The organism is Bacteroides sp. AM16-24, from assembly GCF_003471885.1.
GTDB lineage: Bacteria > Bacteroidota > Bacteroidia > Bacteroidales > Bacteroidaceae > Bacteroides.
Window position 1 is genome coordinate 173,015 of the sequence record NZ_QRKI01000005.1, and the last position, 42,441, is coordinate 215,455.

At 43.9% G+C, this 42,441-nt stretch carries 43 protein-coding genes (1 of these 43 running past the window's edge); 23 read left to right on the forward strand and 20 right to left on the reverse strand.

Annotated features, from left to right (window positions below):
• Both DW182_RS08195 and DW182_RS08200 read right to left on the reverse strand, forming a co-directional pair.
• Nucleotides 1-606 carry the 5' portion of an HlyD family secretion protein gene (locus DW182_RS08195; protein WP_118295256.1) on the reverse strand. Its footprint begins 486 nt before the window's first position, so 606 of the gene's 1,092 nt are visible here — the first part of the coding sequence; its start codon is at nucleotides 604-606; its stop codon lies off the left edge, out of view.
• 24 nt (nucleotides 607-630) lie between these two features.
• Nucleotides 631-1,956 (reverse strand): TolC family protein, encoded by a 1,326-nt coding sequence (locus DW182_RS08200; RefSeq protein WP_117707002.1) that lies wholly within the window; start codon nucleotides 1,954-1,956, stop codon nucleotides 631-633.
• Nucleotides 1,957-2,221: 265 nt separating this feature from the next.
• Here DW182_RS08200 and DW182_RS08205 point away from each other — a divergent pair, with 265 nt between their 5' ends.
• The gene (locus tag DW182_RS08205) at nucleotides 2,222-2,521 is read left to right on the forward strand and encodes a hypothetical protein (RefSeq protein WP_233564110.1); all 300 of its coding nucleotides are present in this window, start codon (nucleotides 2,222-2,224) and stop codon (nucleotides 2,519-2,521) included.
• Between the two features lie 85 nt (nucleotides 2,522-2,606).
• Here the strand turns inward: DW182_RS08205 and DW182_RS08210 are convergent, their stop codons facing one another.
• On the reverse strand, nucleotides 2,607-3,029 hold the full coding sequence (locus tag DW182_RS08210; protein WP_118295257.1) for a type II toxin-antitoxin system VapC family toxin: 423 nt from the start codon (nucleotides 3,027-3,029) through the stop codon (nucleotides 2,607-2,609).
• A 2-nt stretch (nucleotides 3,030-3,031) separates the two neighbouring features.
• Complete coding sequence (locus tag DW182_RS22270) at nucleotides 3,032-3,175, reverse strand: hypothetical protein (protein WP_182426034.1); 144 nt, start codon at nucleotides 3,173-3,175, stop codon at nucleotides 3,032-3,034.
• A gap of 88 nt (nucleotides 3,176-3,263) precedes the next feature.
• On the opposite strand from DW182_RS22270, the gene DW182_RS08215 reads away from it, so the two are divergent.
• The 4 genes from DW182_RS08215 (at nucleotide 3,264) to DW182_RS08225 (ending at nucleotide 6,269) form a co-directional block, all read left to right on the forward strand.
• Nucleotides 3,264-4,901 carry a B12-binding domain-containing radical SAM protein gene (locus DW182_RS08215; protein ID WP_118295287.1) on the forward strand — a complete coding sequence of 546 codons (1,638 nt, stop codon included), beginning with the start codon at nucleotides 3,264-3,266 and terminating at the stop codon, nucleotides 4,899-4,901.
• A gap of 105 nt (nucleotides 4,902-5,006) precedes the next feature.
• Entirely contained in the window at nucleotides 5,007-5,171 is a 165-nt protein-coding gene (locus DW182_RS22275) for a hypothetical protein (RefSeq protein WP_199678565.1), read from the forward strand.
• 79 nt (nucleotides 5,172-5,250) lie between these two features.
• Complete coding sequence (locus DW182_RS08220) at nucleotides 5,251-5,667, forward strand: HU family DNA-binding protein (RefSeq protein ID WP_025835930.1); 417 nt, start codon at nucleotides 5,251-5,253, stop codon at nucleotides 5,665-5,667.
• 44 nt (nucleotides 5,668-5,711) lie between these two features.
• Nucleotides 5,712-6,269, forward strand: a complete 558-nt coding sequence (locus DW182_RS08225) for a pentapeptide repeat-containing protein (protein WP_115502894.1) — start codon at nucleotides 5,712-5,714, stop codon at nucleotides 6,267-6,269.
• On the opposite strand, the gene DW182_RS08230 is transcribed toward DW182_RS08225, so the two are convergent.
• The 6 genes from DW182_RS08230 to DW182_RS08255 all read right to left on the reverse strand — a co-directional run bounded on the left by DW182_RS08230 (nucleotide 6,246) and on the right by DW182_RS08255 (nucleotide 13,628).
• A complete protein-coding gene (locus DW182_RS08230; RefSeq protein WP_118295258.1) occupies nucleotides 6,246-7,853 on the reverse strand; it encodes a PAS domain-containing sensor histidine kinase in 1,608 nt (535 codons plus the stop codon). The genes DW182_RS08225 and DW182_RS08230 overlap by 24 nt on opposite strands.
• Before the next feature lie 140 nt (nucleotides 7,854-7,993).
• A complete protein-coding gene (locus tag DW182_RS08235) occupies nucleotides 7,994-9,730 on the reverse strand; it encodes a helix-turn-helix domain-containing protein (RefSeq protein WP_118295259.1) in 1,737 nt (578 codons plus the stop codon).
• A 4-nt stretch (nucleotides 9,731-9,734) separates the two neighbouring features.
• Nucleotides 9,735-10,172 (reverse strand): Fur family transcriptional regulator, encoded by a 438-nt coding sequence (locus tag DW182_RS08240; RefSeq protein ID WP_007665262.1) that lies wholly within the window; start codon nucleotides 10,170-10,172, stop codon nucleotides 9,735-9,737.
• Between the two features lie 5 nt (nucleotides 10,173-10,177).
• The gene (locus DW182_RS08245; protein WP_118295260.1) at nucleotides 10,178-12,127 is read right to left on the reverse strand and encodes a heavy metal translocating P-type ATPase; all 1,950 of its coding nucleotides are present in this window, start codon (nucleotides 12,125-12,127) and stop codon (nucleotides 10,178-10,180) included.
• A 92-nt stretch (nucleotides 12,128-12,219) separates the two neighbouring features.
• Nucleotides 12,220-13,068, reverse strand: a complete 849-nt coding sequence (locus DW182_RS08250; RefSeq protein WP_118295261.1) for a methylated-DNA--[protein]-cysteine S-methyltransferase — start codon at nucleotides 13,066-13,068, stop codon at nucleotides 12,220-12,222.
• Between the two features lie 41 nt (nucleotides 13,069-13,109).
• Nucleotides 13,110-13,628, reverse strand: coding sequence for a methylated-DNA--[protein]-cysteine S-methyltransferase (locus DW182_RS08255; RefSeq protein ID WP_118295288.1), 519 nt, complete (start codon nucleotides 13,626-13,628; stop codon nucleotides 13,110-13,112).
• Between the two features lie 230 nt (nucleotides 13,629-13,858).
• Here DW182_RS08255 and DW182_RS08260 point away from each other — a divergent pair, with 230 nt between their 5' ends.
• On the forward strand, nucleotides 13,859-14,509 hold the full coding sequence (locus tag DW182_RS08260) for an NAD(P)-dependent oxidoreductase (protein WP_118295262.1): 651 nt from the start codon (nucleotides 13,859-13,861) through the stop codon (nucleotides 14,507-14,509).
• A gap of 124 nt (nucleotides 14,510-14,633) precedes the next feature.
• Here DW182_RS08260 and DW182_RS08265 read toward each other — a convergent pair whose 3' ends face one another.
• Together DW182_RS08265 and DW182_RS08270 are read right to left on the reverse strand one after the other, a co-directional pair.
• On the reverse strand, nucleotides 14,634-15,284 hold the full coding sequence (locus DW182_RS08265) for a DUF1349 domain-containing protein (protein ID WP_118295263.1): 651 nt from the start codon (nucleotides 15,282-15,284) through the stop codon (nucleotides 14,634-14,636).
• Between the two features lie 52 nt (nucleotides 15,285-15,336).
• Complete coding sequence (locus DW182_RS08270; protein ID WP_118295264.1) at nucleotides 15,337-15,927, reverse strand: sugar O-acetyltransferase; 591 nt, start codon at nucleotides 15,925-15,927, stop codon at nucleotides 15,337-15,339.
• A gap of 114 nt (nucleotides 15,928-16,041) precedes the next feature.
• Between DW182_RS08270 and DW182_RS08275 the strand changes: the two genes are divergently transcribed.
• The 3 genes from DW182_RS08275 to DW182_RS08285 all read left to right on the forward strand — a co-directional run bounded on the left by DW182_RS08275 (nucleotide 16,042) and on the right by DW182_RS08285 (nucleotide 18,430).
• Nucleotides 16,042-16,800 (forward strand): response regulator transcription factor, encoded by a 759-nt coding sequence (locus tag DW182_RS08275; protein WP_118295265.1) that lies wholly within the window; start codon nucleotides 16,042-16,044, stop codon nucleotides 16,798-16,800.
• 125 nt (nucleotides 16,801-16,925) lie between these two features.
• The gene (gene bla, locus DW182_RS08280; protein ID WP_199678568.1) at nucleotides 16,926-17,807 is read left to right on the forward strand and encodes a class A beta-lactamase, subclass A2; all 882 of its coding nucleotides are present in this window, start codon (nucleotides 16,926-16,928) and stop codon (nucleotides 17,805-17,807) included.
• Complete coding sequence (locus DW182_RS08285) at nucleotides 17,804-18,430, forward strand: NUDIX hydrolase (RefSeq protein ID WP_118295267.1); 627 nt, start codon at nucleotides 17,804-17,806, stop codon at nucleotides 18,428-18,430. Before bla ends, DW182_RS08285 begins: the two co-directional genes overlap by 4 nt.
• A gap of 65 nt (nucleotides 18,431-18,495) precedes the next feature.
• On the opposite strand, the gene DW182_RS08290 is transcribed toward DW182_RS08285, so the two are convergent.
• On the reverse strand, nucleotides 18,496-18,813 hold the full coding sequence (locus DW182_RS08290; protein WP_199678566.1) for a helix-turn-helix domain-containing protein: 318 nt from the start codon (nucleotides 18,811-18,813) through the stop codon (nucleotides 18,496-18,498).
• A gap of 381 nt (nucleotides 18,814-19,194) precedes the next feature.
• Between DW182_RS08290 and DW182_RS08300 the strand changes: the two genes are divergently transcribed.
• Nucleotides 19,195-19,485 (forward strand): type II toxin-antitoxin system VapC family toxin, encoded by a 291-nt coding sequence (locus DW182_RS08300; RefSeq protein WP_229036191.1) that lies wholly within the window; start codon nucleotides 19,195-19,197, stop codon nucleotides 19,483-19,485.
• Nucleotides 19,486-19,736: 251 nt separating this feature from the next.
• Nucleotides 19,737-20,639, forward strand: a complete 903-nt coding sequence (locus DW182_RS08305) for an arginase family protein (RefSeq protein WP_370449799.1) — start codon at nucleotides 19,737-19,739, stop codon at nucleotides 20,637-20,639.
• A gap of 75 nt (nucleotides 20,640-20,714) precedes the next feature.
• Here the strand turns inward: DW182_RS08305 and DW182_RS08310 are convergent, their stop codons facing one another.
• On the reverse strand, nucleotides 20,715-20,948 hold the full coding sequence (locus DW182_RS08310) for a hypothetical protein (protein ID WP_118308124.1): 234 nt from the start codon (nucleotides 20,946-20,948) through the stop codon (nucleotides 20,715-20,717).
• A 351-nt stretch (nucleotides 20,949-21,299) separates the two neighbouring features.
• Nucleotides 21,300-22,313, reverse strand: a complete 1,014-nt coding sequence (locus DW182_RS08315; RefSeq protein WP_118295268.1) for a site-specific integrase — start codon at nucleotides 22,311-22,313, stop codon at nucleotides 21,300-21,302.
• A gap of 408 nt (nucleotides 22,314-22,721) precedes the next feature.
• On the opposite strand from DW182_RS08315, the gene DW182_RS08320 reads away from it, so the two are divergent.
• Complete coding sequence (locus DW182_RS08320) at nucleotides 22,722-22,919, forward strand: hypothetical protein (protein WP_370449798.1); 198 nt, start codon at nucleotides 22,722-22,724, stop codon at nucleotides 22,917-22,919.
• A gap of 68 nt (nucleotides 22,920-22,987) precedes the next feature.
• On the opposite strand, the gene DW182_RS08325 is transcribed toward DW182_RS08320, so the two are convergent.
• Nucleotides 22,988-24,490: a hypothetical protein gene (locus tag DW182_RS08325; RefSeq protein ID WP_118295291.1), complete on the reverse strand. Its 1,503-nt coding sequence runs from the start codon at nucleotides 24,488-24,490 to the stop codon at nucleotides 22,988-22,990.
• A 323-nt stretch (nucleotides 24,491-24,813) separates the two neighbouring features.
• On the opposite strand from DW182_RS08325, the gene DW182_RS08330 reads away from it, so the two are divergent.
• Nucleotides 24,814-26,427 (forward strand): serine hydrolase, encoded by a 1,614-nt coding sequence (locus DW182_RS08330; RefSeq protein WP_118295269.1) that lies wholly within the window; start codon nucleotides 24,814-24,816, stop codon nucleotides 26,425-26,427.
• A 131-nt stretch (nucleotides 26,428-26,558) separates the two neighbouring features.
• On the opposite strand, the gene DW182_RS08335 is transcribed toward DW182_RS08330, so the two are convergent.
• Together DW182_RS08335 and DW182_RS08340 are read right to left on the reverse strand one after the other, a co-directional pair.
• Nucleotides 26,559-28,061, reverse strand: coding sequence for a glutamine synthetase family protein (locus tag DW182_RS08335; RefSeq protein ID WP_118295270.1), 1,503 nt, complete (start codon nucleotides 28,059-28,061; stop codon nucleotides 26,559-26,561).
• A 210-nt stretch (nucleotides 28,062-28,271) separates the two neighbouring features.
• Complete coding sequence (locus tag DW182_RS08340; protein WP_007213298.1) at nucleotides 28,272-29,276, reverse strand: beta-ketoacyl-ACP synthase III; 1,005 nt, start codon at nucleotides 29,274-29,276, stop codon at nucleotides 28,272-28,274.
• A gap of 437 nt (nucleotides 29,277-29,713) precedes the next feature.
• Here DW182_RS08340 and DW182_RS22460 point away from each other — a divergent pair, with 437 nt between their 5' ends.
• Nucleotides 29,714-29,797, forward strand: a complete 84-nt coding sequence (locus DW182_RS22460) for a hypothetical protein (RefSeq protein WP_233564114.1) — start codon at nucleotides 29,714-29,716, stop codon at nucleotides 29,795-29,797.
• A gap of 89 nt (nucleotides 29,798-29,886) precedes the next feature.
• On the opposite strand, the gene DW182_RS08350 is transcribed toward DW182_RS22460, so the two are convergent.
• A complete protein-coding gene (locus DW182_RS08350; RefSeq protein WP_117706981.1) occupies nucleotides 29,887-30,939 on the reverse strand; it encodes a class I fructose-bisphosphate aldolase in 1,053 nt (350 codons plus the stop codon).
• A 277-nt stretch (nucleotides 30,940-31,216) separates the two neighbouring features.
• Nucleotides 31,217-31,945, reverse strand: a complete 729-nt coding sequence (locus DW182_RS08355) for a hypothetical protein (RefSeq protein ID WP_233564112.1) — start codon at nucleotides 31,943-31,945, stop codon at nucleotides 31,217-31,219.
• Between the two features lie 265 nt (nucleotides 31,946-32,210).
• Between DW182_RS08355 and DW182_RS08360 the strand changes: the two genes are divergently transcribed.
• The 9 genes from DW182_RS08360 to arsB all read left to right on the forward strand — a co-directional run bounded on the left by DW182_RS08360 (nucleotide 32,211) and on the right by arsB (nucleotide 42,200).
• Entirely contained in the window at nucleotides 32,211-36,200 is a 3,990-nt protein-coding gene (locus DW182_RS08360) for a two-component regulator propeller domain-containing protein (protein ID WP_118295271.1), read from the forward strand.
• Nucleotides 36,201-36,810: 610 nt separating this feature from the next.
• A complete protein-coding gene (locus DW182_RS08375; protein ID WP_007216081.1) occupies nucleotides 36,811-37,137 on the forward strand; it encodes a helix-turn-helix transcriptional regulator in 327 nt (108 codons plus the stop codon).
• A 76-nt stretch (nucleotides 37,138-37,213) separates the two neighbouring features.
• The gene (locus DW182_RS08380) at nucleotides 37,214-37,447 is read left to right on the forward strand and encodes a thioredoxin family protein (protein ID WP_005800948.1); all 234 of its coding nucleotides are present in this window, start codon (nucleotides 37,214-37,216) and stop codon (nucleotides 37,445-37,447) included.
• Between the two features lie 9 nt (nucleotides 37,448-37,456).
• The gene (locus DW182_RS08385) at nucleotides 37,457-37,900 is read left to right on the forward strand and encodes a nitrophenyl compound nitroreductase subunit ArsF family protein (protein ID WP_007665414.1); all 444 of its coding nucleotides are present in this window, start codon (nucleotides 37,457-37,459) and stop codon (nucleotides 37,898-37,900) included.
• 1 nt (nucleotide 37,901) lies between these two features.
• Nucleotides 37,902-38,609, forward strand: coding sequence for an aromatic aminobenezylarsenical efflux permease ArsG family transporter (locus DW182_RS08390; RefSeq protein ID WP_074556332.1), 708 nt, complete (start codon nucleotides 37,902-37,904; stop codon nucleotides 38,607-38,609).
• A gap of 34 nt (nucleotides 38,610-38,643) precedes the next feature.
• Complete coding sequence (gene arsD, locus DW182_RS08395; RefSeq protein WP_005655270.1) at nucleotides 38,644-38,970, forward strand: arsenite efflux transporter metallochaperone ArsD; 327 nt, start codon at nucleotides 38,644-38,646, stop codon at nucleotides 38,968-38,970.
• Between the two features lie 25 nt (nucleotides 38,971-38,995).
• Complete coding sequence (gene arsA / locus DW182_RS08400) at nucleotides 38,996-40,708, forward strand: arsenical pump-driving ATPase (RefSeq protein ID WP_118295273.1); 1,713 nt, start codon at nucleotides 38,996-38,998, stop codon at nucleotides 40,706-40,708.
• A gap of 4 nt (nucleotides 40,709-40,712) precedes the next feature.
• Nucleotides 40,713-41,141 (forward strand): arsenate reductase ArsC, encoded by a 429-nt coding sequence (locus DW182_RS08405; RefSeq protein WP_115502907.1) that lies wholly within the window; start codon nucleotides 40,713-40,715, stop codon nucleotides 41,139-41,141.
• A gap of 12 nt (nucleotides 41,142-41,153) precedes the next feature.
• Nucleotides 41,154-42,200, forward strand: coding sequence for an ACR3 family arsenite efflux transporter (gene arsB, locus DW182_RS08410; protein WP_115502908.1), 1,047 nt, complete (start codon nucleotides 41,154-41,156; stop codon nucleotides 42,198-42,200).
• Nucleotides 42,201-42,441: the final 241 nt, after the last annotated feature.

The following is a 42,441-nucleotide window of genomic DNA, read 5'->3' on the forward strand; positions in this document are numbered from 1 at the left end:
GTTCACTCCCGAGAGAGCCGCCTTCCGTTGACGCCTCACGGCTTCCAGTTTCTTGTGTGTGGCTTCATATTCCGTTTCTATCTGCTCTAACTGAATGGGAGTTGCAGCATTCCGTTTCACCAGATTTTCATAACGCTGGCGGTCTTTCTCCAGTTTGGCCAAACGGATTTCTATTTCAGAGATGGAAGCATCATAGACGGATGCGGTGGTTTGCGTAGTCTGCAAGGTGGCTCCAATGACGGTGGCGCCTGCCTGTGCATCCTTCAGGGCGGCTTCGGCTTCCATAACGCGGATTTTATATTCACGGTCGTCCAATACAAGCAAGGTGTCTCCCTTGCGAACTTCCTGGTGTTCGGTGAAATAAATCTTCCTGATATAACCCGAGGCACGCAGATTGACAGGAGATATATACTGTTCTATTTGGGCATCGTTGCTGGTTTCGGTCTGCTTGTAATCCAAGAAGAGACAGACCACCTGTATGACTCCCCAAATCATGACACCTATTCCCAACAGGCTGATTACGACTTGCCAACGGCGTAATTTTCTCAACTTCTTTGCTTTCTCCTGATGCGTACTGGATGCGCTATTGTTTTCTACTGTTTCCATATTCGGATGTTATTGATTAACTTGTTATTTGACTAATGATTCTATTTGCCCGGTCAGTTTCAGCAACATAAGGTTGGTCACCCGATAGTTGTAGTGGGCGCTGATGTAGTTGTTCTGGGCTTCGCTCATCCGCATTTCGTCTTGCAGCACTTCGGTCATCGAGGTGATGCCTTCGCGGTATCGGTCCATAGTGACGGTATACACATCTTCGGCGAGCAAATAATTATCTTTCTGCTTTTTGAAATTCCGTTGGTTGTTCATCAGGTCGTTGGTGGCATTCAGGTATTGGGTCTGCAAATTCTTGCGGGTGTTCTCCTGTGCCAGTTTGATGTTTTCGATATCAATGACGGCCTTGCGGGTTTTATAGCGTTTGTCCAGACCATCGAAAATGGGAACACGCAGCGAGAGGCCCAGGCCATAGGAACGGTACCAATGACCGGAAGAACCGGAATGAAACCAGTGGTAAGCCTTATCGGTGTAAGCGGAAAACATCCAGTTGCCCGTCAGATTCAGGGAAGGGATGTATCCGTAACCAATCATCTTCTTTTGCTGCTCGGCCAGTTGCCGTTGCGATTGCAGCAGTTGGAGTTCGTATAGGCTCTCCGAGAGTCCGGTCAATGCTACGGGAGTGATAGTTTCGGTATTCACCGGCACTAAGGCTATTTGCTTTTCTGCGGGATAATCGATAATGTATTTCAGCAGGTTCAGTTGCTGTTCCAGCATGGCCTGTGCATTGTCATACTGTACTTTCAGGTTTTCGAGATTGATGTTCACCCGTTTCACATCGACTTCCATTGCCATTCCGTTGTCATAGAAGGCCTGCGTGATGTTCTGCAATTCTTCAAGACGGGTGATATTGGCTTTTATCAGTGCGATTTGCTCGGCGGTGACCTGCCCCAGATAATACATTTTGCAGACTTGCAGGATGAGGTCTTCCCTCGCCTTTTCGTAGGTGAGGCGGTTCATCTCGTCCATCGTCCGCGCAATGGAGATGCTGGTGTAGAGGGTTTGGTTATAGAGTGGCATTTGGAGCTGCAATCCTGCGTTGGCACTGTATTGCAGGGTATGAGTCACATTGTAGGGATTGCCGTAAGCTGAGCCGTCGGTAACGGAGACAGGCGGGTCGATGTTATCATTATAATTGGCAAAACCATTGATTTGGGGCAACAATCGTGCCCGGTTCTCGGAGATGCCATACCTTCCCTTTTGTATCTCTTTCCGTTTACTTTGCAGGGACAGGTTGTTCTCGATGCCTATCTTCAGACAGTCTTCCAATGCCAGGGTATCTTGTGCGCCTGCACTCGCAACGGGCAGGCAGAAAAAGGAAAAAATGAACAGTAACCTTCTCATAACAATTATTTGATATTTGGAAGCAAAGTTAGCGGGTTAGTGCAAAAGGATGCTGTCTATATATCGACTGTTTATGTTCACATTTTCCCTTTTTATAGGGAGATATTAGTTCACATAATAACAGAGGGCTAAATTATTATGCATAATGCAAGCTAATCAAGAACATCTACTTATGTAAAAAAAGGTAAATGCAGGAAACCATAAAAACGTTTCAATTGTTACTTTAAAGATAGCATGACAGCATGTATAACTAAAATAAATGATTATGGAAACAAACAAAAAACTAATCGCAGTCGTAGAAATTGGTGGTGACAAAGCAGTTCAATTCTGGGCAAGAGCCGACGACCTGGCACAGCAATACAATGAAAAGTCAACGGATATAGTTTATACAGTGGTGAAACTTCCCGACTCTGATAACCTGTTCCGCTTCTTTGCCGCTTCAAAAGAAGAAATGACGCAGGAAACTTTGCTGGAATGCAGCCGTGAGTTCCTGGATGAATTGCTGACACTGGTTCCCAGCGAATGTGTCAGGATAAAAGTGATTGACAACTCTACAGAACTATAAGCATGAGCAAATAATCTCTATAACAACACACCCCGCTACATTCTTACATCATGTAACGGGGTGTGCTTAGATATAAAAGATATCTCTACTTTTTATTGAATATCAGGTCAAGCCCTTGTTTACGATAAAAATCAAAGCGGGTATCACTTGATATGAGTGGCAGATGCTCGGTTATGGCATGAGCAATAATGACATGGTCGGAAGGATCTTTGTGTCCTTGCATTTCATTGATCTCCAGTCGCGCATAAGTCAGCATATGTTCTTTCTTCAAAGGCAATATCTTAACATAATATTCCGCTTCTATGGCAACAACCATTGCTTCTATTGACTTCCAACGTTTAGAGCATAAGCCCTTATTACGATAAGCCACTATAAGTTCACGAACAGATTCTGCACTAATATATAATACAGTATCTAAATCTTGTATGATGGACGCCACATCTTCACTTAAATAATCCGTATCGGTAGCTAAATACACAAAGATATTTGTATCAATAAGATACCTCATTATTACAGCAAAAATTTAGGGTCGTTTACAATAAGGCTTCCTTTGAGCCTTTGTGCGGCTTCCCAAGTTTTGCTCACCTTTTTCTTCTTCGGCTTCTGCACTTTAGCTTTGGCCTTTTCTTCCGGTTGCTTTTTTTCTTCTTCCATACTTTCTTGATATTACTAAAACTCTATGCAAACTTACATATAAATCCTCGGATTTTGCGTAATTTTGCACGAAATTAAACAAACCAGCATGAAAATCCTCTGGCTCGACCTGAACAGTTCATACGCCCACTCCTCACTGGCACTCCCCGCACTGCATGCACAGATAGCCGACGACGACGCCATCGAATGGGACATCGTATCCGCCACCATCAACGAGAATGTGGGCATGGTAGCGGGCGAAGTCTACCGCCGCCGTCCCGACCTGCTTGCCGCCACTGTCTGGTTGTTCAACCACGAGCAACTGTTGCACATCATTTCAAGAGTAAAAGCCCTGCTGCCCCAATGCTGCATCGTATTGGGCGGACCGGAATTCCTGGGAGACAACGAATTCTTCCTGCGCAGCAACCCGTTTGTCAGTTGCGTGTTCAGGGGAGAAGGCGAAGAAGTGTTCCCGCAATGGATAACCCACCGCAACAATCCGTCGGAATGGAAGAATATCCCCGGACTCTGCTACCTCGACTCCCACGGAAATTACATCGATAACGGCATCGCCCGCGTGCTGGACTTCCATCACCTCGTTCCCCCCGAGAAAAGCCGTTTCTTCAACTGGAGCAAGCCTTTCGTTCAACTGGAAACCACACGGGGCTGCTTCAACACCTGCGCCTTCTGCGTCAGTGGTGGAGAAAAACCCGTGCGCACCCTGTCCATCGAAGCAATCCGCGAACGGCTGCAAATCATCCACCGACACGGAATAAAGAACGTGCGTGTGCTCGACCGTACTTTCAATTATAATACCCGCCGGGCAAAGGAACTGCTGGAACTGTTCCTTGAATTCGCCCCCGATATACGTTTCCACCTGGAAATGCACCCTGCCCTACTTTCCGAAGAGCTGAAAGAGGAGTTAAAGCGTCTGCCCGAAGGGTTGCTGCATCTGGAAGCCGGCATACAAAGCCTGCGCGAGCCGGTGCTTGTGCAAAGCCGACGGATGGGCCGACTGTCGGATGCGCTGGAAGGACTGAAATTCCTGTGTGCCCTCCCCAACATGGAAACGCATGCCGACCTGATTGCCGGGCTCCCGCTCTATCACCTTTCGGAGATATTCGAGGACATCCGCGTATTGGCGGAATATGGCGCCGGAGAAATACAACTGGAGTCCCTGAAACTGCTTCCCGGCACGGAAATGCGCCGCAGGGCGGAAGAACTGGGCATACAATATTCCCCGTTCCCACCCTACGAGGTGCTGCAAACCCGCGAAATCAATGTGGACGAACTGCAAACCGCGCGACAACTTTCGCGCCTGCTGGATGGTTTTTATAATGCTCCTGCCTGGCAAGGTATAACCCGAAGACTGATTTTGGATAACGAAACGTTCCTGCACGATTTTCTGGAACATCTAATACGGATAGGATTGATAGACCAGCCGATGAGTCTGGAAAAACGGGGCCTCATCCTGTATGAGTTCTGCAAGCGGCATTATCCCGAATATCAGTCGGAAGCAAGCATCGCCTGGATAGAGGCGGGCATGTCGCTGAAGAAGCTCCCGGCAGAACGGGTAAAGACCAAACGGCAAGTTCCTCCCGGACATTGGGAAGTGCTGTATGGGGAATACAGGGAGAACCTCCGGCTTTGTTTCCTGCCGGTCGGTGAGGAAGAAAACCGGGGATATTGGTTCGGCTTTGAGTCGGAGATACAGAAAATAGAGCCGGTGTTCAAGGCAAAGAATTAATTCATTCAAGTTTCGCACATTATCTATATATCATTGAAACTATCTCAATTCCCCTCCTCCTCCGACTGGAGGAGGAGAATTAAGATACTTATGTTTACTAATAATATGAATGACTTATGTTATTTCAGTAATTTATCGTACGAGGCTGAAATACTACCTTTGCCGTGCACAGGTTACGGATTAGTTATGCTATCTTTGCGACTCGGCATATCATCATCCGCATTGATGATAGGCATCATCCGTATTGATGGTAGGCATCATCCGTATTGATGATATATTAAAGATATAGATAAGCCTCGCTCAGTCGTAGCATCAAGGCTATTAAACCATAAAGAAAGGAGAAATCAACATGGCTTTCTACAAAAAACAAAAAATACATGGAAAGTGGTATCCGAGAGCAATAACCAAAGGTCGCCCTGCTACAACAGATGATGTGGCAAAACGACTGTCGCTTATGTCAACGGTAAGTCCGGGAGATACCTATGCAGTACTCGTAAATCTGGGTGAAGTGTTGGGCGAACTGATGAGTGCAGGTCGATCGGTACGGTTGAAAGGTGTAGGAACATTTTATCTCACTTGTCAATCGGAGAATCAGGGAGTAGACACGCCTGAAGAAGTCAGTCCCCAGCAAATCACTGATACAAAAGTGCGCTTCATCCCCGAATACAGCCGTGAGCAAAACAACCGGGTGACCGACCGCACCCTCATCGACCCTTATCTGGAATGGGTAGACTTTGACGAAATAGGCAACAACAGCAACAAATAACCCCTCTTCAAGAGGCTGAACAAGACCAATTTCAACCCCACCATATGGAAAACCAAATCATCGAAAAAGTCGATTTCACCATCGACGAACTGGAACCCAACTACTACGAATGTACCTTCGACAAATGCAACTTCTCCGGCCAGAGCATCGGCAGAGTTATCTTTGAGAGATGCACCTTCAAAGAATGCAACCTGTCACTGGTGAAAGCCAGCAACACCTCCTGGCTGGACGTCCTCTTCACCGACTGCAAGATGACAGGTATCAACTTCACCCTCAGCAATCGCTTCGGCCTGTCCGTGGAGTTCCGCAACTGCCTCCTCTCCTATGCCCTTTTCACCGAAATGAAGCTGAAAGGCACCCGCTTCACACGCTGCGACCTGCAAAATGCCGACTTCATGGAGACGCAACTCCCCGAAGCCAAGTTCACCGAGTGCGACCTCTGCTACGCCTCCTTCCACCACACCAACCTGGAAAAAGCCGATTTCAGCACCGCCCGCAACTACGCCCTGAACCCTGCCGCCAACCGCCTGAAGAAAGCCCGGTTCTCCCGCTACGGACTGGAAGGACTGCTGACGGGATTAGGAATAGAGGTTGTTGATTAACATTTCATTGTGTAATTGAGGAGTGGGTGCTGTAGCACAAGGCAATGTAACCCAAAACGTAGTTCCTGCACCCACTTCCGAAACCACCCCGATGGTTCCGCCCATGTTCTCTGCTATAGACTTACAAATGGGCAACCCTAACCCGCCCCCTTGCACAAAAGAGTCTACTTTCTCGAAACGGTCGAAAACCAACGGAAGTTTATCCTGCGGAATACCGCAGCCTGTATCTTTCACACTAATCTTGACACCCCCATCTGCCATGCTGTACGCTATATCGATATAGCCGCTTTGAGTGTTTTTCAGAGCGTTCGACAGGAAGTTGCTCAATATCCGTTTGACATACTGAGCGTCAAGTTCCACCATATAATCCTGTTCCGGCTTATCCACCCGAACATCCAGCTTTCCGCCAGCCTTCATCCTGCACTCGGCGGCACTTTCCACAATGAGGTCCGACAGACAGAACCATGCAGGATACAGTTTAAAGTCTCCCGCCTCCAACTTCGAAAGCTCCAGAACATCGTCCACCACCTTCAATAAGAGTGCGTTGTTATGCTGTATCAACTGGTTATATTCCTTTTTCTCTTCCATGTCGTCCGTCATAGTCAGTACGCTTGAGAAACCGACGATAGAATTCAACGGAGTACGTATCTCGTGGCTCATATTGGCAATAAAGGCAGACTTCAGCCTGTTGGCTTCTTCCGCTTTTTCTTTTGCTTCCCGCAAGTCCTGCTCCAGTGCCTTTCTCTTGTCAATCATCAGAGTTCCCCCCACCAGAAGAGCCGGTTCGCCATCTTCATCATACTGATATACAGCTCCGTAGATTTCTCTCCACGAAAGAGTGCCGTCTTCATCCCGAAGCAAGAATTCCTCGTCAAAGAAGTCCGTTTCCTTTCGTTTCAGTCTGTCCAATGCCCGATGGATGTTCTCCCTGTATTCCGGCAGGATAAGCTGTAGATGTTCGTCGGCATCTACTATTCTGTCCGTTCCACCTTCACCATCTCTTTTCCAGGTAATCTCTTTACGCCGCAAATCCCATGTCCACAGCTTCATACCGGTAGCTTTCAACAGCAAGCGATGCTGAAGATCCAATTGTTCCAACTGGCACCGCTTCTCTGCCGCTTCCGTGACGTCCACAGCCGCACTAATCAGCCAGCGGGGTTCGCCCTTGTAGTACAACAACTGCTTATACATATTCAATACATGTTCGCACCCATCAGCCAATATCAGACGCTGAAAAGTGTTTGATTGGCCGGAACGTATCGTTTCCCGGTCTGTCTGTTGAAAGGCAGAACAAATTTCGGGAGGCAGAACACTTGCGTTCTTCCCGATCAGGTCGTCCTGAGAGACACTATATAAATCTTCAGATTTCTTGTTCCAAAAGAGATAGTTACAGTTATCCTTGATGTCCTTCACCGTAGTCGGAATAGGAAGATTATTCAGCAACTCCCGCATCAGGAAATTGTCTTCCTTCATTTCTTCCCACTCTTTTACTGATATGCCATGAAGTTTATACAATCGGAAATAATAGACTATCGCTACAGAAACAACAAAAACAACTTGGATTGCCAGACACAATATAGACATTGTATATACAGATTTTTGCCGTTATTATTTTACAAAGGAATAAAATATCGCAAAAACAACCGATATACAGTTTGTCATACATATAAAGAATTGTCCTCAACTATATCAAAAAAAGTAATATCACACTGAAATACAGAATATTACTTTCTCAATTCTTTCTCTGCATTCTTAAACTCAGAAGGAGTCATTCCCGTCCTTGCCTTGAACAATTGGTGGAAAGTAGGCATACTGTTGATGCCTGACGCTTCGGCAATGGCACGTAATGTATATTCAGGATGTTCCTTCAATAAATGCATGGCATAATTCAAGCGGAGATTATTGAGATACCCGTTCAGATTGGTGTCCGTATTCTCTTTTATCATCCGGGCAAAACGGGTATTGTTCATCTTGACCATCCGGGCAAGTTCTTCTCTCGATATGTCGGCGGACAGATACAGGTTATCCCGTTTGATAATATAATCCAGCTTGCCGAAAATCATCTTATTCATCTGGGCTTCCTCTTCGTTGCCGTCGGATGCTTCCGGTTCTGTCTGCCCGGTCTCCGGGAAAGGTTGGTCTTCCGACACTCTCTCGGCATCAGCCTGCAAGCGGTTCATCTCCGTCTGCATGGACATCTGCTCGTTGATGCGCTCCACCAGTACTTGGTTCTTACGCTTGATTTTGCGGTTCTGCACCCACATACGCCACAGGAAAAACAGTGATAACAACGAAACGCAGAGGATGAAGACTAACGTAATGGTACGTATGGTAAGCTGGAAAGCCTGTTCCGCAATGCGGGCTTCCTTCTCGTTCACTTCGTAAAGGTTGTCCAGTTCCAGCGCGGCATTGGTTTTATCACGCCGGTAGATGCTGTCCGTTATGGACAGGATGGAAGCACGCAGTGCGGCGACTTTCTCATAGTCTTTCAGGGCAAGATAGGCGTCTATCTCCCGTTGCAGAACGCCGACGTACTGGATATTCAAGGTATCTTGCCGGTGCATCAGCTCCTTGAAGTCGCGGCAATGGTCGAGTACGGCTTGATACTGCTTGGTTACAAGCAGGTACGGGGTGGCATCGCGCTTACCGGCAGGAGTGTTATAGGCATGGGTGGACTGGTATTTTTTATGGTACTCCTTTCCACGTTCCACATCTCCCAGCAAATGGCAGATGCGGGACAATTTGGAATAGACATATCCGTATTGCTGGTCGAGGAAAGCCTCACGCACTTCCGGATTGCCTTTCATTCCGTCCAACAGCTTCTCACGTTGCAGGCCTACCTGCAAGGCGTCTTCCAGCCGGTTGTCGTTAATCAGGTATCCCATCTTCACCCCATAGAAATAGGAAAGCATCGACTTGCTCAGTTTATCTTTCCTGCCATCCAGCAGGGCGATTGCCTTATCGAAAAGCTCATACCCTTCCTCTTTCAATGACAGCATCCATTTGTTCTCGCCCATACAGAAGAGTAACTTACATTCCGACTGCCGGTCGTCGAGCCTGCGTGCCAGTTCCAGTCCTTCAACCGCGTAACGGTTGCTCTCCTTATATTCGCTCAGGATATGGGAGAGGTCGGCCAAGGTTATGGTCATCTTCAACAAGTGGTCAGGGTGGTTCCCGGAGATAGAATCATGTACATAGGCCCGGCGGGCATAGTGGAATGCCGATTTGTCCTGATACAGGTACGAGTAGACCATGCTACGCAAATCATCCACCATGTATATGGGCAACGCTTGCTTTGTTTCAGCTTCGTCCAGCAGTTGCAACGCGCGTTTCGGCTCATCCATATAGATGTCCGTGATATACTGTTCCGTATATATATCCTTTGTTCCTTTATCTCCGCTTGCCAGGGCAGATACCGACAGAAAGCCTAACAAGAGGAGACATATATAGAAATGTCTCATACGCTCAATCGTCTGTGTCTATTCTCTTATGGACTGCGCAGTCGGCGCAAATCCCTTTGATTACATAATTAATTCCCGTCTGCATGAATCCCTCCGGAAGCGTGACTGACGGGGCGTGCACACTCCGAATGCAATAGGTCTTATGGCAATGTTCGCAATAGAAGTGCATGTGCTGGTCTTCCACCGTACACATGCAGCAGTCTTCGCAAACGGCATACTTCAATGAACCGCTTCCATCGTCCACACCATGTATCAGGTGGTGGGAAAGGAACAGGGTCAGTGTCCGGAAAATAGTGGATTTATCAACCGTATCGAGTTTCTCTTCCAAATCTGCCATAGACACAGCCCGCCTCATCTCCATCATGGTGCGGAGAATCAACAGCCTCATCGCTGTAGGTTTGATATCCCGAAGGGACAATTTATGTAGATATACGTCTTTCATACTACTCAGAACTTCTTACCTAATATGCGGACCGAATTGAGAACAACCAGGAAAGCCACTCCGACATCGGCAAACACCGCCGCCCATAGCGTGGCAAAGCCAAAGGCGCCCGCAATCAGAACCAATATTTTCACGGTGATGGCACCGATAATATTTTGCACCACAATCCGTCTTGTGGCCCGTCCGATGGAAATGGCTGTCGCCACCCGCGACGGTTGGTCGGTCTGGATAACCACATCTGCACTTTCGATAGCGGCATCCGAACCCAGCCCTCCCATCGCAATCCCCACATCACTGAGAGCCAGTACGGGAGCGTCATTCATACCATCGCCCACAAAGGCTACGGACACGTCCGGGGCAGAATTGAGCTGTTCCAGATGGACGGCTTTATCTTCGGGAAGCAGGTCACCGTAAGCCTTGTCAATGCCCAATTCTGCGGCAAAGATATCAACAATCTCCTGTTTATCACCAGATAACATTTGAATATTATCTATTTTTAAAGCCTTTAATTTTTTTATAGCATCCGTGGCATCCTCCTTCAGAGTGTCCGAAAGCAGCAGGCAACCGGCATACCGCCCGTCGACGGCACAGACTACGACAGTGGCTACACAGTCCGTCAGTTCTCCGGGTACGGATATCTTGCGGTCCTTCAACAGGCGGATGTTGCCGACAAGGACTTTACGGCTCCCTACTTCGGCCTCCAGGCCATAGCCTGCCAGTTCATTCAATGTAGTTACTTCCAGAGGTTCTACACCCCGTTCGGCTGCGAAGCGGGCAACGGCTTGTGCCACAGGATGGGTGCTCTTCTTTTCTACGGACAGCACCAGTCGCAGCAATTCATCTTCCGGCAGACCGGCCGCCTGTATGGACGTCACGCGGAAACTGCCGGTGGTCAGCGTACCTGTTTTGTCGAAGACGATGGCATTCACGCGGGTGATGGCATCCAGATAATTGCTTCCCTTAAACAGGATACCCATACGGGAAGCCGCCCCTATTCCTCCGAAATAGCCCAACGGGATGCTGATAATCAGTGCGCACGGGCAGGATATTACGAGGAACACCAGCCCACGATAGAGCCAATCGTTGAACACATAGTCGAAGCCCGGGTGCACCGCCGCAACAAGTGCGGGAAGGGCTACTATTAGGACAGCCAAAAGCACGACTATCGGTGTATAGATGCGGGCAAACCGCCGGATGAACAGTTCGGCAGGCGCTTTGCGCTCTGCTGCGTCCTGCACAAGGTTAAGGATGCGTGCCAGCGTGCTGTGGTCGTAAGGTTTCGTCACCAGTATGCGCACTGCCTGTCCGCTGACAATCATACCGGCAAGGACATCACCGCCTGCGGAAACATTGCGGGGCATGCTCTCCCCGGTCAGCGCCGAAGTATCGAAAACGGCCTGCGGATTTTGCAGAGTTCCGTCCAGAGGGACACGTTCGCCGGGTTTTACTTCAATGGTTTCTCCCACATTGACGTCACGGGGAGAGATTGTGCGGAGCGTGTTTTCACGATATACATCCACCCGTTCGGGGCGCACATCGAGCAGGCCGCGGATATTGCGGGTAGCCTGGTTCACGGCTTTATCCTGCAACATCTCTCCTAAAGTATAGAGCAACATTACAGCAAGTGCTTCCGGATATTCTCCGATGTAGAATGCTCCGAGGGAGGCTAAGGCCATCAGGGAGAATTCATTGAACCAGTCTTTCCGCAAGATGCCCTCCCATGCTTCGCGCATCACAGGAAGTCCCACGGGGAGGAAGCCCAACAGGAACCAGCAAAATTCAACCACCGGATGGCTGAATCCTACCCATTGCTGATGCTGGAAGATGATACCCGTGATAAGGAATATACCTGATAGCACCGGAGCTCCTATCTTACGAATCATAGATTGCTCTTTCTCTTTGCTCTGCGGAGAAGTATGTGTATGTGCACAACCACACTGACATTTTGTTTCCATAATCTTAATCTTATTATTTTGTCCGGTGCAAAGGTAAGGGATGGGGGGTGCAACCGGGTTGCAAAAAGCTTATACTTTTTCTTTCTTTTGCATCAAGGCAAAAGAAAGTACGCCGCCTCCCAACCGATAATCGCCTCCTTCCGCACCTCCCCCCAATGGTAATTTCCGATGTCCCCTGTAGCTTTTATCACCCGATGACAAGGTATCAGAAACGCAACCGGATTCCTCCCGATAGCCGTCCCTACGGCTCTGCAAGCTCCTTCGTGTCCCGATTTTGTTGCCAGGTCGGCATAAGTAGTCAAACCGCCCGCCGGAATCTTCAATAACGTCTCCCATACTTTCAACTGGAAGGAAGTGCCTTTTAAGTGCAGTTTTATTTCGTCCGGTTTACTCCAATCCCGATTAAAGACAGAGAGAGCATCCTCCTGTTTCCGGTCGGGGCACTGCGTATAGGCAGCATTTGGAAAAAGCTGTTTCAAAGAACCGAGCGCCTCCTCCTCCCCTTCATCCACAAAAGCGAGATGGCAGATTCCCTTATCAGTAGAAGCAACCATCACCTGGCCGAACGGAGTTTCGGCAAAAGAATAATTGATACGAAGCGCCTGACCACCGTTTTTATATTCCCCCGGCGTCATCCCCTCGATGTTGACAAACAAATCATGCAGACGTCCCGTCCCCGACAAACCAACCTCACAGGCAGTATCGAAAAGTGAAGCATGCGTCTGTTTCAGAATACGCTTGGCATATTCCACATTCAGATATTGCAGGAAATTCTTCGGACTTATCCCCGCCCACTCCTGAAACATCCGTTGGAAATGAGCCGGACTCATATGCACATGCCCGGCTATCGTCTCCAACCGGGGCTGTTCCTGCCTGTTCTCTTTGATAAAGCGGATGGCGGCAGCAATGCGTTCGTAATTCAATTCTTGTTGTTGTTTCATTTAGCGCAAGGGATTATGGCAAAACCTTATTAATAAAAGAATCACAGCAAAGACACCGCCGATATCTCCAGTTCCAGCAAAAACTGTTTGGCAGGAAGCCCCCCGCCATACCCCGTCAGCTTACGATTACTGCCGATGACACGGTGGCAAGGCACAAATATGGAAATAGGATTCGCCCCATTCGATGCCGCCACGGCACGGACAGCCTTGGGATTACCCAGTTTCCGGGACAGTTCTCCATACGATACCGTCGTCCCATAGGGAATATTCAACAGCTCATGCCACACAGACTTCTGAAACTCCGTCCCTACAAAGAGTAGCGGCACACAGAACGTAGTCCGTTTGCCCGCAAAGTATTCATCCAGTTGGGTAACGGCTTGCGCCGTCACTTCCGAACTACCTGTTTCATAACTGGCATGCAGTCCATCCTGCATCCGCTTGTCAATGATGCCTCTGCGCTTCTCGTCCACCCAGTCGCACATACAGAGCTTATCTCCGAAAGAGCCAAGTATCAACTCTCCACATGGAGATTGATAATGTTGTATCAGAATCCTGTCCATCACCGTCATACATGTTTTTCGATTTATTCTTGTTCAGCATGCAAACATACGGACTTTACGGCTGATAACCGACCCGAAATATGCGAAAATCACTTCCACACTCCTATTTTTCCTTTTTCGACAAGTATCAGTACTTAGAAGATTAAACATTCCCTAAAAGAATGTCGTTCGTAAAACTTCTTTCACGGAAAGACGGTTGTTATCATATAAACCCTAAAAAAACGAACAACATGAAGAATGTAGTATTGATAGGAGCAAGTGGTTTCGTAGGAACCGCCATCCTGAACGAATTGCTGAACAGAGGCCATAAAGTAACCGCCATTGTGCGCGATGCCAAGAAGATGACCGTCAGCAACCAGAACCTGACAATCGTCGAAGCCGACGTCACCGACACCGATGCCCTGAAAGAGGCCGGCAAAGGAAAAGACGCCGTAATCAGCGCCTATAACCCCGGCTGGAAGGATCCCCATATATACGAAGATACCCTGAAGAATTATCCCCTGATAGTGGAAAGCGCGAAGCAAGCCGGCGTGAAGCGTCTGCTCATTGTGGGAGGTGCCGGAACCCTGTTCTATGCCCCCGGCAAGATGGTGATGGATGCCGATGATGTGCCCGCACAGCTTCTGCCCGGCATTAAGTCCTTAGGCGAATTCTACCTGAACACGCTCCGCAAGGAAAAAGATATCGACTGGATTTTCCTCTCCCCCGCCGCCAACATGACACCCGGCAAACGCACCACAAAGTTTCGCATCGGAAAAGACGACCTGGTGGTGGATGCCAACGGAGACAGCAATATATCTGTCGAAGACTTTGCCGTAGCCATGGTGGACGAGCTGGAACAGGAGAAGCACCACAAGGAACGTTTCACTATCGGATATTAAACAAAGCTATTTCAGAAAAGAATTTCTTTAAATTTCAAAACAGAATAAATGCCGGCAAATAAAGAATCACTCTTCTTTTTGCCGGCATTTGTCTTTTTACCAAACTTAATTGAACTAACCCTATTTATTCTGCATTCTTTTTCAGCCATTCCAACCTGCGCATATCAGGCAAGTGCTTCACTTTGAAGTTCTCAAACTTAACATTAAACCCACCTCCGTCAGGACAGGCAGCCATGAATCCAACCTTCACAGGAATATTATCCTGCAACCATGCATTCCGCATCATCGTATAAGTCTTGTCATCAAACGAATAGAAGATTTCAACAGCATCCAGCCTGCGGACAGCTTTAATCCAAATATAAGGGACAGGCTTATCCAAAGTGATTACGCTCCAATCACTGGTCTTGTGAGTCACTACTGTACTCAAATTAAATTTTCCGTCTACAAACTCAATACCTGCTTTGATGTAGTTTTCATGATCGATGCGCAACATCAGTCCCGCCTGGTCAAAGCGCGCCTTATAATCGCCCGTCACTTTCACTTTAGCTTCAAATTCACCACCATACGTTGCATAATAGAAGGGGGCATCATCCACAGTAAAACCATAATGAGAGATGCGCCAGTAATCACTCTGCGGAGTGACAAACATTGAAAGGCTTTTATCCTTTATTTCCCACTGTTCAGGTTCGTTGAACCACTGCATTTTTTCCAACGTCTGTGCAAAAGAAGTTTGCGCCACAACGGCCATCAACAGGCCAAAAAGTAATTTCTTCATTTTCCGTGTTATTTTAATTAATCGTTATTCTTATTTATCCAACTCCACTTTTTTATTCGGCACCATATTTCATCTTGTCCGCCTCCGTTATCTGACGAACCACCCGGCAGGGATTTCCAACCGCCAGCACATTGGCCGGAATGCTCTTGGTGACGACGCTTCCTGCACCGATAATCGTATTATCACCGATTGTCACTCCCGGCAACACACATACCTGAGCACCAATCCACACATTATTCCCCACCGTAATGGGATAAGCATATTCAAGCCCCCGGGTTCTTTGTGCCGCATCCAGTGCATGGCCGGCCGTGTAGAAACCGCAGTTCGGCGCCACAAACACGTTATCACCGAATGTCACCTTCGCACCATCCAGAATGACGCAATTCACATTTGAGTAAAAGTTCTCCCCTATCTCGATATTGTAACCGTAATCACAATAGAACGGCTGTTCTATCAGAAAAGACTTTCCCGTCCTGCCAAACAATGCGCGGATTATGTCTTCCCGTTCCTTCTTCTGCGAAGGACGCAGGCGGTTCAGCTCATAGCATCTCTCCTTGCAGACATCTCTCTCCGCCAAAAGTTCCGCATCACTATTGGCATCATACAACTTTCCAGCCTTCGCCTTTTCCTTTTCAGTCTCCATAATTTCCTTATTTTGATGAAATAACAATCTGTTTTACTTACCTTTGCAAAGGTAAAGGCTTGCAGGCAAACAGGCAATACTGATTAATAACCATTTTTCGCCCCCTCACACACCATGGATATCATAGATAAACTGAATGAAGAATTGCTGAAACAAACGTTCGCGAAAGAACGGAAACTGACGGAACATCTGGATGAGTATAAACACATCGCCTCCATGTATGCGCGTACCGAGAATGCCGTAGCCGTATTGAGCGATATGAAAACAAACACCAGCTACATCTATTATGGTGGGGTAGCGGAAAAACTCGGACTGGCAGAACGGGACACCAGCAAAACAGTTCATTCGATATGGGAAGAGGAAATATTCGGCCTGATGCACCCGGACGATTTACTGGAAAAGCATTTGCAGGAACTCCGCTTCTTCCATTTCCTGAAAAGCATCCCAAGCCGGAAACGCCGGGACTATTACCTCACGCACAACATGCGTATGCGGGATAATTCCGGCAGGTATGTGCACATTCTGCACCGGATATTCTACATAGCCAACGACTCAAACGGCAGCGTATGGCTGGCCCTCTGCCTCTATAACTTTTCCATAGATACCTCTCTGAACTGCATCATCATCAACTCCACCAACGGTCAAGTCTTGGAATTGGAAAAGCAAAGCTGCAACGACCTGCTGTCCGACAGGGAAAAAGAAGTCCTGCAACTAATTGATAAAGGGAAAATGAGTAAAGACATCGCCCGGATATTATCAATCAGCATAAACACCGTGAACCGGCACCGGCAGAATATTCTGGAAAAGCTGCAAGTGAGTAACTCCATTGAAGCCTGCCGGGTAGCAAAGGAGTTGAATTTGCTGCACGCCTGACAGGAATCGGGCTGTATCATCAAAAAATCTCAGAATTATCGTATCTTTGGGCGATTAAATAAGCCAAAACTAAGATTCACTTTACTGACAACCCCGTAATGAAAACAAATATCTTTTTAACCTGCATGCTGCTGGCAACCCTATTCAGTGCCTGCAATGCCACCAAACGTAACCAACAGAAAGAACTGGAACAGCCAATCGGGCAAGTCCTGAAAGATAAAAAGGCAACCGTGGGCGTTGCCGTATTAGTCAATGACACAATCGTTGCGCTCCATAACAATCAAATTCATTTCCCTCTGTTCAGTGTCTTCAAGTTCCATGTGGCACTGGCTGTTTTAGACAAAATGGATAAGGGGCACGTAAGTTTAGACAGTATCATGGAAATAAAAGCAGCCCAGATGCTGCCCAACACGTACAGCCCGTTGAGGCAGAAATTCCCCGACCGGGATTTCAGCATATCCCTGGGAGAGTTGTTAAAATACAGTATATCATTGAGCGATAACAATGCCTGCGATGTGCTCATTGACTACGCCGGTGGTATAGATAAAGTAAACAGCTACATAAAGTCATTAGGTCTGAAAGACTTTAATCTGGCGGCAAACGAAGAACTTATGCACCGGGATGTGGCAACCCAGTATCAAAACTGGAGCACTCCGGAGGCAGTAGTCAGATTACTGAATATAGCCGACAAGCAAACACTGTTTGCCGCCGAATACAAAGATTTCTTATGGCAAATCCTGAAAGAGACTTCCACAGGTACGGACAAACTGAAAGGAGAATTGCCTCCTGATGTTATCGTCGGACACAAAACCGGTTCTTCGGACAGAACACCCGAAGGTGTGAAAACCGCCGATAACGACGCTGGCTTCATTATCCTTCCGGACGGACGGAAATATTATATCACCGTCCTCGTCATGGAATCGCAGGAAACCGACCGGGAAAATGCAGCCATCATCGCCCGTATATCCAAGATAGTATATGATTCTTTAAATCCCAATATCCAATGAAAGAAAACAACGCCCCTCTCTGGCTCGAATGGGCCAAAGAACTCCAGTTCATAGCTCAAGCCGGACTAACCTATTCCAAAGATCCTTTCGACCTTGAACGCTTCGAACGTATCCGCGAAATATCAGCAGAGATAATGAGCCACCAGAGCGACCTGCCAGTAGAAAAAGTGAAAAACCTGTTCTGCAACGAAACAGGCTTTCAGACACCCAAACTGGACACGCGGGCAGCCATCTTCAAAGATGATAAAATTCTCCTGGTAAAAGAAAAGGCCGGTGTATGGTCTTTACCGGGCGGTTGGGTAGACGTGAATCAAACCATCAAGACCAATACGGAAAAAGAGGTAAAGGAAGAGGCGGGATTGGATGTGAAAGCAGTCCGCCTGATTGCTGTGCAGGACAGGAATCTGCACAACGTACCACCATACGCATACAATGTTTGCAAGGCTTTTGTACTGTGTGAAGTAACAGGCGGGAGTTTTCAAAGTAACATAGAAACGACTGAAAGCAGATATTTCTCTCTGGATGAGATACCGGAATTAGCGGAAGAAAAGAACAGCAAAGAACAGATTGCCATGTGCTTCGCTGCCTATCAGGACGAGAACTGGGAGGTGCAGTTTGATTGAGGCATCTTCTACAGCCTTTCAGCAAGCCTCCCCTATTCTATCTCCAGAATCTCCTTCATCCTCGGTCAGAAATCATCTCCCCATGCTTCAAGCAGTTCAATTATGGGAATTAAAGTTCTTCCGGTCTCAGTGATGGAGTATTCCGAATGGGGCGGAAGTTCCGTAAATATTTTCTTCTGTATCATTCCATGCATTTCCAATTCCTTTAATTGCTGGTTTATCACCCGCGGACTTGCATCGGTAAACAAACGATGCAGTTCACTGGGACGCTTAGAACCTGTAACCAATTCCTGAATGATACAGGATTTCCACTTTCCACCAATCACCTCCATGGTAATCTTGATGCCACAATCAATATCAAAAGGAATTTTCTTCTTATACATATACTCAAGTTTTGCACAAAAATAGGAATATTGGAAGAAAGATAAAAACCATAATGATACATTTCGTCATTATCTTCAAAATCACCCTGTCTTCATGACTAAATGTTATATTCGTTTTATTACTTGAAAAAGACAGCAAACTATTTTCTGTTCGCCCTTGTTTATTACATGAAATACAGTTCTTTTGCATAAAGAAAGGAGAACATATTATGGAACTGTCATTAAATCCCACGGAGTGGTATATGAAGTTATTAGCTCCGCTAAGCCCGGATATTAAATTGGATTTAATCAGCAAATTGTCTGAGTCTTTAAAAGAAAAGGTAGCTCATCCTGCAAAAAAGACACCTAATTCCGAAAACTTCTTTAGTGCATTTCCGGTGCATGGGAAGACAGTATTTCGGTGCATCCTTCAGTAACAATAAAGAAGAACGTTTAAAAGACGTTGCTTTTGTGATTGACCACTTTAAAGTAATTCCTGTTTCCGAAACATTACCTTTATTCGGAGATATTAAAGCGAATTTAAGGAGAGAAGGAAAACTAATTGATGATTTTGATATATTAATAGGTTGTGCAGCCATCCTTAATCATTTAACAATAGTCACAGATAATATAAAACATTTAGGCAGGCTGCCTGGTATCATTGTTGAAAACTGGACGAACCGCTCCATTTAAACTTGGATTTATTCTGATAATATATAGCCAAATCGCCCCACTACATTATCATAGATGTAATGGGGTGTTTCTTTATTATATTGTACCCTCAGACTCTATATCTCATGTAACAACTCATCCATAGGGATAAATTTATCACTATATGAATAATTTAGCCGTACTTGTATAAAACCGAAGGGCTTCCTATTTTTGTACCTAAAAAAATGAGAAGCTTTTTAGTATCCATCGCATTAATCATTGGAGCCACTTCAATGTATGCACAAAAAAACAATAAAGATATGAAGAATGAAACGACTCCTCTCCGCCTGATTTACCCGCAATGGCAAGGTGGAATTATAGATCACTGGATGCCTGATATTCCTGCGGAAGACTCTTCCAGAGGCTATTATTTAGGTGCCCAACTCTTAAACCTGCTGGCTCCCGAAAGCAACCAGAAGACTGTGGAAGTTCCGGTTTCACTGGACATAAACGACCGGGCCATAGAGAAAGGCATCAGCGCCCGCAATGTCATCGTAAAACAAAGCAAAGCAGCGCTCGATATTCTTAATGAAAACAATCCGGACCGGATTATCACCCTCGGCGGGGAATGCTCGGTGAGCGTTGTCCCGTTCACTTACCTGGCGGCTAAATATCCTGACGATATAGCCGTAGTCTGGATAGATGCACATCCTGACATCAACCTGCCTTACGATGCATACAAAGGTTATCACGCAATGGCCCTCACAGCCTGTCTGGGTATGGGTGATGAAGAGATTATCAATATGTTACCCGGTAAATTCGATGTGTCCAAAGCATTGATTGTAGGTTTACGTTCGTGGGACGAAGGTATGCAAGCAAGGCAAAAGGAATTAGGCATAAAAGGTCTGGCTCCCAAATACGTGGCGGAGAATAGTACCACCATCATGGAGTGGCTGAAAGGAATAGGAGTTTCCAAAGTCGTCATCCACTTCGACCTGGACGTGATAGACCCTGCCGACATGATTGCAGGCGTAGGCGTTGAACCTGACGGGATGAAGACCGTGGAAGTGATACGAGTGATTAATGATATAGCCGCCAAGTATGATTTAGTCGGCCTGACCGTAGCCGAGCCCATGCCCCGCATTGCAATCAAAATCAGAAACATGCTGAACCGCTTACCTTTATTAAAAGAGTAAGAAAAAGCCCATACAAATAATCTCTATATTTGTATGGGTTCAAACAGATAGAACCGGTATCGGTCAAATGGTCTGCTATTCAGAAAAAGATTCATCGCATACTTCAGTGACTTGTTCATAAGGAATGCATCCATAGCTGCGGTCGTCCAGATAACGCAATGCTACATACGGTACGTCTGCCCCGGAAACATACATTTGCAATATAGATATAACCTCCGCCATACGCGAAGTGAATGAACCATTTCGTTCATTATAAACCTTCACCCACACACGGTCTCCTCTTTTGATGGAAAGTTCTATATTCTTCATAAACAGTATAATTAATGCGTTTGTTGGAATTACTTGCATAGTAACGGCAAACTACCATTTGATGCAGACCGGAAAGGCGTTTTCAGACGGTATCATTTTATGGTAAAAAGAAGTTTTCCTGATAATAAGGTACGTAAAGAAGCATTCCACTTTCAAAGGATAAAGCGGAAACACGATTCCTTTTGCCTGCTGGGGTAAAAAATCGGAAACTATATGTATCAGGGACTAATTTTGATATTATTTTTGCTGTTCGATATAAGATTTATTCATATTTTGTTAGGGTTTGTTTGCTTTTCTGTCAAAAAAGACGCAACTTTGTAGCTGCTATTTGCCGTTACTATGCAAGTAATTTCACCTCAACGAAGTACCATACAGCATATTAAATCTGCCATCTTTCCTCTTTTTACTTTTCTTCACCAAGGAAATCACTTGCCTGTTTATTCTGTCTATCACCTCCGCATCAAACGGTTTCAGATAAGTCATCGTCACCCGAATGGACGAGTGCCCCAACGACTGGCTTATCAGTCCCACAGGTACACCATTATGATAAGCAAGTGTAGCCCATGTATGCCTTGCGGTGTATGAACTTACGGAAACACCGGGCAATAACTGCTTCATCAACCGCGCCAACTCCCGGTTGAAATGCCGTAATGTTTCTTGATAACGGTGGTGATGTTCCTCCATGAACAAGCCACCATGCAGCAACGGGAACAGATACTCTGAATCCGTCTTGTCCCTGTACTTCTGCAACAGCCTCATCGCATCGGGCGGCACATCCACCACCATCAGTTTCCCCGTCTTGTGCCGACGGTAAGTGATGCGCCTATTTCTCAAATCCGACTTCCGCAAGTGTGCCAGGTCGATGAACGGCATACCGCGCAACATGAACATCAGCAGGAAGTAGGTAAGCACTTGCTGTTGACGCAGTGTCAGCACACTAAAGTCCGTATTCCTGAGTTGCTCCATCTGCTCGGCCGTTAGCGCCCGCTTGGTACGCGACTCCACTTTCGTATAAACATCCTTGAACAGCACCGGATTGTACCCCTCTATGCCCGGTGACATCCAGCGATTGTACACCGCCTGCAGCGTACGCATGTAAGTGGAGATCGTGTTCGGACTGGACTGTTGTCCAGCCAACCAGTCCTCATACTCTTTCAGCCTCTCCGGGGTGAAAATCTCCTGCATGGACAGGGAAGCAGTGGTGTTTTTCGGATATCTTTCCTCTGCACAAAACTTCTCATAGGAACGCAGCGTGCAAGCATAAACATGCATTGCCGGGAACTTTCCTTCCCGCTTCAGCATCCCGATAACTTCCGGCATGTAGAGCCGTAAGTCATCTTTCGCATTTTTTCTTTCTACATTCATAAAGCATTGATTTTAATTACATGATTCAAAAAACTGCTTGTACCACAGAACGTACGTGCAGTAGTAATGTTTATGAGCGCCAAAGATAAAGCTAAAGGAATCCGACAAGAGAATATTTATAAATTATACGAATCAGGTATTGAATTTGATTTATCACGGAAAAGAAAGAGTTAATTCAACCCCTGATTCTCATAAATTGTGAAATAGTAGTAATTCTTTCCCTCCCCGTTGAACTAATGCCTTGTACACTCTGTTCTCTGACCAAAATAGAACATTAATTTAGTTTTTAACCATTAAACCTGTTTAATTATGACATGTAAAGATTCTCACTTTTTGATTGGCCTTGGAATAGGTTCAATCTTTGGAGCACTGGCTTATGGCTTTGCCCGCAGTGCAAGAGCAAAAAAAATGAAAGCAGAAGTATTCGATGCCCTGCACAGAATTGAAGGACATACCGAATGCCTGATTGAATCTGCTAAAGAAAAGGCATTGTATGCCGGAGAAAAAGTCGCTGACAGAGTAGCCAATGAAACGTCTGTCATTGCTGAAAAAGCCAATGACATCAAAGGCAAAGTGCACTCTATGGCTGATGAAGCTAAGAAGTAATCAATCTGTTCATTATTGCAAAAACAGAGGAAGGCGGAGGATCATACCTACACTCTCTCTGTTTTTCATTATATATTTGTGATTGAATGAGCCTCACTCACCAATGAAGCCGGATAATCGCAAATCTCCAATATCTTAATTGCATTATGCTCGGTCGCAATTCCGCGTTTCAACTTGTAATCGAAAGACAGGATACCATCTTTCACCGACTCGCTGAAATAGTATAATTCGTATTCATCTTCCAGCATATCGGCCAGTTCTAGATCGTGCGTAGATACAAATACCACATTATCACTTTTCACCAGCCAGGAAAGCACAGCTTTTGAAATCGCTATCCGCTCCTTGGTATTGGTTCCTCTGAACAATTCATCAAGCAGGAAGAGATAATTCCCATGACCGCTTTCATCTACGAAATTCTTGATAGTCGTCACTTCCTGCATAAAGTAACTCTTATTCTCCATCAAGTTATCTCCCTGGTGGATGGAAGATAGAAGAGAAATTCCGGTATTTATCTCAAAGACTTCTGCGAAACAGGTATGAAGTGCTTTCGCTGCCAACAGATTCACTCCTATCGTACGCATGAAACAGGTCTTACCTGCCATATTCGAACCGGTTATCAATGCCGATTTCTCATGTAGTACCATATCGTTCGGAATACAGTTTTCTATCAGAGGATGATACACAGCCTGTGTACGCAATCGCTCCCCTGCCCTGTTATCTCCCGGCAGACAATAATAAGGTAGCTCCTCCCTCAAGATGGCAACAGACCAAATGGAATCCAGAAAACCTATGAAGCGGTAAACATTGTGAATAGCCGTCGCCTTCTCCTTCAACAGATGAAAAGTTCTGCCTACCGCATACGCTTCGTGGAGAAAGAATACCCGGATTAATTCCGCTACCATATAAAACATAATAGCCATGTCGTTATCCAGACTGAGGTTGAAACGGAAATAAGAGATATACTTCTTCAGCCCCTCTACAGCCTTCAGGTCATTCGTGATAGAAGGATCTACAGAGACAAACTCCTTGTTCTGCGCCAGCTTTCCCGCCTGTCTTATCATTTTCAGAAGTTGAGGTATGGAGAAAAAGTATCTCTGGATTTTCGCCTTATTACGATAGTGCAACACTGCATTCGCCACAAATGAAAAAACAAATAAAGTAAGAAACACTCCCGAATGAGTGAGCAGCATCAGAGCCAGAAACAGCAAAGGCAGAAACCGGCAGACATTAATAAGAGCCATCTCCTTGGCACCAATCCCTGTATTATCATTTTCCAGAATGGATACGATGGAATAAGCATCCGGTTTATCCAGTTCCTTCAGTGCATTGCTTAAAAGAGTACGCAATTCCGCATGAGTTGCCAATGAAGACAGAAGTGCTTCCTGCTTTTCCATACCGGAGGTTTTATCCGATAGCAGAAGATAATACAAGTACTGTCTGCCTATGCTGGAATGACAATAATCTATTTCGGCAAACAGGTCATCCAGATTCAGATCGTCAATACTGTTAGCGGATAATCCGGTTTCGCCTTCGGCATTTCTATAAAGGAAATAGTTCGCAATTTCGGACATGGTGTATTCTTTATGGTTCAGTAATTGTTTTGTGCATTTATTCAACCTCTTCCGTATCAAGGCAGAAGATCTGATGTCATAAAGCCCTGTTTTATAATCAATTTATTGAATAAACAACAAATCTATTAAAATCAACTGGAAAAGCAAACCCTTTTAGGGATATTGTTTTGCCTGAACCAGTATTCTTTCATGAAAAAGCAGCGATTCACTGAAATCGGGAATAATTGCAAACTATACGTGTGATATCGTTATCCCCCACCCCAACGGAACCGCCTACCTTTGCAACATCAGAAAACAAGAATAAAACTCTAACGGAAAATAATATGAAACAGAAATTAATAACATTAGCAGGTCTGCTGATTTCGGGAACGATTTTAGCACAAGACGGAGGAACAATTATGAAGAAGTATGAAAATCAACTGCCGCAGGAAGGCAGAGGCAATGTGCATGTAGCCTATCAGGGAAAAGCTATCGATCAAATGATTTACGAGTTTATGGAAGAACAGGGCATACCAGGTATGACCCTCGCCATTGTACAGGCACCTTACATCCCGCGTGTAGTGGGCTACGGAGTAACAGATTTCGAAAAAGGAAATCTGGCAGCAGCAAAAACACTCTGGCCCATCGGTCCTATTTCGCAAGGCTTCACAGCAGTAGCCATCATGCAGCTATATGAGAAAGACAAACTGGACCTGAACGATGCTATTGGAAAGTACCTCAAGGATATTCCGGAGAACTGGAAAAAGATCAGTATCCTCCAGCTGATGCAACATAGTTCGGGCATTGCCGACTACCGTTCGCAAAAGGATTTTAGCGTATCCGCAGATTACCAACCCGAACAACTGATAAAAACGATAGAAACTATTCCACTGGCTTTTGAACCGGGTACAGATGTAAAGCAGAGTGCTACAAACTTTCTGTTGCTGACTTCTATTATTGAGAAAGTAAGCAAGATGTCGTATCACAACTTCGTGAAGAAGTATCAGATAGATTACCTCGGTCTGCAACAGACCTATTTCGGAGAAGATTTAGCCAGAGTAAAACAAGAAGATGTTACAACGACTGCCAATGTACACCAGATTTTCAAGAAAGATAAAGACTACATCAACCCGTCAGAGACGGCTACAGGATATATAGAAAAGGATGGTAAATTAGTTGTCGCCCCTGCTATCAGCTCCTCCTCAATGAAAGGTTTTTCTGATATATGGGCTTCTGCCGAAAATGTCAGCCATTGGGACATCGGCCTTGCCGGAGGTGTACTGATAGCTAAACCGGGAAACCGGGACATGATCTATAAGCCTACAAAACTGGCAAATGGAAAGATGGTTCCTGCAATAGCCGGCTGGCAGTTCTACAACCACAAAGGTCTGATGGATATAAAAGGAAGCGTATCGGGACATTCAGCTTTTCTGAGCCGCTTTACGGATGCATCAGAGTTGGTATGCGTAACTCTGCTTGCCAACAAAGAAGGAGTTGACCTGACAAACCTGGGACGCAAAATTGCTGCTGCCTTCGATAGCAACAAGATGGGAACAGGTGCCAATGATAACCTGTTCTATACCTACGAAAGCCAATTCAGCGTAGCAGAAACAATGGCCCGCATCGAACAGACTCTGAAAGCTATGGGGATACCTGTATTCGCCAAATTCGACCATGGCAAAAATGCTGAAGAGGTAGGTCTTGAACTTCGTCCGAACCAAGTTATCGTTTTCGGTTCACCCAAGGTAGGAACCCAATTAATGCAGGAAAATCCCAGCATCTCCATTGAATTACCACTGAAGATATCTGTCTGGGAAGACAAGAACGGTAGTGTATGGGCTACTTTCCCGCAAATGAGAGTGATGGGTGCAGAATACGGTCTTGATAAAAAACCGGTTATAGGGAAAATGCAGGAGCTGTTAGAAAAGATAGTTATTCAATCGGCAAGTATATATTAAGTAAAAACAAAAACACAAAAACTCTATATAAAAAACGGAGCGGGGACTATCTTTTTAGATACATCCCCGCTCTACTTTATTATGGGTAATACTAAAGGCACTACCCTAACTCTTTATCTACAAATTATGCTTTATCCGCAATGGAAATACTTATTAACCAGTTTTAGCATTTCCTCCTGATTGTCACGTACCTCACTACGCAAGGTACGATCTTCATAGGAACGCAATTTACTGATAATTCCATCAACCATTGCAGGACTAAATACATGATACTCTTCGAAAATAGCACGCTGTTTTTCCAAGCAATCGGCAGAAGCGGCACAGCTATCAGGGAGTTGAGCCAATTGTTTCAGCTTATCTTCATTTTCCTTCTTATGAATATTCACATTCACATAGGTCTTTTCTGCAATCTCCAAAGCATTTTCAATTTCAAAACCATGACGACATGCTACGGCCAATCCGGCTATCAGTTGGTACAAATCGGCAGAACCGTCCGGAGAGCGCATTTCCACAGTTTGTTTCTGTGTAGTATCATAGTGGCTGGGAGCTTCCAACGGATTAGCCAGCATACACATATCTGTCTTTGCCGACCATCCCAGCGGAACACGTACCAATACAGAACGGTTACGATCACCCCAGCAAATATTTGTCGGAGCTTCCTGATGCGGCACCAAACGGAAATAAGAAGTAGGATTCGTATTACCGAAAGCTGTAATGGAAGGTGCAAGCTCCATCATTCCCGCAATAGCCTTACGGGCAGTTTCAGAAAGTACACCATCTTTCAACATCTGGTTTTGACCGTCTTTCATAATACGCATATGGATATGCAATCCTGAACCGGCCTTTCCGGCTGTAATTTTCGGAGCAAACGTAATGTCATACCCGTATTGATAAGCCAGATTACGGATAACCCATTTCGCAATCATCAACTGATCGGCAGCCAGGTCCGCACGTACCGGCAGGAATTCAATTTCATTCTGCTCATAGATTTTACCGTCAAGCGTGAAGTTACCTACCTCGGAATGCCCGTATTTGATCTGTCCGCCCGCCTTTGCAATATACAGCATACAGTCGGTACGGAAATCATTGAACTTAGCATAAGGAGCAGATTCATGATAGCCACGTTGGTCAGTGGCAGGGAACAGTCCACTATCTTCTGATATCACATAATATTCCAATTCGCCCATAGCCTGGAATTCCATTCCGGTTACATCAGTAAAGGCTTTGCAAGCTTTACGCAACGTATATTCCGGTGAACTTTCCAGAAGTTCTCCATCTTTATTGAAGTAAGAGCACAGCATGGAAAGTGTTGTAGTTTCAGCAAAAGGATCGATAAAGGCTGTACAAAAACGCGGCACTACATACAAGTCGCTACTGCCCGCTTCGATAAACGGGAAAAGGCTTGACCCGTCCACACGCTCACCGCAAGTCAGTATGGCATCAAGGTAAGCAGCATCGTTAATGACAAAATTCAATGTTTTCAGTCGCCCGTCTGCTGCGGGATACATGAAGTTCACCATGCGGATATCGTTCTCCTTGATATAAGAAATAATGTCTGCTTTCGTAAATTCGGAAGCCGGTTTTTGAAGAGCAGCCACCAGTTGGTTGGCGCTCATCGATAGTTCCTGATTCATACGTTGGTTGTTTTTTAAGTTATTGTATGGTTAACAATGTGTTGTCATGCAATGATTCCCCACAAAGATAATATTTTATAATAACTTCAATATATATGATACTCAAAAAAAGAAATAAAATGAAGGCTTGGCAAAAGGTGATAGGATAAACTATTTGTATATTCGGGTTGTTATAATAAGAAAAGTTATAGGAAATAGTAACCCAGGCTACTATTCCTTTTTTCCGTCATATCCCCACTTTACATAAATAGCACCCCAGGCAAACCCTGCCCCAAACGCTGTAAAGATGAGGTTATCGCCTTTCTTTAGCTTATCTTCAAAATCCCAGATACAAAGCGGAAGTGTGGCAGCACTCGTATTACCATAACGCTCGATGTTAACCATCACTTTCTCGGTTGGAATCTCCAAGCGTTGCGTTACAGCAGTGATAATGCGCTGGTTGGCCTGGTGGGGAATTACCCAGTCAATATCATCTTTACTTAAATGGTTTCTTTCAATGACAGCTTCACAAGCATTAGCCATATTAGCTACGGCATATTTGAAAACCGTACGCCCTTCCTGATAAATGTAATGCATGTGATTATCTAGCGTATAATAGGAAGGAGTACATACAGAACCACCCGCTTTAATATGTAGGAAAGGTAGCCCTTTACCATCCGTTCTCAATACTGAATCCATTACACCTAAATCTTCCGTAGTAGGTTCCAGCATGAAGGCTGCCGCACCATCACCGAAAATAGGGCAAGTAGCACGATCGGTATAATCTATGATTGAAGACATTTTCTCAGCCCCTACCACGATAATCTTCTTGTAGTTTCCCGAACGAATAAAGTTAGCTCCCGTCTCCAGCGCATACAGAAAACCGCTGCAAACTGCCTGTACATCGAAAGCAAAAGCACGTTTCAATCCCAGTCGCTCACACAAGATGGAAGCTGTAGAAGGTAAACGATAGTCAGGAGTGGTAGTAGCGACAATCACCAGATCTATTTCATCCGGTTGAGAATTCGTACGTTGCATTAACTGTTTGGCAGCTTTGCGGGCCATATACGAAGTTCCCAGTCCCTCTTCATGCAGAATACGCCTTTCCTTTATGCCTATACGCCCCATAATCCATTCATCGGTGGTATCGACCATTTTAGAAATCTCATCATTGGTTAGGATATAATCGGGCACATATCCTCCGACTCCCGTAATTACTGCGTTTATTTTCTCCATAAGCTCTGCCTCGTTTAGTTAATTCTGATTATAGGGACAATTATATATAAGTGATACTTAAGAAAATGCGGGCGCAAATATACAGAAAAGACTATGAATTCCAAGAATTGGCCAAAAACGCTTTGGTCTTTTACCAATGAAAAGGAATAATTGACCAAAATTTCGTTGAATATTATTTCTTAATCCAAATATTGACGATTTCTGAGATAAACATTTGATGTTTGGAAGGTTCGTTTTTATAAGCTTCTTCTATGATTTTTGATTTATAAGGTTCGGTCAGATCCGTATTCCTTCCTGACATTGTACCGCATATACGCAGAACATTGCGATATTTTTCATTAAAGAAGCTGAGGGTAAAACTCTCATGCTGTTGAAGAAATTAACAAGTATAGCGGGTATCGCGTATAAAAATAAAGGTAGAAGGACATGCATACGATATATTATTAGATAGCACTCCCTGGTTATACAAACTCATACGGTTACCATGGATGGAAAATATACTCAAGGTTAACTGGATATAAACTCCGATTCTGGCAACAGCTCAGAAATTCACTTTTACATTAAAATAATCAGTATAGAAGACTTTTATCTTCTATACTGATTAAATATTTTATGCAATCGTTATTGAAGAATCCAAATAAACATCCTGAATGGTATTCAATAATTGAATGCCCTCTTCCATTGGCTTTTGGAATGCTTTCCGTCCGCTGATCAATCCCATTCCACCGGCACGTTTATTAATAACCGCCGTAACAACAGCATCACGCAAATCCGATTCCCCATGAGATTCACCGCCGGAATTAATCAAACCGACACGCCCCATATATCCATTAGCAACCTGGTAGCGGCAAAGGTCGATAGGATGTGAAGTTGCGAGTTCAGAGTACATTCTTTCATCCGTTTTACCAAAGTGAATAGCTGTGAATCCGCCATTATTGGAAGGAAGTTTTTGCTTTACAATATCAGCCTTGATAGTCACTCCGATGTGGTTGGCCTGTCCGGTAAGGTCGGCTGCCGCATGAAAATCTGTGCCATCCTTCTTAAAATCATTGTTTCTGAGATAACACCAGAGAATAGTTGCCATACCCAACTCATGAGCATATTCAAAAGCTTGTGATATCTCAATAATCTGACGACGACTTTGCTCCGAACCGAAATAGATAGTAGCACCAACAGCTACCGCACCCATATTCCATGCTTCTTTTACGGTTCCAAACATCACCTGATCGTAAGAGTTTGGATAAGTAAGCAGTTCATTATGGTTCAGTTTTACAACGAAAGGTATTTTATGGGCATATTTACGGGCAACAGCCCCTAATATACCAAATGTGGATGCAACTGCATTGCAACCTCCTTCGATTGCCAGTTTCACTATATTTTCAGGATCAAAATAGATTGGATTAGGAGCGAATGATGCTCCGGCTGTATGTTCTATATCCTGGTCGACCGGCAGAATGGATACATACCCGGTATTCGCCAAACGTCCATGCCCGTACAAAGCCTGTAAGCTATTAAGGGTACGCACATTTCTATCAGAATCCACCCAGATTTTATCAATCACATCAGGTCCAGGAACATGAATTAATTTCTTATCTATTGTCTTACACGTATGGTTCAGGTAATATTCTGCCTGTTGTCCCAACAAATCAACTGTTTTACTCATAATATATCCGTTTTTAATTTAGAATCATACTAAATAAACAGTTTTCTTTGTCGATTGTTTTATCGCGAAGCCGAAAAACGATTGCTTCTCTCAGAGCAAGTTACAGACCCAGAACTTCATCTATAAGTATTAGCGTGATTCTACCTTTCGGATGGCATTTATGAAGGATTAGCCTCTCATTGCGGATACGTTCCGACGAGGAACAAAATGTGTCTATGAAACAGATTGATAAGCTTCTTGATTAGTTTTTCCGGGAAAGCCATAGGCATAGTATGAATTATCGGTGATATTTTCCTTTATCTTTTACCAGTATCACCTTTAACTGCGGATCGAAGAGCATCTCGCGTCCTACGGAAGACAACAAAAGTTGTAACTGACTGCTACGATGTTCCCAAGTTAATAGATCTATAGAACGATTCAAACTTTCTTTTATCTCAGTATACCAACATCCGGGAAAGGACAAAGCACTCACAACCTTTCTATCTACAATTTCCTGCAAGCCCTTAATAAAGCACTTCTGTTCTTTTCTACTTAAATCATCCGGATCATCATAAGGTATATAATATGAAGTATAGTAACCATTTTGAGTAAAGACTTCCAAAGCTTTCCAATTTTGCCCTTCTATAATCAACCGTTCTTTCTTTATCTGAAAATATTCCATTAACTTATTCAAACTTAAAAGTGCCGTTATTCTATTCTCAGAAGTCAGATTCTTTATATCCAGCCACATTTTACCTTTTTCCTTTTTCATAAAAGAAAAATAAGATGCCAAACTCAGATTGAAGCTGGTATCAGCATCATGCGTTACATCAAATTTCCGATTCTCACGGAAAATGAGATCGACTTCTATATTCGGATAAATCAGATGCTTCTCATATAACTTCTCCATCGAATTACAACGATGGAGCCAGATTTTATCCGGATAACGGCCTATCTCCCGGAATCCCATAAAGAGGATACACATCAATGTCAATACGATTCCCACCACAAGATGAATTGTTTTCATAATCAGTTTCGATAAAAAAATATTTGAAATAAGTTTTTAGATCCCTGTTTGGGTAATGATATTGCCTGTTTGTAATGACAAATATAAGTTTTTTTATTCAGATAAAAGAATAGAAATAGACGAATCGCCTGTTTCTTGTTGCTAAACTTTCCGAAACGCAAATGTTATTAGACTGCTAATGAAACAAAATTCATTCATTCTGGTGGATATTTAACTAATATTTTATAATTTTGCAGATGTATTTTTTGAATCTTTTGCGAGAAATATGAAAATATCTTTAAACATTAGACGAATTTTTCTTTTTACTGTCCTTTTCATCAGTAGCTCCGTAAGCAGGTGCCAGGTTTATAAATACATAGGACTGGAAAACGGCCTGAGCAACCAGAAAATATATTATATCCAAAAAGACCGAAGGGGATATATGTGGTTCCTAACCCAGGAAGGGGTAGACCGCTATGACGGAAAATATATCAAGCATTACAATTTTTCAGACGACAGTATAAAGCTGGACTCACGAATTGCTTTGAACTGGCTCTATATGGACAGCGGGAATATATTATGGGTAATCGGTCAGAAAGGTCGTATTTTCAGATATGATTCACAGCATGATAAATTCAAACTGGCCTACGTACATCCGGAACTGATCAGAAATAAACCACAGGCATTTCTAAATTACGGTTATTTGGACAAGAGCGACCGCATCTGGCTATGTTATAAAGATAGTATTACATGGTATGATATCCGTACCGGAACGACTTTGCATATGCCGACACCAGTCAACGGTGAAATAACTGCCATTGAACAGACGGATGACAACCATTTCTTTATCGGTACAGGAAGTGGCCTGTTTCATGCCAGGATAGAAAAGGGAAAACTGAATATAATGCCTGATAAAATGATGGAAGGTATCGGCACATCAGTACATGAACTCTACTACCATGCTGTTTCAAAACAACTGTTTGTGGGAAACTATAAAGAGGGAATACTTATATATGACGTGGGGAAAACAGGAAAAGTCATCCCTTGTCAATCACCCAACAATGTAGAGATAAACCGGATCGTTGCTTTGAATGCCCATGAACTTCTAGTAGCCACGGGTGGGAAAGGTGTATATAAACTGGATATGAATACATGCATGAGTGAGCCCTATATAACAGCTGATTATAATAGTTATAACGGGATGAACGGAAACAATATCAATGATATTTATGTGGATGAGGAGGAACGCATCTGGCTTGCCAATTATCCTACCGGTATTACCGTCCGTAACAACCGCTATGGAAGTTACGACCTGATAAGGCATTCCCTTGGCAACAGTCTTTCACTGGTGAACGATCAGGTTCATGATGTACTGGAAGACAGTGACGGTGACCTCTGGTTTGCAACCAGCAACGGTATCAGTCTTTATCAGACCGATACAAAAGAATGGCGCTCGTTCCTCAGTTCCTTTGATCCGGTACCGGATGATGAGAATCACATCTTTTTGGCACTGTGTGAAGCCTCTCCCGGAGTGATATGGGCCGGCGGTTTTATGTCAGGCATTTGCAAGATAGAAAAGAGGAAAGGATTTAAGATTAGCCATCTTTCTCCTGCTGCTATTGCAGGAGTACGTCCTGACCAATATATATTTGACATTAAGAAAGATTCAAGCGGTGATATCTGGCCCGGCGGATATCATCATTTGAAGCGCATCAATCTTGAGACAAAAAGTGTGCGTCTATATCCGGGAGTAAACTCCATCACTACCATTCAGGAGAAGGACACCCGGCAGATGTGGATTGGTACAAGAATGGGGCTCTACCAGCTTGACAAGGAATCGGGAGTTTATCAGTATGTTGACCTGCCCATTGAATCTCCCTATATATGCGCTCTGTACCAGAGAAACGACGGCATTCTATATATCGGTACCCGTGGAGCTGGCTTGCTTGTATATGACATTAATAAAAAGAAGTTCATCCATCAGTACCGTACAGACAATTGTGCGCTGATTTCCGACAATATCTATACTATTCTTCCGCGTCAGGACGAGAGTCTCCTTATGGGTACGGAAAACGGAATTACTATTTATTCACCTAGAGAGCACTCCTTCCGCAATTGGACGCGGGAACAAGGATTGATGAGTGTCAATTTCAATACCGGCTCTGCCACAACCTATAGCAAAAATACACTTGTTTTTGGTGGAAATGACGGGGCTGTCAGATTTCCGATAGACATACAAATACCGGAACCGCATTACTCACGTCTATTACTACGCGATTTTATGATAGCCTATCATCCCGTTTATCCGGGCGATGACGGTTCTCCGCTGGAAAAGGATATTGACGAGACCGACCGACTGGAACTGGCCTACGGACAAAACTCCTTTTCTCTTGATGTAGCTTCCATTAATTATGATTATCCTTCCAACATTCTTTATTCATGGAAGATTGACGGTTTTCATAAAGAGTGGAGCCGTCCGAGCCTAGACAATCGAATTGTTGTAAGAAATCTGCCTCCCGGCAGTTATACATTACAGATTCGTGCCATATCCAATGAAGAAAAGTACAAGACCTATGAAACAAGGAGCATTCAGATTGTCATAACGCCTCCGGCATGGGCCAGTGTATGGGCTATGGCTGGATATGCAATCCTACTGGTGTTGGTTATGGTTATCATATTCCGTATCATCATACTGCACAGACAGAAGAAGGTTTCGGATGAAAAAACACGATTCTTCATTAATACAGCCCATGATATACGTACTCCGCTTACATTAATAAAAGCTCCGCTGGAAGAAGTCATAGAAAACCGTATGGTGAAGGAACAGGCATTGCCGCATATAAATATGGCTCTTAAAAATGTGAATGCATTGCTTCAGCTGGCGACCAACCTGATAAATTTCGAACGGGTAGACGTCTACTCTTCCACCCTTTATGTTTCTGAATATGAATTGAATTCCTATATGGATAATGTTTGTGCTACTTTCCGCAAATATGCCGAAATGAAACATGTCAGGTTTGTTTACGAAAGCAATTTCGACTATTTGAATGTATGGTTTGACAGTGACAAGATGGGATCTATTCTGAAGAATATCCTGTCAAATGCATTGAAGTATACACCTGAAGGTGGCAGCGTACACATTTATGCCTGCGAGGAAGGAAACTCCTGGAGCATCGAAGTGAAAGATACCGGAATCGGCATTCCCTCATGCGAACAGAAGAAACTGTTCAGGAATTGTTTCCGGGGTAGTAATGTCATTAACCTAAAAGTGACAGGTAGCGGAATCGGTCTGATGCTGGTATACAAACTGGTCAAGTTACATAAAGGCAGGATTCAGATTCAAAGTACTGAGCATGAAGGCACTTGCGTGCAGGTTACTTTCCCGAAAGGGAACAGCCATCTACATAAAGCAAAATTTATCTCCCCCAAGACACCGAATGAATGTTCGGAGACCATCGTACCTGATGGCACTTCAGGGTTATCCATGGAAACATCCCAAGTAAACGGCTCTTTACAACGTATCCTGATAGTAGAAGACAATGATGATTTGCGCAATTATCTTATTGATATGTTCAAAACGAGTTATAATGTCCAGTCCTGCCCGAATGGAAAGGAGGCACTTGTCATAATACGGGAGTTTAACCCAAATCTCGTCATATCCGATATAATGATGCCCGAAATGGGCGGAGACGAACTCTGCTCAGCTATAAAAGGTGATCTTGAAATATCTCATATTCCAGTCATTTTGCTGACTGCACTGGGAGATGAAAAAAATATGCTCGAAGGACTGGAAATCGGAGCGGATGCCTACATCACCAAACCTTTCAGTGTAGGGATACTCAAAGCAACGGTCAAAAACATACTTGCAAATCGTACTTTACTCCGTCAGGTTTATAACAGCATTGAAGATAGAGAACAAACTCTTCCAGTCAATTGCACCAATACCTTGGACTGGAAATTCATAGCCTCTGTCAAGGAATGCATAGAGAATAACATGGGAAATTCGGACTTCAATGTAGACATACTCAGTAGTCAGCATCACATGAGCCGTACAAGTTTCTTCAACAAATTAAAGGCATTGACCGGTTACGCTCCAGCTGATTATATCCGGATGATACGTTTGCAACATGCCGCACAATTGCTAAAACAAGGCGAACATACGGTAACAGAGATTGCTGACATGGTTGGATTCTCGGATGCAAAATACTTCCGAGAAGTATTTAAGAAATATTACAATGTAAGTCCAAGCAAATTTAATAAAAAGTCAGAAAATTGATGGTCAATAAAATTGGTTACTCAATCGTTGAGCAACTGACAAAAAATAGGTTCTTTATCACTCATCCATTGCTTGAAATATTAAAAAAATACATTTCAGAGCATACACTCAATATTAAAATTAATACAATATATTATAGGGCTCGTATCATTGATGAAAAACTCCTCAAAGATCATTTTTTAAGAATGCTTTGATATACTTATGCTATACACAAAAAAATCCCCGTAAAGTATTAATTTACAGGGATTTTCTTTGTTTTGCAATTCTTTCCAGCGGAGAGACAGGGTATTGAGCCCAAACACCTAACCACCTACAAGTCAGTCTTTTAATTTCCAAAAGTTCAAATAGGTAACGAAACAGTAACGATTTTTGCAGGGTTTATTTGTCCGGCTTTGTCCGCTGTTTGTCTGCCTATCTCACGGGTTCAAAGATACAACACATTTTTTATTATGCAAATCTCTGAATATAAATGTTTCAGCTTAGGTGCAAGCTATATATATAGATATATACTTGCACCTTGCACCTATCCGAAAAAAATATGCTGCAAAATTTGGCTATTTAAAATATTGTTCGTAGTTTTGCGAACAACAAATAAGAAAGGAGAATTGAAGTGAAAGAGAAACAGTACACAACAGAGCAGGAACAGATTGCTCGTTTTGCCAAAGCAATGGGGCATCCGGCACGGATGGCTATTCTTGCTTTTTTGGCAAAACAAGATAGTTGCTTCTTCGGTGATATACACGAAGAACTGCCTATTGCTAAAGCAACCGTTTCGCAGCATTTGAAAGAATTAAAAGAAGCTGGCTTAATTCAAGGTGAAATAGAAACGCCAAAAGTCCGGTATTGTATAAATCGGGAAAACTGGGAACTTGCCCGAAACTTATTTGCTGCTTTTTTAGGGGACTGCAAATGTAAAGGTACATCGTGCTGTGAATAGCAGCACCTTTTTTTGAAATAATTGTTCGTAGTTCTACGAATTACGATTATTATATTAACTTTAAAGTAGAATGACAATGGAAATTAAAGTATTAGGAACTGGGTGTTCAAGCTGTAAAGCCTTGTACGAAACTACCAAACAAGCTATTTCAGAATTAGGTTGCGATGCAACCCTTATCAAAGAGGAAGATTTATTGAAAATCATGGAGTATAACATTTTAGGGCTTCCGGCTTTGGTGATTGACGAGAAAGTCGTATCAGCCGGGAAAAAGTTATCCCTTGCAGAAGTGAAAGAGTTGATAACCAAATAAAAATGAACTATGAGAAAATTATTTTATCTACTGATTGCAACGCTGGTCTTAGTTTCCTGTGGTAACGGTTCAAAGAAAAAGACCGGAGAAAACCAAGCGGAAGAAATACAGTCTAACCGCATAGAGGTTCTTTATTTTCATGGAGCGCAACGGTGTATCACTTGCCGGGCGATAGAAACAAATACAGTAGCCCTTTTGGATAGCCTTTATTCAAAAGAAAAAGCAGACGGTAAAATTATCTATAAAGTGATAGATATTTCAAAGAAAGAAAATGAAGCGATTGCAGACAAGTACGAAGTTACATGGTCGTCTTTGTTTGTAAACGGCTGGAAAGACGGCAAAGAGAATGTAAACAACATGACCGAATTTAGTTTTTCCAATGCGAAAAATGCACCGGACAAGTTTAAAGAGGGAATTAAAAGCAAGATTGACGAATTGTTAAAACAGTTGTAAGATGGATTTTCTTCAATCGCTATTAGATAACAGTTCTATTCCTGCTATTACAGCTTTTATATTGGGGATTTTAACGGCGGTCAGCCCGTGTCCGTTAGCGACCAACATAACGGCAATAGGATTTATTAGTAAGGACATAGAAAACCATCACCGGATATTTATAAACGGATTGCTTTATACTTTCGGCAGAATAGTAAGCTATACGGTTCTTGGCTTTATCCTTATCCCTATTCTCCGTGAGGGAGCAAGTATGTTTATGGTTCAAAAAGCCGTAAGCAAGTACGGGGAAATGCTGATTGCTCCGGCGTTAATTATCATTGGAATATTTATGCTCGATATAATAAAACTCAATCTACCGAAAATCAATATCGGCGGTGAAAGTTTGAAAAAGAGGACTAAAGGCGGTTGGGGGGCTATGCTATTGGGTATTTTATTCGCCCTTGCTTTTTGTCCTACCAGTGGAGTATTTTATTTCGGTATGCTTATGCCTTTGTCAGCAGCGGAAACGGGCGGGTATCTCTTACCTGTAATTTACGCTATTGCTACGGGATTACCCGTAATCCTTGTTGCATGGATTTTAGCGTACAGTGTTGCCGGACTGGGTAAGTTTTATAACCGGATGCAAATATTCGAGAAATGGTTTCGTAAAATAGTTGCCATCCTCTTTATTGCGGTAGGAATTTATTATGCAATAGTCTTTTATCTATAAATAAACATAGAGTATCATTTTAAATAAAAACAGTATGAAAAAGATAGAAATTTTCGACCCGGCAATGTGTTGCCCTACGGGTCTTTGTGGAACAAATATTGACCCTGAATTAATGCGTATTGCGGTTGTTATTGAAACATTGAAGAAACAGGGTATCATCGTTACCCGTCACAATTTACGTGACGAACCGCAAGTGTATGTAAGTAATAAAACAGTAAACGAGCATCTGCAAAAACATGGGGCGGATGCACTGCCTATTACTTTAGTGGACGGCGAAATCGCTGTTTCAAAAACCTATCCTACCACCAAACAAATGAGTGAATGGACGGGTATCAATTTGGATTTTATGCCAGTAAAATGAGTATTCACCAGCTAATTATATAAAAATGAAAACATTTAATTTATCAGATATAGATTTGACGAAATACCTTTTCTTCACCGGAAAGGGCGGTGTAGGAAAAACTTCGATTGCTTGTGCTACTGCGGTAGGCTTGGCAGATAATGGAAAGAAAATACTTCTTATCAGTACAGATCCGGCTTCAAACCTGCAAGATGTGTTTAATCAAACACTGAACGGACACGGCACGGATATTCAAGAAGTACCCGGCTTAACGGTCGTTAATCTCGACCCGGAACAAGCCGCAGCCGAATACAGGGAAAGCGTTATTGCTCCTTTCCGGGGACAACTGCCCGAAAGTGTAATTCAGAATATGGAAGAACAACTTTCAGGCTCTTGTACGGTAGAAATTGCGGCTTTCAACCAGTTTTCCGATTTTATCACGGATGCCGATAAAGCAAAAGAATACGACCATATTATCTTTGATACAGCCCCCACGGGACACACGTTACGAATGTTACAACTACCATCAGCGTGGAGTACATTTATTAGTGAGAGTACGCACGGTGCATCTTGCTTAGGTCAATTATCCGGTTTGGAAGAACGGAAAGGTATCTATAAGCAGGCAGTTGAAACACTTTCGGATGCAAACGCAACCCGCTTAGTATTGGTTAGCCGTCCTGAAATCGCACCATTAAAAGAAGCCGCCCGTTCTTCACATGAATTGCAATTACTGGGAATTAAAAACCAGCTATTGGTAATCAACGGGCTTTTGCTGCAATTAGATGAAGCCGATAACGTATCGAAACAGATATATGACAGGCAGCAAAATGCCCTGAAACAGCCCCCTGCGGAACTGCTGGAATATCCGTCTTATTATGTTCCTTTACGGTCATACAATTTATCTAATATTGCGAATATCCGCCGGATGCTTTACAATGATAATTTAACAAATGATGCGAACTATCAGCGGATTACCGATGCCAAAGGGATGGATGAACTGGTAAACGACCTCTATCAATCAGGAAAAAGAGTTGTTTTTACTATGGGAAAAGGCGGCGTGGGAAAAACCACTTTAGCCACTGAAATAGCCCTGAAATTAACAAAACTGGGTGCAAAGGTGCATCTTACCACCACTGACCCGGCAAACCATCTGAATTATAACCTTGCTGTTCAGGCTGGCATTACGGTAAGCCGGATTGACGAAGCGGAAGTGTTGGAAGCCTATAAAAACGAGGTTCGCAGTAAAGCTGCGGAAACAATGACAGCCGAAGATATGGAATATATAGAGGAAGATTTACGTTCACCGTGTACGCAGGAAATTGCAGTATTCCGGGCTTTTGCTGAAATTGTCGATAAAGCAGAAAATGAAGTCGTAGTAATTGACACCGCACCTACCGGACACACTTTGTTATTGCTGGATGCAACGGAAAGTTACCATAAAGAAGTACAACGTACACATGGCGACACTCCCGCTTCCGTAAGAAAGCTGTTACCACGTTTGAGAAACCAGCAGGAAACAGAAGTCGTTATTGTGACCCTGCCCGAAGCAACACCCGTATTTGAAGCCGAACGTTTGCAAATGGATTTACAACGTGCCGGGATTAATAATAAATGGTGGGTCGTGAATGCTTGTTTGTCATTAACTGACACCGAAAATTCTTTCTTGCGGGCAAAGGCGCAAAATGAATTGGTTTGGATTAAGAAAGTAGAAGAATTGTCAAAGGGAAATGCTGCCCTGATAGCTTGGAAAAATAACTAAAAACATGAAGATTTTAATTCTTTGTACAGGGAATAGCTGCCGCAGCCAAATGGCACATGGCTTTCTACAATCATTTGACAATAAACTGGATGTCTTTTCAGCAGGAACAAAACCTGCTGAAAAGGTTAATCCGATGGCGGTAAAGGTTATGGATGAAATGGGTATAGATTTAGCCCACCATATCCCTAAAAGTGTAAACCTATATATAGGGCAGGAATGGGACTATGTTATTACGGTCTGTGGTGGGGCAAATGAAAGCTGCCCGATATTTACGGGTGAAGTAAGGAACAGGCTGCATATAGGATTTGACGACCCCTCGGAAGCAACCGGAACATCGGAGTTTATAAATAGTGAATTTCATCGGGTACGGGATGAAATAAAAGCCCGCTTCTATGATTTCTACCTGAACGAATTAAAACCACAATTAAGCTAAATAGTTGTTGCTATGGAAAAGAAACAAGGAATTGGATTTTTTGAAAAATACCTGACTATCTGGGTTGCCTTGTGCATCATTATTGGAATTGCTGTGGGACAATGGCTTCCGGCAATTCCGCAAACATTAAGCAAATTTGAATATGCCAACGTGTCTATACCCGTGGCAATCCTGATTTGGTTAATGATTTATCCGATGATGCTAAAAGTGGATTTTCAAAGTGTTAAGAATGTCGGCAAGCGTCCGAAAGGAATAATAGTCACTTGCGTTACCAATTGGCTGATAAAGCCGTTTACCATGTTCGGAATAGCTTATTTATTCTTCTATGTGGTTTTCAAAGCCTTTATACCTGCCGGATTAACCGAAGAATATTTAGCCGGGGCGGTATTATTGGGGGCTGCACCTTGTACAGCTATGGTGTTCGTGTGGAGTTACCTTACTAAAGGGGATGCCGCTTATACACTGGTACAAGTGGCAGTGAACGATTTAATCATATTGGTAGCGTTTGCCCCTATCGTTGCTTTCCTGCTGGGAGTTGGCGGCGTATCTATCCCGTGGGACACTCTGTTGCTATCCGTAGGGCTGTTTGTTGTGATACCACTTGCTGCCGGGGTCATTACCCGAATAATGGTTATCCGCCGCAAAGGTGTGGAATATTTCAATAACGTATTTATTAAGAAATTTAATAATTATACGGTAGGTGGGTTGCTATTAACGCTTATTATCCTGTTTTCATTTCAGGGAGAAACAATACTGAACAATCCTCTGCATATCTTATTGATTGCAGTTCCGCTTGTGTTGCAAACGGTTCTGATATTCTTCGTTGCTTACGGTTGGGCGAAATGGTGGAAATTACCCCATGATGTTGCCGCACCTGCCGGAATGATTGGGGCAAGTAATTTCTTTGAATTGGCGGTTGCTGTAGCTATTTCCCTTTTCGGTTTACAATCCGGGGCCGCTTTAGCTACGGTAGTGGGTGTATTGGTAGAAGTCCCGGTGATGTTGATGTTAGTAAGGATTGCCAATAACACACGAAGTTGGTTTCCGGCTACAAAATAGTAATAGGGCAAAAGTCAGAATAAAGATACATTTTTCGGCATTAAGACAACCGTTATTTTTTTGTCTTTTTCTTGTCTGGCGACAAAATAAAAAAGTCCCGTAAAACCTTGATTTTACGGGACTTGTCTTAGCTTTTCCACCATTTGTCTTTAGTGTTCAGCGGAGAGACAGGGATTCGAACCCCGGGTACCTCGCAGTACAACGGTTTTCAAGACCGCCGCAATCGACCACTCTGCCACCT

Coding starts and splice junctions, on each gene's coding strand:
- arsA (WP_118295273.1), top strand. CDS start 38,996: ATGAAAACATTTAATTTATCAGATATAGATTTGACGAAATACCTTTTC.
- DW182_RS08300 (WP_229036191.1), top strand. CDS start 19,195: ATGGGAAGACAGTATTTCGGTGCATCCTTCAGTAACAATAAAGAAGAA.
- arsB (WP_115502908.1), top strand. CDS start 41,154: ATGGAAAAGAAACAAGGAATTGGATTTTTTGAAAAATACCTGACTATC.
- DW182_RS08340 (WP_007213298.1), bottom strand. CDS start 29,276: ATGGAGAAAATAAACGCAGTAATTACGGGAGTCGGAGGATATGTGCCC.
- DW182_RS08385 (WP_007665414.1), top strand. CDS start 37,457: ATGAGAAAATTATTTTATCTACTGATTGCAACGCTGGTCTTAGTTTCC.
- DW182_RS08360 (WP_118295271.1), top strand. CDS start 32,211: ATGAAAATATCTTTAAACATTAGACGAATTTTTCTTTTTACTGTCCTT.
- DW182_RS08390 (WP_074556332.1), top strand. CDS start 37,902: ATGGATTTTCTTCAATCGCTATTAGATAACAGTTCTATTCCTGCTATT.
- DW182_RS08305 (WP_370449799.1), top strand. CDS start 19,737: ATGTATGCACAAAAAAACAATAAAGATATGAAGAATGAAACGACTCCT.
- DW182_RS22275 (WP_199678565.1), top strand. CDS start 5,007: ATGAATGACTTATGTTATTTCAGTAATTTATCGTACGAGGCTGAAATA.
- DW182_RS08265 (WP_118295263.1), bottom strand. CDS start 15,284: ATGAAGAAATTACTTTTTGGCCTGTTGATGGCCGTTGTGGCGCAAACT.
- DW182_RS08245 (WP_118295260.1), bottom strand. CDS start 12,127: ATGGAAACAAAATGTCAGTGTGGTTGTGCACATACACATACTTCTCCG.
- bla (WP_199678568.1), top strand. CDS start 16,926: ATGCTGCTGGCAACCCTATTCAGTGCCTGCAATGCCACCAAACGTAAC.
- DW182_RS08315 (WP_118295268.1), bottom strand. CDS start 22,313: ATGAATGTAGAAAGAAAAAATGCGAAAGATGACTTACGGCTCTACATG.
- DW182_RS08200 (WP_117707002.1), bottom strand. CDS start 1,956: ATGAGAAGGTTACTGTTCATTTTTTCCTTTTTCTGCCTGCCCGTTGCG.
- DW182_RS08270 (WP_118295264.1), bottom strand. CDS start 15,927: ATGGAGACTGAAAAGGAAAAGGCGAAGGCTGGAAAGTTGTATGATGCC.
- DW182_RS08230 (WP_118295258.1), bottom strand. CDS start 7,853: ATGTCTATATTGTGTCTGGCAATCCAAGTTGTTTTTGTTGTTTCTGTA.
- DW182_RS08240 (WP_007665262.1), bottom strand. CDS start 10,172: ATGAAAGACGTATATCTACATAAATTGTCCCTTCGGGATATCAAACCT.
- DW182_RS08325 (WP_118295291.1), bottom strand. CDS start 24,490: ATGTCCGAAATTGCGAACTATTTCCTTTATAGAAATGCCGAAGGCGAA.
- DW182_RS08320 (WP_370449798.1), top strand. CDS start 22,722: ATGAAAGCAGAAGTATTCGATGCCCTGCACAGAATTGAAGGACATACC.
- DW182_RS08205 (WP_233564110.1), top strand. CDS start 2,222: ATGGAAACAAACAAAAAACTAATCGCAGTCGTAGAAATTGGTGGTGAC.
- DW182_RS08350 (WP_117706981.1), bottom strand. CDS start 30,939: ATGAGTAAAACAGTTGATTTGTTGGGACAACAGGCAGAATATTACCTG.
- DW182_RS08235 (WP_118295259.1), bottom strand. CDS start 9,730: ATGAGACATTTCTATATATGTCTCCTCTTGTTAGGCTTTCTGTCGGTA.
- DW182_RS22270 (WP_182426034.1), bottom strand. CDS start 3,175: ATGGAAGAAGAAAAAAAGCAACCGGAAGAAAAGGCCAAAGCTAAAGTG.
- DW182_RS08330 (WP_118295269.1), top strand. CDS start 24,814: ATGAAACAGAAATTAATAACATTAGCAGGTCTGCTGATTTCGGGAACG.
- DW182_RS08275 (WP_118295265.1), top strand. CDS start 16,042: ATGGATATCATAGATAAACTGAATGAAGAATTGCTGAAACAAACGTTC.
- DW182_RS08285 (WP_118295267.1), top strand. CDS start 17,804: ATGAAAGAAAACAACGCCCCTCTCTGGCTCGAATGGGCCAAAGAACTC.
- DW182_RS08405 (WP_115502907.1), top strand. CDS start 40,713: ATGAAGATTTTAATTCTTTGTACAGGGAATAGCTGCCGCAGCCAAATG.
- DW182_RS08290 (WP_199678566.1), bottom strand. CDS start 18,813: ATGTATAAGAAGAAAATTCCTTTTGATATTGATTGTGGCATCAAGATT.
- DW182_RS08380 (WP_005800948.1), top strand. CDS start 37,214: ATGGAAATTAAAGTATTAGGAACTGGGTGTTCAAGCTGTAAAGCCTTG.
- arsD (WP_005655270.1), top strand. CDS start 38,644: ATGAAAAAGATAGAAATTTTCGACCCGGCAATGTGTTGCCCTACGGGT.
- DW182_RS08250 (WP_118295261.1), bottom strand. CDS start 13,068: ATGAAACAACAACAAGAATTGAATTACGAACGCATTGCTGCCGCCATC.
- DW182_RS08260 (WP_118295262.1), top strand. CDS start 13,859: ATGAAGAATGTAGTATTGATAGGAGCAAGTGGTTTCGTAGGAACCGCC.
- DW182_RS08310 (WP_118308124.1), bottom strand. CDS start 20,948: ATGAAGAATATAGAACTTTCCATCAAAAGAGGAGACCGTGTGTGGGTG.
- DW182_RS08215 (WP_118295287.1), top strand. CDS start 3,264: ATGAAAATCCTCTGGCTCGACCTGAACAGTTCATACGCCCACTCCTCA.
- DW182_RS08210 (WP_118295257.1), bottom strand. CDS start 3,029: ATGAGGTATCTTATTGATACAAATATCTTTGTGTATTTAGCTACCGAT.
- DW182_RS08225 (WP_115502894.1), top strand. CDS start 5,712: ATGGAAAACCAAATCATCGAAAAAGTCGATTTCACCATCGACGAACTG.
- DW182_RS08255 (WP_118295288.1), bottom strand. CDS start 13,628: ATGGACAGGATTCTGATACAACATTATCAATCTCCATGTGGAGAGTTG.
- DW182_RS08335 (WP_118295270.1), bottom strand. CDS start 28,061: ATGAATCAGGAACTATCGATGAGCGCCAACCAACTGGTGGCTGCTCTT.
- DW182_RS08355 (WP_233564112.1), bottom strand. CDS start 31,945: ATGAAAACAATTCATCTTGTGGTGGGAATCGTATTGACATTGATGTGT.
- DW182_RS08220 (WP_025835930.1), top strand. CDS start 5,251: ATGGCTTTCTACAAAAAACAAAAAATACATGGAAAGTGGTATCCGAGA.